At 67.2% G+C, this 54,442-nt stretch carries 60 protein-coding genes (2 of these 60 cut by a window edge); 34 read left to right on the top strand and 26 right to left on the bottom strand.

All coding sequences use genetic code 11. From position 1 onward, the window contains the following. Positions 1-601 carry the 5' portion of an alpha/beta fold hydrolase gene (locus ACFWO8_RS12220; RefSeq protein ID WP_378948651.1) on the bottom strand. 245 nt of this gene lie to the left of the window's left edge, so 601 of the gene's 846 nt are visible here — the first part of the coding sequence; the start codon lies at positions 599-601; its stop codon lies beyond the left edge, outside the window. Between the two features lie 65 nt (positions 602-666). Here ACFWO8_RS12220 and ACFWO8_RS12225 point away from each other — a divergent pair, with 65 nt between their 5' ends. Beyond that, positions 667-1,278: a TetR/AcrR family transcriptional regulator gene (locus ACFWO8_RS12225; protein WP_378948654.1), complete on the top strand. Its 612-nt coding sequence runs from the start codon at positions 667-669 to the stop codon at positions 1,276-1,278. Between the two features lie 73 nt (positions 1,279-1,351). Here the strand turns inward: ACFWO8_RS12225 and ACFWO8_RS12230 are convergent, their stop codons facing one another. Continuing rightward, on the bottom strand, positions 1,352-1,759 hold the full coding sequence (locus ACFWO8_RS12230; RefSeq protein ID WP_378948657.1) for a hypothetical protein: 408 nt from the start codon (positions 1,757-1,759) through the stop codon (positions 1,352-1,354). Positions 1,760-1,809: 50 nt separating this feature from the next. Continuing rightward, entirely contained in the window at positions 1,810-2,637 is an 828-nt protein-coding gene (locus ACFWO8_RS12235; RefSeq protein WP_378948660.1) for an alpha/beta fold hydrolase, read from the bottom strand. Positions 2,638-2,893: 256 nt separating this feature from the next. Between ACFWO8_RS12235 and ACFWO8_RS12240 the strand changes: the two genes are divergently transcribed. Then, complete coding sequence (locus tag ACFWO8_RS12240; RefSeq protein ID WP_378948665.1) at positions 2,894-3,619, top strand: helix-turn-helix domain-containing protein; 726 nt, start codon at positions 2,894-2,896, stop codon at positions 3,617-3,619. Between the two features lie 81 nt (positions 3,620-3,700). Here the strand turns inward: ACFWO8_RS12240 and ACFWO8_RS12245 are convergent, their stop codons facing one another. Next, positions 3,701-4,615 carry an endonuclease/exonuclease/phosphatase family protein gene (locus ACFWO8_RS12245; protein WP_378949757.1) on the bottom strand — a complete coding sequence of 305 codons (915 nt, stop codon included), beginning with the start codon at positions 4,613-4,615 and terminating at the stop codon, positions 3,701-3,703. Positions 4,616-4,819: 204 nt separating this feature from the next. Between ACFWO8_RS12245 and ACFWO8_RS12250 the strand changes: the two genes are divergently transcribed. Together ACFWO8_RS12250 and ACFWO8_RS12255 are read left to right on the top strand one after the other, a co-directional pair. Beyond that, positions 4,820-6,181, top strand: a complete 1,362-nt coding sequence (locus tag ACFWO8_RS12250; RefSeq protein ID WP_378948668.1) for a M20/M25/M40 family metallo-hydrolase — start codon at positions 4,820-4,822, stop codon at positions 6,179-6,181. Positions 6,182-6,309: 128 nt separating this feature from the next. Beyond that, positions 6,310-6,837, top strand: a complete 528-nt coding sequence (locus tag ACFWO8_RS12255) for a YbhB/YbcL family Raf kinase inhibitor-like protein (RefSeq protein WP_378948671.1) — start codon at positions 6,310-6,312, stop codon at positions 6,835-6,837. 53 nt (positions 6,838-6,890) lie between these two features. Here the strand turns inward: ACFWO8_RS12255 and ACFWO8_RS12260 are convergent, their stop codons facing one another. The 3 genes from ACFWO8_RS12260 to ACFWO8_RS12270 all read right to left on the bottom strand — a co-directional run bounded on the left by ACFWO8_RS12260 (position 6,891) and on the right by ACFWO8_RS12270 (position 11,160). After that, the gene (locus ACFWO8_RS12260; protein ID WP_378948674.1) at positions 6,891-8,714 is read right to left on the bottom strand and encodes an AMP-dependent synthetase/ligase; all 1,824 of its coding nucleotides are present in this window, start codon (positions 8,712-8,714) and stop codon (positions 6,891-6,893) included. A 131-nt stretch (positions 8,715-8,845) separates the two neighbouring features. Then, a complete protein-coding gene (locus tag ACFWO8_RS12265; protein WP_378948677.1) occupies positions 8,846-9,595 on the bottom strand; it encodes a GTP cyclohydrolase II in 750 nt (249 codons plus the stop codon). A gap of 122 nt (positions 9,596-9,717) precedes the next feature. After that, positions 9,718-11,160: a PfkB family carbohydrate kinase gene (locus ACFWO8_RS12270; protein WP_378948680.1), complete on the bottom strand. Its 1,443-nt coding sequence runs from the start codon at positions 11,158-11,160 to the stop codon at positions 9,718-9,720. A 297-nt stretch (positions 11,161-11,457) separates the two neighbouring features. On the opposite strand from ACFWO8_RS12270, the gene ACFWO8_RS12275 reads away from it, so the two are divergent. Continuing rightward, the gene (locus tag ACFWO8_RS12275; protein WP_378948683.1) at positions 11,458-11,856 is read left to right on the top strand and encodes a hypothetical protein; all 399 of its coding nucleotides are present in this window, start codon (positions 11,458-11,460) and stop codon (positions 11,854-11,856) included. Position 11,857: 1 nt separating this feature from the next. On the opposite strand, the gene ACFWO8_RS12280 is transcribed toward ACFWO8_RS12275, so the two are convergent. The 3 genes from ACFWO8_RS12280 to ACFWO8_RS12290 are packed head-to-tail and all read right to left on the bottom strand — an operon-like array spanning position 11,858 to position 14,203. Beyond that, the gene (locus tag ACFWO8_RS12280) at positions 11,858-12,937 is read right to left on the bottom strand and encodes a quinone-dependent dihydroorotate dehydrogenase (protein WP_378948686.1); all 1,080 of its coding nucleotides are present in this window, start codon (positions 12,935-12,937) and stop codon (positions 11,858-11,860) included. Between the two features lie 7 nt (positions 12,938-12,944). Further along, positions 12,945-13,196 (bottom strand): DUF5703 family protein, encoded by a 252-nt coding sequence (locus tag ACFWO8_RS12285; RefSeq protein WP_378948689.1) that lies wholly within the window; start codon positions 13,194-13,196, stop codon positions 12,945-12,947. Further along, on the bottom strand, positions 13,196-14,203 hold the full coding sequence (locus ACFWO8_RS12290) for a hypothetical protein (RefSeq protein ID WP_378948696.1): 1,008 nt from the start codon (positions 14,201-14,203) through the stop codon (positions 13,196-13,198). The genes ACFWO8_RS12285 and ACFWO8_RS12290 overlap by 1 nt, the downstream gene beginning before the upstream one ends. Positions 14,204-14,370: 167 nt before the next feature. Between ACFWO8_RS12290 and ACFWO8_RS12295 the strand changes: the two genes are divergently transcribed. Genes ACFWO8_RS12295 through ACFWO8_RS12305 form a run of 3 tightly spaced genes read left to right on the top strand, consistent with a single transcriptional unit; the run spans position 14,371 to position 17,365 of the window. Further along, positions 14,371-14,727: a hypothetical protein gene (locus ACFWO8_RS12295; protein WP_378948699.1), complete on the top strand. Its 357-nt coding sequence runs from the start codon at positions 14,371-14,373 to the stop codon at positions 14,725-14,727. Between the two features lie 6 nt (positions 14,728-14,733). Next, entirely contained in the window at positions 14,734-15,267 is a 534-nt protein-coding gene (locus ACFWO8_RS12300) for a hypothetical protein (RefSeq protein WP_378913605.1), read from the top strand. A gap of 19 nt (positions 15,268-15,286) precedes the next feature. Then, entirely contained in the window at positions 15,287-17,365 is a 2,079-nt protein-coding gene (locus ACFWO8_RS12305) for an MMPL family transporter (protein ID WP_378948702.1), read from the top strand. Between the two features lie 46 nt (positions 17,366-17,411). On the opposite strand, the gene ACFWO8_RS12310 is transcribed toward ACFWO8_RS12305, so the two are convergent. The 5 genes from ACFWO8_RS12310 to ACFWO8_RS12330 all read right to left on the bottom strand — a co-directional run bounded on the left by ACFWO8_RS12310 (position 17,412) and on the right by ACFWO8_RS12330 (position 22,150). Continuing rightward, positions 17,412-17,744, bottom strand: coding sequence for a VOC family protein (locus tag ACFWO8_RS12310; RefSeq protein WP_378948705.1), 333 nt, complete (start codon positions 17,742-17,744; stop codon positions 17,412-17,414). Between the two features lie 220 nt (positions 17,745-17,964). Beyond that, positions 17,965-18,843: a heme ABC transporter ATP-binding protein gene (locus ACFWO8_RS12315; RefSeq protein WP_378948715.1), complete on the bottom strand. Its 879-nt coding sequence runs from the start codon at positions 18,841-18,843 to the stop codon at positions 17,965-17,967. Between the two features lie 43 nt (positions 18,844-18,886). Next, the gene (locus ACFWO8_RS12320; RefSeq protein WP_378948718.1) at positions 18,887-20,008 is read right to left on the bottom strand and encodes a FecCD family ABC transporter permease; all 1,122 of its coding nucleotides are present in this window, start codon (positions 20,006-20,008) and stop codon (positions 18,887-18,889) included. A gap of 133 nt (positions 20,009-20,141) precedes the next feature. After that, on the bottom strand, positions 20,142-21,155 hold the full coding sequence (locus tag ACFWO8_RS12325; RefSeq protein WP_378948721.1) for a hemin ABC transporter substrate-binding protein: 1,014 nt from the start codon (positions 21,153-21,155) through the stop codon (positions 20,142-20,144). 17 nt (positions 21,156-21,172) lie between these two features. Then, positions 21,173-22,150: an aldo/keto reductase gene (locus tag ACFWO8_RS12330; protein ID WP_378948724.1), complete on the bottom strand. Its 978-nt coding sequence runs from the start codon at positions 22,148-22,150 to the stop codon at positions 21,173-21,175. 240 nt (positions 22,151-22,390) lie between these two features. Between ACFWO8_RS12330 and ACFWO8_RS12335 the strand changes: the two genes are divergently transcribed. The 7 genes from ACFWO8_RS12335 to ACFWO8_RS12365 all read left to right on the top strand — a co-directional run bounded on the left by ACFWO8_RS12335 (position 22,391) and on the right by ACFWO8_RS12365 (position 27,028). Then, on the top strand, positions 22,391-23,320 hold the full coding sequence (locus ACFWO8_RS12335) for an undecaprenyl-diphosphate phosphatase (protein WP_378949759.1): 930 nt from the start codon (positions 22,391-22,393) through the stop codon (positions 23,318-23,320). Positions 23,321-23,353: 33 nt separating this feature from the next. After that, positions 23,354-24,070, top strand: coding sequence for a histidine phosphatase family protein (locus ACFWO8_RS12340; RefSeq protein ID WP_378948727.1), 717 nt, complete (start codon positions 23,354-23,356; stop codon positions 24,068-24,070). Positions 24,071-24,119: 49 nt separating this feature from the next. After that, positions 24,120-24,707 (top strand): DUF3090 domain-containing protein, encoded by a 588-nt coding sequence (locus ACFWO8_RS12345; protein ID WP_266288581.1) that lies wholly within the window; start codon positions 24,120-24,122, stop codon positions 24,705-24,707. Between the two features lie 6 nt (positions 24,708-24,713). Beyond that, positions 24,714-25,511, top strand: a complete 798-nt coding sequence (locus tag ACFWO8_RS12350; RefSeq protein WP_378948731.1) for an SCO1664 family protein — start codon at positions 24,714-24,716, stop codon at positions 25,509-25,511. A 178-nt stretch (positions 25,512-25,689) separates the two neighbouring features. Continuing rightward, on the top strand, positions 25,690-26,055 hold the full coding sequence (locus ACFWO8_RS12355; protein ID WP_378948734.1) for a DUF4345 family protein: 366 nt from the start codon (positions 25,690-25,692) through the stop codon (positions 26,053-26,055). Between the two features lie 44 nt (positions 26,056-26,099). Beyond that, entirely contained in the window at positions 26,100-26,651 is a 552-nt protein-coding gene (locus ACFWO8_RS12360; RefSeq protein ID WP_378948737.1) for a dihydrofolate reductase family protein, read from the top strand. Positions 26,652-26,764: 113 nt separating this feature from the next. After that, positions 26,765-27,028 (top strand): hypothetical protein, encoded by a 264-nt coding sequence (locus tag ACFWO8_RS12365; protein ID WP_378948740.1) that lies wholly within the window; start codon positions 26,765-26,767, stop codon positions 27,026-27,028. 51 nt (positions 27,029-27,079) lie between these two features. Here ACFWO8_RS12365 and ACFWO8_RS12370 read toward each other — a convergent pair whose 3' ends face one another. Both ACFWO8_RS12370 and ACFWO8_RS12375 read right to left on the bottom strand, forming a co-directional pair. Next, positions 27,080-27,922, bottom strand: a complete 843-nt coding sequence (locus ACFWO8_RS12370) for an alpha/beta fold hydrolase (RefSeq protein WP_378948745.1) — start codon at positions 27,920-27,922, stop codon at positions 27,080-27,082. Then, a complete protein-coding gene (locus tag ACFWO8_RS12375; protein WP_378948748.1) occupies positions 27,919-28,341 on the bottom strand; it encodes a helix-turn-helix domain-containing protein in 423 nt (140 codons plus the stop codon). Before ACFWO8_RS12375 ends, ACFWO8_RS12370 begins: the two co-directional genes overlap by 4 nt. Positions 28,342-28,636: 295 nt before the next feature. Between ACFWO8_RS12375 and mshC the strand changes: the two genes are divergently transcribed. The 5 genes from mshC (at position 28,637) to ACFWO8_RS12400 (ending at position 33,964) form a co-directional block, all read left to right on the top strand. Beyond that, entirely contained in the window at positions 28,637-29,875 is a 1,239-nt protein-coding gene (gene mshC, locus ACFWO8_RS12380; protein WP_378948751.1) for a cysteine--1-D-myo-inosityl 2-amino-2-deoxy-alpha-D-glucopyranoside ligase, read from the top strand. 90 nt (positions 29,876-29,965) lie between these two features. Then, positions 29,966-30,664, top strand: a complete 699-nt coding sequence (locus ACFWO8_RS12385) for a dienelactone hydrolase family protein (RefSeq protein ID WP_378948754.1) — start codon at positions 29,966-29,968, stop codon at positions 30,662-30,664. A gap of 85 nt (positions 30,665-30,749) precedes the next feature. Beyond that, positions 30,750-31,535 (top strand): universal stress protein, encoded by a 786-nt coding sequence (locus ACFWO8_RS12390; RefSeq protein WP_378948757.1) that lies wholly within the window; start codon positions 30,750-30,752, stop codon positions 31,533-31,535. Between the two features lie 180 nt (positions 31,536-31,715). Then, positions 31,716-33,134, top strand: a complete 1,419-nt coding sequence (locus ACFWO8_RS12395) for a hypothetical protein (protein ID WP_378948760.1) — start codon at positions 31,716-31,718, stop codon at positions 33,132-33,134. Between the two features lie 2 nt (positions 33,135-33,136). Beyond that, positions 33,137-33,964 carry an Abi-alpha family protein gene (locus ACFWO8_RS12400; RefSeq protein WP_378949762.1) on the top strand — a complete coding sequence of 276 codons (828 nt, stop codon included), beginning with the start codon at positions 33,137-33,139 and terminating at the stop codon, positions 33,962-33,964. Between the two features lie 18 nt (positions 33,965-33,982). Here ACFWO8_RS12400 and ACFWO8_RS12405 read toward each other — a convergent pair whose 3' ends face one another. Then, entirely contained in the window at positions 33,983-34,639 is a 657-nt protein-coding gene (locus tag ACFWO8_RS12405; protein WP_378948763.1) for an enoyl-CoA hydratase-related protein, read from the bottom strand. 12 nt (positions 34,640-34,651) lie between these two features. Further along, entirely contained in the window at positions 34,652-35,260 is a 609-nt protein-coding gene (locus ACFWO8_RS12410) for a TetR family transcriptional regulator (protein WP_378948766.1), read from the bottom strand. 214 nt (positions 35,261-35,474) lie between these two features. On the opposite strand from ACFWO8_RS12410, the gene ACFWO8_RS12415 reads away from it, so the two are divergent. Next, positions 35,475-36,020, top strand: coding sequence for a TetR/AcrR family transcriptional regulator (locus tag ACFWO8_RS12415; protein ID WP_378629092.1), 546 nt, complete (start codon positions 35,475-35,477; stop codon positions 36,018-36,020). Between the two features lie 46 nt (positions 36,021-36,066). On the opposite strand, the gene ACFWO8_RS12420 is transcribed toward ACFWO8_RS12415, so the two are convergent. Next, the gene (locus ACFWO8_RS12420) at positions 36,067-37,926 is read right to left on the bottom strand and encodes a Na+/H+ antiporter (protein WP_378948769.1); all 1,860 of its coding nucleotides are present in this window, start codon (positions 37,924-37,926) and stop codon (positions 36,067-36,069) included. A gap of 117 nt (positions 37,927-38,043) precedes the next feature. After that, on the bottom strand, positions 38,044-38,772 hold the full coding sequence (locus tag ACFWO8_RS12425) for a histidine phosphatase family protein (protein WP_378948774.1): 729 nt from the start codon (positions 38,770-38,772) through the stop codon (positions 38,044-38,046). 175 nt (positions 38,773-38,947) lie between these two features. Here ACFWO8_RS12425 and ACFWO8_RS12430 point away from each other — a divergent pair, with 175 nt between their 5' ends. After that, positions 38,948-39,679, top strand: coding sequence for a DsbA family oxidoreductase (locus ACFWO8_RS12430; RefSeq protein ID WP_378948777.1), 732 nt, complete (start codon positions 38,948-38,950; stop codon positions 39,677-39,679). Between the two features lie 19 nt (positions 39,680-39,698). On the opposite strand, the gene ACFWO8_RS12435 is transcribed toward ACFWO8_RS12430, so the two are convergent. Next, on the bottom strand, positions 39,699-40,748 hold the full coding sequence (locus ACFWO8_RS12435) for a glucose 1-dehydrogenase (protein ID WP_378948780.1): 1,050 nt from the start codon (positions 40,746-40,748) through the stop codon (positions 39,699-39,701). 291 nt (positions 40,749-41,039) lie between these two features. On the opposite strand from ACFWO8_RS12435, the gene ACFWO8_RS12440 reads away from it, so the two are divergent. From ACFWO8_RS12440 to ACFWO8_RS12475, 8 genes are read left to right on the top strand one after another with little or no spacing between them, the layout of a single operon-like run. Then, entirely contained in the window at positions 41,040-41,828 is a 789-nt protein-coding gene (locus ACFWO8_RS12440) for a DUF1460 domain-containing protein (RefSeq protein ID WP_378948784.1), read from the top strand. A gap of 19 nt (positions 41,829-41,847) precedes the next feature. After that, positions 41,848-42,045, top strand: a complete 198-nt coding sequence (locus ACFWO8_RS12445; protein ID WP_378948787.1) for a hypothetical protein — start codon at positions 41,848-41,850, stop codon at positions 42,043-42,045. Positions 42,046-42,062: 17 nt separating this feature from the next. After that, positions 42,063-42,608: a class I SAM-dependent methyltransferase gene (locus ACFWO8_RS12450; RefSeq protein WP_378948792.1), complete on the top strand. Its 546-nt coding sequence runs from the start codon at positions 42,063-42,065 to the stop codon at positions 42,606-42,608. Between the two features lie 9 nt (positions 42,609-42,617). Next, a complete protein-coding gene (locus ACFWO8_RS12455; RefSeq protein ID WP_378948795.1) occupies positions 42,618-43,034 on the top strand; it encodes a MerR family transcriptional regulator in 417 nt (138 codons plus the stop codon). Between the two features lie 29 nt (positions 43,035-43,063). Next, positions 43,064-43,507, top strand: a complete 444-nt coding sequence (locus ACFWO8_RS12460) for a helix-turn-helix transcriptional regulator (protein WP_378948798.1) — start codon at positions 43,064-43,066, stop codon at positions 43,505-43,507. Positions 43,508-43,517: 10 nt separating this feature from the next. After that, complete coding sequence (locus ACFWO8_RS12465) at positions 43,518-43,928, top strand: VOC family protein (RefSeq protein ID WP_378948801.1); 411 nt, start codon at positions 43,518-43,520, stop codon at positions 43,926-43,928. 55 nt (positions 43,929-43,983) lie between these two features. After that, positions 43,984-46,365, top strand: a complete 2,382-nt coding sequence (locus tag ACFWO8_RS12470; protein WP_378948805.1) for an ATP-binding cassette domain-containing protein — start codon at positions 43,984-43,986, stop codon at positions 46,363-46,365. A 58-nt stretch (positions 46,366-46,423) separates the two neighbouring features. Further along, a complete protein-coding gene (locus tag ACFWO8_RS12475) occupies positions 46,424-46,840 on the top strand; it encodes a GNAT family N-acetyltransferase (protein WP_378948809.1) in 417 nt (138 codons plus the stop codon). A gap of 32 nt (positions 46,841-46,872) precedes the next feature. On the opposite strand, the gene ACFWO8_RS12480 is transcribed toward ACFWO8_RS12475, so the two are convergent. After that, positions 46,873-47,283 (bottom strand): RidA family protein, encoded by a 411-nt coding sequence (locus ACFWO8_RS12480; protein ID WP_378948812.1) that lies wholly within the window; start codon positions 47,281-47,283, stop codon positions 46,873-46,875. 78 nt (positions 47,284-47,361) lie between these two features. Here ACFWO8_RS12480 and ACFWO8_RS12485 point away from each other — a divergent pair, with 78 nt between their 5' ends. Next, complete coding sequence (locus ACFWO8_RS12485) at positions 47,362-47,760, top strand: winged helix-turn-helix transcriptional regulator (RefSeq protein ID WP_378948815.1); 399 nt, start codon at positions 47,362-47,364, stop codon at positions 47,758-47,760. Positions 47,761-47,827: 67 nt separating this feature from the next. Here the strand turns inward: ACFWO8_RS12485 and ACFWO8_RS12490 are convergent, their stop codons facing one another. Beyond that, a complete protein-coding gene (locus tag ACFWO8_RS12490; RefSeq protein ID WP_378948818.1) occupies positions 47,828-48,745 on the bottom strand; it encodes an aminoglycoside phosphotransferase family protein in 918 nt (305 codons plus the stop codon). Positions 48,746-49,001: 256 nt separating this feature from the next. Here ACFWO8_RS12490 and ACFWO8_RS12495 point away from each other — a divergent pair, with 256 nt between their 5' ends. Then, positions 49,002-49,802 (top strand): carbonic anhydrase, encoded by an 801-nt coding sequence (locus ACFWO8_RS12495; RefSeq protein WP_378948821.1) that lies wholly within the window; start codon positions 49,002-49,004, stop codon positions 49,800-49,802. A gap of 38 nt (positions 49,803-49,840) precedes the next feature. Here the strand turns inward: ACFWO8_RS12495 and ACFWO8_RS12500 are convergent, their stop codons facing one another. Next, positions 49,841-50,440: a TetR/AcrR family transcriptional regulator gene (locus tag ACFWO8_RS12500; protein ID WP_378948824.1), complete on the bottom strand. Its 600-nt coding sequence runs from the start codon at positions 50,438-50,440 to the stop codon at positions 49,841-49,843. Positions 50,441-50,518: 78 nt separating this feature from the next. On the opposite strand from ACFWO8_RS12500, the gene ACFWO8_RS12505 reads away from it, so the two are divergent. Beyond that, on the top strand, positions 50,519-51,814 hold the full coding sequence (locus tag ACFWO8_RS12505; protein ID WP_378948827.1) for a DUF3533 domain-containing protein: 1,296 nt from the start codon (positions 50,519-50,521) through the stop codon (positions 51,812-51,814). 29 nt (positions 51,815-51,843) lie between these two features. Continuing rightward, positions 51,844-53,658, top strand: a complete 1,815-nt coding sequence (locus ACFWO8_RS12510) for an AMP-dependent synthetase/ligase (RefSeq protein WP_378948830.1) — start codon at positions 51,844-51,846, stop codon at positions 53,656-53,658. A 724-nt stretch (positions 53,659-54,382) separates the two neighbouring features. Here the strand turns inward: ACFWO8_RS12510 and ACFWO8_RS12515 are convergent. Further along, a protein-coding gene (locus ACFWO8_RS12515; protein WP_378948833.1) for a hypothetical protein crosses the window boundary here: on the bottom strand, positions 54,383-54,442 show its 3' portion. Its footprint extends 297 nt past the window's final position; only the last 60 of its 357 coding nucleotides appear in the window; its start codon lies beyond the right edge, outside the window; it ends in the stop codon at positions 54,383-54,385.

Raw genomic sequence — 54,442 nt, forward strand, 5'->3', positions numbered from 1 at the left:
AGCCGGAGCGGGTGTAGGCGAGCAGGTCGGCGCGGATGCGGGGGTCGCGCAGGCCGGGTTCGGTCCAGGCGTGGACGAGGGTGTCGGGGAGGGGGTATTTGGCCATCCAGCCGAACATCAGCGGGCTGCGGCGTAGCCAGCCGATGCGCATCTGGCGCAGGGCCAGGGCGACGCCGCCGGGCAGGGCTGAAGCGAGGGTGGCGGTTTTGCCCGGAAGGCCGGGCGGGAAGTTGTCGAAGGCTTCGCTGGGGAAGATGATCAGTCGGCCGACGCGGTCGTCGAGGCCGTAGGCGGTGAGGAACAGGGCACCACCCCAGTCGGAGTGCACGAGGGTGACCTCGTGCAGGTCCAGCGCGGTGAGGAAGTCGGCGACCAGTTGGTTGAGGCCGCGCACACTCAGGTCGGTGCCCGGCCGCAGCGGTTCGGGATGGGCGCCCAGGGGCAGGTCGGGTAGGACATAGCGGAAGCCGGTGGGTAGGTGGTCGATGACCGAATCCCAGACGGTGTGGTTCATCAGCAGCCCATGGAGCAGGACCACCGGGGGTCCGTCACCGTGTTCGCGGTAGTGGATCCGGCCCGCATCGAGTTCGACGGTCGGCATGACATCCTCCCTTGCGCTCCACGGCTAGAGCATTCACTCTAGTGCGTTTGCTCTAGTCTGGTGGGGTGAGCGAGCAGATGTCAACGAGTACCCGCGAGCGCCTGGTGAGCGCGGTCGCGGAACTGATGCGCGTGCACGGGTACAGCGCGATCACCGTCAAACAGATCACCGCCGCCGCCGATGCGCCGATGGGGTCGCTCTACCACCACTTTCCGCAGGGCAAAGTGCAGATCGCGGCCGAGGCGCTGCGCAGCACCGGCGCGGTCTACATCCAGCTGCTGCCACTGCTGATGGACCCACACAAGGACCTGCGGGTGGCCGTGCCCGCCGCGTTCGACGACGCCGCGCGCACGCTCGAGGAGTCCGGGTGGATGAACATGTGTCCGGTCGGCACGGTCGCGGGGGAGATCGCCGACAGCGAACCGGCCTTGCGCGAGGTCGCCGCCGAGGTGATGCGGGACTGGATCGACCAGGGCACAACATATTTCGCCGACCGCGGAGTCGCGGAATCCGCAGCGCGCGAGCTGATCGTGGCCATGCTGGCCGCCCTGGAAGGAGCGTTCATTCTGGGCCGCACCCTGCGCTCGGCCGAACCGTTGCGTGCGGCCGGTCGAGCGATAGCGGCGCGGGTGGATCTCGTGCTCACCGAGCGCGAGGGCTCTGCCATCGATCGTTGAGCACCGCCAGACGCCACAGTGGCCGTGTCACGGGCCCTGTGACACGGCTGTGGTTGCGCGAGTAGATATTTCATCACGCAGCGGCGAGCGCTCCGGTGATCTTGCGGGTCATCTCGACCATCGTCGGGTTCGGCTGAGTCTGATAGAGCTGGGCGGTGTCGATGGCGACCACGATGGTGTTGCGGAAGTTCTCGGCCTCGACCGGGTCGTGCTTGCCGAGCAGGGTCATCGCCGCGGTGAGGGCGGGCAGCACCTGATCGGCGAGTTCGGCGACCGACGAGCCGCTCAGTGCGATACGTCCGGACTTCGCGGCCAGGATATGTCCGACCAGACCGGTCGCTGACGACAGCGCGATACTGCCGGTCGTGGCGATCTTGTGCGGCTTGCTGGTCGCACCGCCCGCAGCGGCGAGGAGGGAGACCGCACCGTACGCGGCGGTCCGCAGGGTGGCTTTTTCCTGGGTGGTGAGGGTGGCAGACATGGTGGTGTGCTCCTGGGGTTCTGTTGGGAGGGAAGGGGATCAGTGCTGGGTCAGTGGGTCGTCGCGGTGCCGGCGATGGTCTCGATCTCGCGGACGGCGTCGGCGATGGCACGGAAGTCCTTGCGCAGGATCGCACCGTGGTTGCTGGCGACCTTGGCGCTGACGCGGATGTTCGGGTTGCGGACCAGTACGTCGTCGAGGCCGGCGCGGATCTTCTCCTGCTCGTCGCCGCGGCTGCCGAACGAGGTGCCCGACGCGACCACGTACCGCACCGGGGCGGTGATGGCATCGAGCACCGGTCCGAGTGCGCTGACGCTGGAGAGCTTGCCGAGTTCGATATTGCTGTCGGCCTGCTGCTGCGCGGTCAAACGGGGTGCCAGGCCAGTCGGGCGAGCCAGCGGCAGCACCCAGCTCAAACGCTTGAACAGCTTGCGAATTCGCAGCTCCATGGCCTCGTCGAGCCAGTCGTAGGGGAACGCGCCGTCGACGAGGACGGCGCCGAGGGCGCCGTCGGGGTTGCGGCTGGTCCAGTGCGCACCGAGGTAGGCGCCGTAGGACCAGCCGACCAGGATCGGCTTTTCGGTGATCCCCCTGGCCGCGAGGATGGCGTCGATGTCGCGCACGCAGGTGTCGAAGGAGTAGTCGGCCGACTTCTTCGACTTGCCGCGGGCCCGCTCGTCGAAGGTGATGTGGCGGTAGCCGGGGCCGAGCTCGGCGATGACCTTGCGCCAGTAGCCCTGGGTGGCGAACTGGCCGTTGAGGTAGACCACCGGGGTGCCGGTGCCGCCGGTATCGGTGACGGCCAGTTCGGTGTCATCGATCGACACCATGCCGGTCCAGGCGGTGGCGGTCGGGCTGGTGGGGTTCGGGGAAGTCATTGTCATGTCCTTGCGTTGCGATGTTCGGGCTTTACTGAATGATTAAGACCATAAATTGCGTTCACTAGTCTGTCAACATCAAACATCACCGAAAAGCCATGTGAAAGCGCATAGATTCAGAACTATTGCAATGAACATGACAGTGAATGCAACGAATGATCACGTTGCACTTTGCAATGAGATGAGGGTGAATGCATACTTGGTGCGGTACGGGTGACGAGCCGAGTACCTGCCGACAGAGAGGTGACCAGTAGCGATGCCAGGAGGCAGACTCACCGACGTGGACCGCAGGCACATTGCCGCGGGCCTGGCCGACGGACTCGGATACGCCGAAATCGGGCGGCAGCTGGGTCGGCCCGCCTCGACCGTCATGCGCGAGGTCACCCGCAACGGCGGACCCGACGACTACCGACCCGAACGCGCACAAGAAGCCACCGAGCAGCGCGCGCGCCGGCACAAACAGGCCAAGTCCCCGGCGCCGCCGATCCCGGACAGCGCGCACGGGCGTGACCCCGAAGCGGTAGCGGAGTTCACCGAGTCGTTCACTGCCCTGCTCATCGAGCAGGGTCTGCCGAGGATGGAAGCCAGAGTGCTCGCCTGCCTGCAGATCACCGACTCGGGGGCACTCACCGCCGCCGAACTGGTCGAACGGCTGCGCGTGAGCCCCGCCTCCATCTCGAACGCGGTGGCCTTCCTCGAACAGCAGGGAATGCTGCGCCGCGAACTGGTCCCCGGCGCCCGGCGCGAGCGCTACGTCATCGACGACGACATCTGGCTACGCAACCTCGTGGCCTCCGTGCAGATGCAGAACGCCCTGGCCGCGATCACCCGGCGCGGAGTCGAGATCCTCGGCCCCGGCACTCCCGCGGGCGCGCGTTTCGAACAATCGGCCGAATTCGTCGTCATCGTGGGCGCGGCGCTGCGGCAGGCGATGGAACAGTGGCGAGAGCGATTGGCCGAGCGCAGCGCCGCACGCGAGTAGCGAATCGCGCCGCCACCCACGTGCGATGCCGCGGTGCGTCCGTCCGCACGAAACGACCTCTACGACAGGTGAATACGCCGTCTAACGATCACGGTGGAGGACCACGCGGGCGACCAGTGCTCGGTGATCGGCGCCGGGCAGTGCCACGGTTTCGACGGTTGTGGCGTGCGCGTCGGCGAGAAGGAAGTGGTCGATACCGACTAACGGGGGTACGCGTTTGTCGGTGGGGTAGGTGACCAGATGGCCTGCGCCTGCTTGTGCGGCGGCATCGGCGAAACGGCCCGATGCCATGGTGCGGAAGCGTGCGTGATCGTAGGTGGCGTTGAAGTCGCCGCCGACGATCGCCGGGCGGTCGGTGGGGGCCCGGCGCAGGATCTCGTGCAGGCGGGAGAGCTCGTCTGCCCAGACGCCGGTGTCGTAGACGGGCGGGACAGGGTGGAAGGCGTAGATCGCGACCGGGCCGAGATCGGGGATGGTCGCGGTGGCCGAGATCTGGTTGAGGACGTACCCGTCGTATTCGACGGTGTCGGACAACGGGAACCGGCTCCAGATACCGGTGCCGCTGGCCGTCTGGCCGGGAGCGAGGTAGCGGTGGGGCAGGAGCTGGTCGAGGCCTGCGCGAGACAGAGTCTCGACGGCCGGGCGGGTGAGCTCGTTGACGGTGAGAATCGCGATGTCACGGGTACGCACCTGGTCGACGAGCGCGCCCGGATCGGCACCGTCGAAGAGCAGATTGGCCTGCATCGCCATGATCGGATGTCCGTCACCGCCGGTCTGCGCGACATACAGCGGCGCCTGGGTCGCGATACCCGCGCCTGCCACGACCACGGCAACCCCGGTCGCGATCCACTGCCTGGTCACCGCGAAACCGACGACGCCGATCACCGCACCGCCCATCAGATACGGCGCTCCCGAAGCCGCCAGGACCAGCGGTTCCAGCGGCCACCGGTTGACATGCAGTCCGATCCCCGCGGCCGCGACCAGCGTCGCCGCCACTGACAACAGACGGACACCGCCCCGAACTACCTGCGCTCTCACTTCGTCAGCAAAGCACGCGTCGGGAATGGATGCGAATGCGTGCCCGTGTTCGGATCCGGGGAGTTCTGCTCACACCGAGTCTGTGGCACCGAGCAGCGGCGCAAGGGTCCAGAGCATCGGAGGTGGCGCGTCGGGTGCGCGAATGGTGGTAGGAAAGGGGGCGTGTCGGCATCTGGCGAGAATTCTGGTTCGAACGGGCGGTCCCGTGCGGAGGACGAGGTGGTGGAGCTGGTCAGCAAGCTGATCCAGTTCGACACCTCCAATACCGGCGAGCTGGCCACCACCAAGGGCGAGCGGCAGTGCGCCGAGTGGGTGGCACAGCAACTGCACGAGGTCGGCTACGAGACCGAATACGTCGAGTCGGGTGCGCCGGGGCGCGGGAATGTGTTCGCGCGGTTGCCGGGCGCCGATTCGAGTCGCGGCGCGCTGATGATCCACGGGCACCTCGACGTAGTGCCCGCCGAGGCCGCCGACTGGAGCGTGCACCCGTTCTCGGGTGCGGTGCGCGACGGCTACGTGTGGGGGCGCGGCGCGATCGACATGAAGGACATGGTCGGGATGACCCTGGCCCTGGCCCGCCAGTTCAAAGCCGAAGGCACAGTGCCGCCGCGGGATCTGGTGTTCGCGTTCCTCGCTGACGAGGAGAACGGCGGCAAATGGGGCTCGCAGTGGCTGGTGGACAACCGGCCCGACCTGTTCGACGGTGTCACCGAGGCGGTCGGTGAGGTCGGCGGGTTCTCGCTGACCGTGCCGCGGCCCGACGGCACCGAGCGCAGGCTCTACCTGGTGGAGACCGCCGAGAAGGGCCTGGGCTGGATGCGGTTGCGTGCCAAGGCCCGCGCCGGGCACGGGTCGTTCCTGCACGAGGACAACGCGGTCACCATTCTCGCCGAAGCCGTCGCGCGTCTGGGCCGCCACACCTTCCCGGTGGTGCTCTCGGATTCGGTGGCCGAATTCCTCGCCGCGGTCAGCGAGGAGAGCGGGTTGGCCTTCGACCCGCACGGACCCGATATCGAAGGACAGCTGGCCAAGCTGGGCACCATCTCGCGCATCATCGGCGCCACCCTGCGCGATACCGCGAATCCGACCATGCTGCACGCCGGATACAAAGCCAACGTCATCCCGCAGACCGCGGAAGCCGTGGTCGACTGCCGGGTCGTGCCGGGGCGGCAGGCGGCGTTCGAACGCGAGGTCGACGAGCTGATCGGACCCGATGTGGAGCGGGAATGGATCACCAAACTCGACTCCTATGAGACCACTTTCGACGGACACCTCGTCGACGCCATGAACGACGCGGTCCTGGCCAATGACGCACAGGGGCGCACCGTGCCCTACATGCTCTCCGGCGGCACCGATGCGAAAGCGTTCGCGCGCTTGGGGATTCGCTGCTTCGGTTTCGCGCCGTTGCAGCTGCCGCCGGAGCTGGACTTCACCGCCCTGTTCCACGGGGTGGACGAACGGGTACCGGTGCAGTCACTGGAATTCGGAACCCGGGTGCTGGAACACTTCCTTCTGCACAGCTGACCGGTTCTCGGCCGCCTCGATCTGGACTGACCAGAGGGTGCGACGAAGGAGTGCCCGGCGGGAGGGAAGATCGAGGGAACAGGCCGAGAACCCGCGGCGCCAGCCGCCAACAACACCGAAAGGTCCTCATGAGTTACAACCCGTATGGCGCGCTGCCACAGGTGCCGTCGTTCACCGTCACCTCCGCCGATATCACCGACGGTCAGCCGTTGGCCAACGATCAGGTATCGGGGGTGTTCGGGTCGGGCGGCAAGGACATCTCACCGCAGCTGAGCTGGTCCGGATTCCCGGAAGAGACACAGAGTTTCGCGGTGACGGTGTTCGATCCGGACGCGCCGACCGCCTCCGGGTTCTGGCACTGGGCCGTCGCCAACATTCCCGCCTCGGTGACCTCGCTCGACGTCGGCGCGGGCAGCGAGGGTGGCAGCTTGCGCGCCGGTGCGGTGACCCTGCGCAACGACGGTGGATTCCCCGGCTTCGTCGGTGCGTCCCCGCCGAAAGGCCATGGCCCACACCGGTATTTCGTGGTCGTGCACGCGGTCGACATCGGTGAACTCGAGATCGGACCGGACGCGACGCCCGCCTACCTCGGGTTCAATCTGTTCTTCCACACCCTGGCCAGGGCCACCCTGATCGGCACCTACGAACAGCACTGAGACGCACAACAGCGGTGGCCCTGAGACTTCCAGGGCCACCGCTGTTCTCGCAATCACTTCACGTTGATGACATGCCCCGGTGGTGTCGCGGCATAGAGCTCGGTGATGGTCTCGGCGTACTTCTTCGAGATCGGGGTCCGCTTGAGCGACATCTTCGGGGTCAGCTCGTCACCGCCGGGCTCCCACAGGTTGTCCACGATCACGAAACGCTTGATCTGTTCCACCCGGGAGAGCTTGCGGTTGCCCGCGAGGATCGCTTCCTTGACCTCGTCGACGATCTCCTGACGCCGGGCCAGCTCCGCGTGGGTGGCATCGGTGGCGCCGAAGTCCTTGGCGCGCAGCGCCGCCACGTCGGGATCGAGCATGATCAGGGCGGTGATGTAGGCGCGGGCCTCGCCGATCGCGACGGCCTGGCCGATCATCGACGAGGCGGCCTTCATGGCGTTCTCGATATTGGAGGGGGCGATGTTCTTGCCCGCTTCGCTGATGATCAGTTCCTTCTTGCGGTCCACGATGCGCAGATAGCCGTCGGCATCGAGGGTCCCGATATCGCCGGTGTGCAGCCAGCCGTCGTCGTCGATCGCCTCGGCGGTCTTGTCGGGCATATTGCGGTAGCCGGGGGTGATGATCGGGCCGCGCAGTAGCACTTCACCATCGGCGTCGAGGCGCAGTTCGCACCCGTCCATCACCCGACCGACCGAGCCGGGGCGTGGCTTGTCGAGCTCGGTGTAGGTGCCGACGCCCGCGGTCTCCGACATCCCCCACACCTCTGTGACGGCGAAGCCGAGGCCGAGGAAGTACTCGAGGGTCTCCGGCGGTACCGGCGCGGCACCGGAGGCAGCGCACTTCAACTCCGCGAACCCGAGCGCCTCACGCAGCTTGGACAGCACGAGGGTATCCGCGATCTTGTGCTGCACGCCGAGCAGCAGCGAGCTCTCACCGGTCAGGTTCGCCTTGGCCTGCGCGACGCCGACACCGATCGCCCAGTTGGCCAGGACCTTCTTGACCGGGCTCGGCTCGACCGCGAGCTTGTTCTCGATACCGGTCTTGATCTTCTGCCACACCCGCGGCACACCGAAGAACACCGTCGGGCGGGCATCGGGCAGGGCGGCGGCGATCTCGCGCGGGTCGGTGACGGTGGTGATCTGGATGCCGGTGAGCAGGCTCATCGCGTGCGCGGAGATGCGGTCGGCGACGTGCGCGGCGGGCAGATACGACACGGCGCGGTCGTCGAAACCGACCGGCAGCGGACCCGAGACCAGGCCGACGACCTGGGCGATCACATTGCTCTGGGTGAGTTCGACGCCCTTGGACGGGCCGGTGGTGCCGGAGGTGTAGATCAAGGTGGCCAGGTCGCCGGGCTGGACCGCCTGCCAGGCCGCATCGAAATCGAAGTCCGGTTCGGGGTCGGATTCGAGCTGGGCCAAGGTAACGGTGCCTTCGGCGGTGCCGTCGACGATGATCGTGTGCTCCACAACGGCACCCGAGGCACGGATCGTGTCGAGGAACGCCTGTTCGGTGATGACCACCTTGTTGCCCGCGTTGGCGAACACGTGCGCGATCTGTTCGGTGGAGCTGGTGTTGTAGACCGAGAACGGGATGGCGCCCAGGTGCAGGGCGGCGGTGTCGATCAGGTTGAACTCGGGCCGGTTGGTGAGCATGATGCCGACCGCGTCGCCGTGGCGCACCCCTAGTTTCGCCAGCCCAGCGGCCAGCGCACGCACCCGCTTCGCATACTCGGCCCAGGTGATCTCCTGGGTGCCACCGACCGTGCGCAAGGCGATCTGGTCGGGCCGCAACGCGGCGGTTTGCTGGAAGGCGGCGGGCACGGTGTGCACCGTGACCCCGGAAGCGTGCGCGAAACCGATGTCTGTCATATCCCTGTTCCCATAGGCCGAGCTGGATACCGAGCCAATGCGAGTGAAGCTGTCTCGTTATCTCGAGGCAGAGGCGTCGGCAGTGGCGTGGCTCACTTATCGTAACCGGACATACGGGATTGTGAGGGGGGTTACCAGCGACGTCGGATGCGCATTCGGTGCCACCACCGTGGCAGGTCGCCGTCCGCCTGCGGGTTCGCGACCTCGGCCGTTGCGGTGGGCAGTGGTGCCCAGGGCGCGTAATCGCGCGGGATCATGTGCTTGCGCCGGCGCACCTTGGCGTCGAGGTAGCGGCGGCCGCGCTCGGTGCGCAGCTGGATTGCCAGCGGGATGACCTCGACCGCGATTCCCGCGTCGGTCAGCGCGCGCACCTTCTCCGGGTTGTTGGTGAGCAGACGCACCTGCGTCATGCCGAGGTCGCGCAATGTTTTCGCGACCAGCTCGTAGCGACGGGTGTCAGGGTCCAAGCCAAGCCACTCATAGCTGTCGAAGGTGTCGATATCGAGCTGCTCGCTGGTCCGGTAGCCGATGGCCTTCCAGATCAAACCCGCGCCGCGACCCTCCTGCTCGAGGTAGACCAGCACGCCGGCGCCTTCGTCCTGGATCAGGTTCATAGACATCGCCAACTCGGGGCCGCAATCGCAGTCGTCGGATCCGAGAGCGTCGCCGTAGAGGCAGCGCGAATGCACGCGCACGAGGGGTTTGTCGCCGAGGTCGCCGAAGGCCAGGACGTAGCCGCCATCGGTCGGACTGTCGATGGTGTGTACCTGCACCTGCATCTGGGTGCCGTTGCGGCTGAATTGATGCACCGGTCGCAGATCGTCAGCGCCGCGTCCGGGTGCCGTTTCCGGCGTTGCACGGACGGGATCGGTGATCGTCAAGCGCTCCTCCGAGGGCTGTTCCGGCATCGGGAAACCCGCTGCGTGGACGGCGTGTGCATAGCAACGGCGCGACTCTACTCGCGGTGTGTCGTACGACACGTCAACTGGGGGTCACATCGGGGTTACGTGTGCCGTCGGTGCAGGTTCACCTGTCGGTCCACTTCGCTCACGTCGGGGAAGACGGTCGAGACCGCGGCGAGCTTCTGGGTGGGTTGCATCGCCCCTGTGCACCACTCGAAATCGGCGGCGGTGAGAGCGTCTTCGGATTTCACCACTCGATAGGCGAGCGCTGCGGCGAACGCGGCGGCCGCGCCCATGGCGGCCTTGAGGATCGGCGGGAAATGGTCGACAACGATGTCGTCGTCATCGGAGTACACAGTGCACGCGAAGCCGTCGACGGCGCACACCGTCGAGACACCGAGGCCGCGTAGGCGCCTTGCTGTATCGGCGAGGGAATCGGTGTCGACCTCGGGCAGCAGCGCGTCGAGTTCGGTGGTGCTGCCCACGAGATAGTCGACGACATCGAGGAACGTATAGAGCCCCTGCGGCGTGGCGAGACTCGGGGCGGCGCACAGGATCACCTGCGGGCGATCGGTGAGGCCCCGGATGAACGCGAGGATCCCTTCGATGATCGCCGCGGGTTGTTCGAAGGTGAGTACGACGACGGCTGAATCCGCAAGCGCTGCGCGCACGGTCTGCTGATCGAGGTCCTCGGTCACCAGCTGCATGTGGGGGTCGCGACACCCGATCAATCGAACTTCGCCGCTCTGGGTCATGATCACCGCCGTCACCAATGTCGCGGCGGATGGCACCTCTTTGACCAGACTCTTGTCGACGCCGTGCTCGGTGAGCAGCTCAAGGATGCGTTGCCCGTTGTCGTCGGAGCCGATGGCGGCGAGCAAGCGGACATCGAGCCCGAGTCGTGCGGCGGCAACGGCCCTGTTCAGGCCCTTTCCTCCGGGAGGTCCGGCGAACGTGCCCTCGACCGGAGAATTCCTGGCCGGGAAGGTTGTGACCCGATAGAGGTGGTCGATCACGGCAGCGCCGATGACCGTGACGACTTCGCCGGGTGGCAGCGGTGCGGGTTGAGGTTCGAGGGGGCGGTACGTGGCCGCCGTCGGTTCGGCGATCAGCAGCCGTGCGAGTGCGGCCAGCGCTGCGTGCTCGGCGCTGGTACGTAGGCGCTTGACGGTCGGCGCGTCCGAGACCATGTCCACGCCGATCGCCGTGTGTAGTTCGGTCCAGTGTTGTGCCAGGTAGACGCGCCGGGCGCCGAGGTTGACCGTATAGAGCTGGTCGGGGTCGATTCCGGTGATCGACGGATCGCGCAGCAGACCGAGCGCGAGTGTCGCGTCGGCGATGAGCCGTTCGCTCGGGGGCAATTGCCGGGCTGCGTTTCGCAGGACCGGCAGCACCGCATCCTCGCGGGAAACACCCGTTCGCTGTGCGCGTCGCGCCACCACGGGCAGCTCGAGAACGGGAGCGGCACCGATTTCGGTGTGCCGCAGGCGATCCGCGCTGAGCCCGGAGAACTTGGCCAACCGCGCGAGGGTGCCTCGCAACACGTCCGTGCGTGGATCCTGCGGAACCGTCGGCAACGGGATCGACCTCCAGAAGTCGAGACAAATGTTGGTTTACCCACCGGCGCGTCGGGCAATTACCAAACTACAGGGGCAATTGACTGAAGCGAAGGGCAAATGCCACACTGGAATTGGCGAAACAGCGAGTTCACCAGGACATGGCGAGCTCGAGGTGCAGTCAGCGCCCACCGCTGATGCACGTGCCGAACGCGAGATGACGGGCGCGTTCCGCATCTGGAGGAACTGGGAGCGTGAGCTCCCCTTCTGGAATCGGAGAATCCGATGACCATTCACCTGACCCCGGACGACATGCGCAGCACCCGGAGCCCTGAATACGCCGTGCGCGTGGTCGCGGACTCGGAGACCTGGCAGCTGAGCTGGCTGCCCGAACGCGAACTCACCCGCGAACAGGCTTACGCGGGAATGCTTCTCGACGAGCTGATCAGCGATGCCGCTGCCACCCACGACCGCATGGCGCACGCCCAGATCAGCGCCTACGCCGATACCCTCGGGATCGTGTGGGAGCAGGCGATCATCCGCCTGTACAAGCGGATGATCGCGCGGTTCGACAACGGCGACCCCGAGGAGGCGGCCTATCGGGCGGTGCCGTCGGGCGGTCCGCGTACCGCGCCGCAGTTGTTCGGGCACGGCAACGCGCAGCGGCGCGTCTACTTCGGGTAGTTCAGACCGAGGGGGCGCGGTGTTCGGCGCCGACCGCGTCGGACAGGCAGGCGTAGCCACCCGCACGCAGATTGGCGGCGATGGCACGGTGGATGCGGGTGGTCCAGAAGGGGCCGCCGTAGATGAAGCCGGTGTAGCCCTGCAGCAGGGTGGCGCCGGCGAGGATGCGGGCCCAGGCCTGGTCGGGGGTTTCGATGCCGCCGACCGAGATCAGGACCACCTGGTCGCCGACGCGGGCGTAGAGGCGGCGCAGCACTTCCAGGGACCGTTCGGCCACGGGGGCGCCGGACAGGCCGCCCGCGCCCATGGCTTCGACCTCGGAGGCCGGGGTGTCGAGCCCGTCGCGGCGGATGGTGGTGTTGGTGGCCACGATGCCCGCCAGACCCAGCTCGACAGCGAGGTCGGCGACGGCGTCGATGTCATCGTCGGACAGGTCGGGGGCGATCTTCACCAGGACCGGCACCGAGACACTGTCGAGCACGGCCTGCAGGATCGGGCGCAGGGATTCGACGGCTTGCAGATCACGCAGGCCGGGGGTGTTGGGGGAGGACACGTTGACCACGACGAAGTCCGCGAGCGGGCCGAGTAATCGGGCGCTGGTCGCGTAATCACCTGCGGCGGCATCGGGTTCGGTGACCTTGGTCTTGCCGATGTTCGCGCCGATCGGGACGGTGGGGTGCGCGCGGTGTAGTTGGGCGGCCGCGGCGGCGGCGCCATGATTGTTGAACCCCATCCGGTTGATCAGGGCATGGTCGGCGGGCAGCCGGAACAGCCGCGGTGCGGGATTGCCGGGCTGGGCGTGGGCGGTGACGGTGCCGATCTCGGCGAAACCGAAACCGAGTGTGCCCCAGGCGTTCGCGCCGTCGGCGTTCTTGTCGAAACCGGCGGCCAGGCCGAGCGGTGCCGGGAAATCGACGCCGAAGGCAGTGGTGGCCAGGATCGGGTCTTCGACCACGGTGAGCTTGCGGGCCAGCCAGCGGGTCGGCGGGAACCAGGTGGCGAAACGCAGTGCGGCGAATACCAGGTGATGCACCCGCTCCGGCGGGATCAAGAACATCAGGCGTAACAGGAGGGCGTACATGGTCGGCTCACAATCCGGGTTCGGGCACAGGCAGGACGGCATTTTTGCGGCGGCGCAACAGCACCCGGCGGCTGCCGTCGGTGTAGGCGCGCACCCGGGACAACTCCCAGCCACCGAATTCGGCCTGGATGGCCAGCCGCATCGAGGCGGTGACCCGGTTGACCTCCGGTGGCAGCCGCAGAGGTACGTATTCGTAGTCGTCGTTGCTGGTTTCCCAGCTCGGCGGTATCGCCGAGCGCGAACTGCGAGGCCTGGTCATCACTGCCCTCTCTTCCGCTCGTCCGCGCCGATCCGCTGCAGGCCATCGCCCACGGCCGAAGCCACGAACAGGTCGCCGGTGCGTTCGTCGACAGCCATCGAGTCGGGCTGGCGCAGCGTCGCGAGCCTGGCCACCTCGACACCGATGCCGGTCGACAGGTCGTAGCCGACGACCTCGTTGCTCTGCGTGCTACTCACCCACACCAGCTCCGAACGCGGGTCGTAAGCGAGCGCGTAAGGCGACGATGATACCGGGAAACGCTGGCGCAGCACGAGCGGACCGGCCGAGTAGACCAGCAGTTCGCTACCCGCGGTGTCGGCCACGATGATGCGGCCGTGCGGGTCGGTGATGGCGTTGGTGGCGCCGTCACCCGCGCGCAGCATCAGGCCGAGCGCGTCCTTGCCCACGGCGACAACGGCGGTTTGCTTGCGATCGAGGACGGTGATGTTCTCGCCGGTCAGCGCGATCGCGTCGGCCGAGACGAGGCCGGTGATCGTGCGGGTGACCGCGCCGTCGGTGTCCAGTTCGCGCAGGGTGCCGTCGGCCGTACCGACGACGAGCGTGCCGTCGGTGCGGGTTTGCACGCTGTGCACGTCACCGTCGACGGGGATCTCGGTGAGCGCGCCGGTGGTCGCGTCGACCCGCAATACCCGGTTGGCGGCGGCGACGAGGACTTCGCCCGGCTTGCCTTGGGCCAGCGACACGCCGGCGGCAGGCAGGCTGACCGTGCGCGGGGTGGTCGGCGCGGCGGGGTCGATCAGCGCGAGTGCGGTACCGGCGGTGTCCAGGGCGGCGAGGCGGCCGGTCGAGCTCTCGGCGAGCAGGGCTTTCGCCGCGGCCGCCGGGAAAACCTGACCGGCCGGGTTCGCGGCAGCGGGCGAGACGGCCGCGGTGGCCGGGGGCCTGGTCGGGACATCGGGACCGCCGTCTTCACCGCTGCACCCGGTCAACACCACCAAAACCGCCGCGCTGACCAACGCAGAGGCGACCGAGCCACGAGGGCGCATGCACCGAACTCCTTCAATCCGCACGAGGTGACTCCCTTGATCACCATCTGACCATGATGACTCACCAGTAGCTTCGACCGGGTGCTCGCGTCGGAGGTGTCGGTGACCCGCGTTACTGTTGACACGTCGACACATTGATTGCCACACACCGGCAGGAGATCCCCACGATGACCGACCGGACACCAGCGGGTTTCGGCATCGATGACATTTCCGTCGGACCGTTCGCGCACGGTTTCGGCACCACCGACGACGGCCACCCCTTCGCCTTCCGCACCCACCGCGCCACCCTGACCGTGCAGATCTACCGCGCCGACCTGGGCGATGCGGTACCGGGATCCGACGACGTGGTGGCCCAGGCGCAGGCGCAGGTCACCGACATCGACCTCGGTGACGAACGCAGCGTCAGCGCGTTCGTGCGCGATCTGCTTCCCGACGCCAACCCCGTCGCCGCGGTCGCGACCGGTGACATCTCCACAGTTCGCGCCATCCTGGGACGGATCAGTGCCGTCATTGATGGTATGTAGATGGTGATGTCTTCCACACTTTTCGCCAGGGCCGCTGCGGCCACCGCCTGCCTCACGGCCCTCGTCGCCCTCGCCGCGTGCGCGGGAACCGCCGACGAGGCCTCGGTCGACGCCGCACGGTCTTCGGCCAACGCCTCCCTCGCTTCCTCCGTCGCGATCTCGGCCAGCAAGGCCAATGTGCCGCTGCCGACCGCCCAACAACTCGACGCGCAGATCAAACGCGCGCTCGACCCGAGCCTGCCCGATGTCGAACGCACCGAGCTGATCGAAGACGGCGCGGCGTTCTCCGACGCCATCCCCGACATGTACAAGGCGCTGCGCGACAACCCCCACGCGGTGTACGGCGTCGTCGACCCGGTGTTCGACAACCGTGACGGCACGCTCACCGCGACCATGCGCCTGGACAAGGACGGTTCGGGCGCCAATGTGCGTACCACCATCGTGCATTTCGTGCTGCTCGACGGGAAGTGGAAGATCTCGCGCACCGACCTGTGCGGCATCCTGCGCTCGGCCGACTATCGCACCGCCGCCTGCGGCTGAGATGCGCGAATCTCGATCCATGCGGTGGGGCAGGTTCGTCCACCGCCACCGATTCCTCGTGCTCGGCTTCTTCGTGCTGACCGTGCTGGTCTCGGGGTGGTTCGGTCGCGACTTGGCCGACCGCTACACCCAGGAGGGCTGGTTCGACGAGTCGAGCCAGTCGGTGGCGGCGTCCAAACTGGCCGACGAGACCTTCGGCCGCGACACCGACGGCGATCTGATCGTCATCTACACCGCCCCACCCGGCACCACCGTCGACGATCCCGCCGTGCGCGGACCGGTGACGGCGGCACTGGCCGACCTGCGCGAGCAGTACGGGGAGCGGATCCACAAGATCGACAGCTACTGGGACAGCCCGTTCTCGGCGAACGCCTCCGACCCGACCAAACAGCACGCGTTCGCCAGTATCGGGCTGGCAGGGGGCGGCGGGACCGCGACGGTCAACAATTATCTCGCGTTGAAACCGCACCTGGACGCCGGTGTGCCCGGCGGTGGACCCGGTGGGACCACGGTGCAGCTGGCGGGGCTGCAGCCGGTGGTCGAGGGCATCAATATCGGGATGCAGCACGACATCAAGCGCGCCGAGATCATCGCCTTGCCGATCGTGGCGATCCTGCTCTACTTCGTGTTCGGCGGGGTGATCGGCGCACTGCTGCCGGTGCTGATCGGTGGACTCACCATCCTCGGCACCTCCGGGATCTTGCGGGTGCTCACCGCCCAGATCGAGGTCAACGTGTTCGCCAGCGCGGTGATGACGCTGGTCGCGCTCGGGTTGGCGATCGACTACGGACTGTTCACGGTGACCCGGTTCCGGGAGGAACTGGCCGCCGGACGCTCCGTCGAGGACGCGACCGCACGCACCGTCGCCACGGCGGGGCGCACCGTGCTGTTCTCGGCGGGGATCATCGCCATGAGTCTGGGTGCGCTGTTCATCTTCCCGAACGGGGTGCTGCGCTCGGTGCCCTACGGCGGCATTTCCGCGGTGATGCTGGCGGCGCTGCTGTCGGTCACCGCACTGCCCGCCGCGTTGAGTATCGCCGGACACCGGATCGACTGGCTGGGCTGGAAACGCTTCTCGCGCAGCAAGACCGAAGCTCAGATCGATGCCGGGTTCTTCTCCCGGCTGGCGCAGTGGGCGATGCGACGGCCATGGGCGGTGGTCATCCCGATCGTGCTCGGTCTGCTGGCGTTGAGTATTCCGTTGCGCCACATCGAGTTCGGCGGCATCAGTGAGAAATACCTGGCCGCCGACAATCCGGCGCGGGTGGCCCAGGAAGACTTCGATCGCCTGTTTCCCGGATTCCGCACCGAACCGTTGAAGCTGATCGTGGTCGGTGCCTCGCCGGAGCAGTTGGGCGATATCCGGTTCGAGGCCAATCAGATTCCCGGGCTGACCGGGCGGTTCGAACCGGCGGCGCCGACCAAGGACAACGTCAATGTGCTCTCCGCCGGGCTCGGTGACAAACGCGACGCCGACCGGGTGATCGATGCGCTGCGTGCGCTGCCCGCGCCACCGGGCGTGCAGGTGATGGTCGCCGGTATCCCCGCGCTCGAACGCGACAGCATCAACGGCTTGATCGACGGGCTGCCGCTGCTGTTAGCGATCCTGATCGCGGCGGCGCTGGCCTTGATGATCGTGGCGTTCCGGTCGGTGATCCTGGCGCTGAAGGCCGTCGCGATGAGTGCGCTCAGTTTGGTCTCGACCCTGGGCGTGCTGACCTGGATCTTCGTGGAAGGACACGGGTCGCAGGCATTCCAGTTCACGCCCGGGCCATTGATGTTCGCGGTGGTGGCGTTGATCGTGACGGTGATCTTCGGGTTGTCCACCGACTACGAGGTGTTCCTGCTGTCCCGGATCGCCGAGAAACGCGCCGCGGGTGCCGATGCCGCCGAGTCCATCCGCTACGGCGTGGCCCACACCGGCGGGGTGATCACCTCGGCGGCCGCGATTCTGATCGTGGTAACCGGGGCGTTCGGGTTCTCGGATCTGGTGCTGATGAAATACATCGCCTACGGGATGATCGTGGCGCTGGTCATCGATGCCACGATCATCCGGATGGTGCTCACCCCGGCGCTGCTGAAGATCATCTGGAAATAGCCGCCTCAGAACTGCGGAAGTAGGCCGGCTTTCACCGGGGAGGATGTCATGTGCCGATGATGCCGAACGGGTTGCCGTCGGTGTCTTCCAGGACGCAGATGCGGGTGCCGGGGCTGACTTCGCGAGGGGCGGTGCGTTCGGTGGCGCCCGCGGATATGGCCGCGTCTCGGGCTTTGTCGACATCGTCTACTCCGGCGTAGGCGACAGGTCCTGCCGCGACGTCGCCACTGGGGTCGAGTCCGATCTGGACATCGCCCACCGCCCAGCCGACGTAGTAGGGCTCGTCGGTGTGCGGAGTCCCGTACAGGGTGGTGTAGACAGCTTTTGTCGCCGCAAGATCGGATACAGGGATGACGACGCTGGCGATGGTGGGGCTCATCGGATCTCCTCTGCGATGGGAGCGAGCCACGTTCGCGGGCGACGACTAGACCGATCGTCGCCGGCGCTGATGACCGCGATGGACGAATGACCTCAGCGCCCAGCCTACTCAGACTCGCTCGGCCCTCCGCCGCCGTCGAATCCGCGTGTCGAGGAGCGATTTCTCAGCGGCGGCCGCGTTCGACCAGGACGCCCTGAGTTCTTCATAAACCGGTGGTGCGTCAGTTGCGGCCGCGTTCGGGCAAGACGAGTTGGGCGCCGGTGGTCGGGTGATCGAAGACATCGACGGGGTGGTGGTAGACGGTGGTGAGCAGTTCGCGGGTGAGGATCTCACGGGGAAGACCGTCGGCGGCGACGCGGCCCGCGTCCAGGACGGTGACGCGGTCGGCGTAGGCGGCGGCCACCCCGAGATCATGGACGACGACGACCACGGCGGCACCCTCGGCGGCGCTGGTCGCGGCCAAGCGCAGGACGGCTTCCTGGTGGCCGAGGTCGAGTGCGGCGGTCGGTTCGTCGAGCAGCAGGGTGGCGGTGTCTTGGGCCAGGACGCGAGCCAGAGCGACGCGGGCGCGCTCGCCGCCGGACAACGACGGGAAGATGCGGGTGGCGAGGTGGGTGACGTCGGTGGCGGCCAGTGCCGCGGTGACGAGCGCGTCGTCGTTGGCGGCGGCCGCCGTGTGCAGCCACGGGGCCCGGCCCATGGCGACGACCTCGCGGGCGGTGAACGGGAAGCCGACGGCGTGGGATTGGGGCAGGACCGCGCGGCGGCGGGCCATGTCGGCGGGGGTCCAGTGCGAGAGTGCGTGGCCTTCGAGCTTGACAGTGCCGGTGCTCGGCTCCAGTTCGCCGGCGAGGGCGGCGAGCAGGCTGGACTTGCCCGCACCGTTCGGACCGACGAGCGCGACGATTTCGCCTGCCGCGACCTGAAAGTCGACGTCTTCGAGGACGGTACGGGTGCCGCGCCGCACGGTGAGCCCGGTGGCGCGCAGGGTGACGGTGCCGAGTTCGGGGCGTGCGGGCACATCGGGGGTTCGGGCGAACAGCGAACGCCAGGAGGCCCGGCGTCCGAGGTCGGCGTCGGCGGCGTGGGTGTCGGTCATCGCGAGCCTCCGGTCCCGGCGCCGCATCGGCGGGTGGTGTCGGTCATCCCCATCCTCCTGCGCGGGCACGGGTTCGGCGCAGCAGCCAGAAGAAGAACGGGCCGCCGATCAGGGAGGTGAGCATGCCCAGTGGCAGGTCGGCATTGTGGACCAGCGTGCGGGCCACGACATCGGCGCCGAGCAGCACCACCGCGCCCACGATCGCACTGAGCGGAACGAGCACGCGATGGCCGGGCCCGACCATCATGCGCACCAGGTGCGGCACGATCAGGCCGACGAACAGAATGATGCCGCTGAATGCCACACCCGCCGCCGTGAGCACGGCGACCACCACGATCACCTGCCTGCGCAGCCGTTCCACATCCACCCCGAGGTGGCGGGCCGCGGAGTCGCCGAGTGCGAGCAGGTCCAGGCGCGGCGCGATCACAATCGCGGCCAGGATGCCGACCGCGGCCAGCGCCGCCACGATCGCCACCGATGGCCAGGTGGCGCCGTTGAGGCTGCCGAGCTGCCAGAACACGATCTGATCCCGGGCGGCGGGGCTGGCGACGAACAACAGCAACGCGATCAAGCCGCCGGCGAAGGCGTTGATCGCGACACCGGTGAGGATCAGCGTCACCACTTCGGTGCGCCCACCCGACCTCGACAGCACATAGACCAGCGCGGTGGTGATCAATCCCGCGACGAACGCCGCGGCCGCCACCGACCAGGCGGCGACGAACGCGCCACCGACCACGATGACGGTGCCCGCTCCGACCGCGGCACCCGCGGACACCCCGATAACGCCGGGTTCGGCGAGCGGATTGGCGAACACGCCCTGCAACAGCGCACCCGCTGTCGCGAGTGAAGCCCCGACCAGGACGGCGAGGGCCACTCGTGGGAACCGCACCTCCCACAGCGTCACCTCACCGGCCGGATGCGCGAGCATGGGGCCGATGTCGAGGCCGATCCGGTGCGCCACACTGCCCAGCACCTCGGCAGCGGTCGTCGGTACCTGTCCGAGCACCGCCGATACCACGGCCAGCAGGACGAGAGCGAGCAGTGCGACAGCGAACACGACCGTCACGCGGGTGCCTCGATGGCGTGTCGGGGGCAGGTGATCAGGGGTCGCGTCGGTTATCCGCGGGGCGTTCGTGGACTTCGTCAGGTCGGGCGCATCGTTCATACGGTGACCGTCCGGCACGCTCGCGCAGGACTCACCGAAGCCGACCTCTGACCGCCTGGTCCGGTCCGCCTGCTCGGCCGCGAACCCAGTGTCGCCGCAGATGACCGGCGTGCCGGCGCCGAACGCAGACCGCTCATGCCGGTGTGCCGTAGACGGCGTCGGACAGGGCAGAGACCACGCGGCCGGTGTTGGGGCCGAAGCTGAGGACCACCGCGTCGGACATGTCGACCACGCGTCGGTTGCGGCCCGCCGGGGTCTGGGCGATGCCGGGCACCTTCTCCAGTCCGTCGACGCCGCCTACCGATTTCAGTCCGTCCGACATCACCAGCAGTACATCGGGGGAGGCGGCGATCATCGCCTCGCTGGTGATGGCGACGAAGGGCTCGTTCACTCCGGCGGCGGTGCCCGCGTCGACGCCACCGATCGCGGTGATCAGCGAATCGGCACCCGAACCGCGGCCCGCGATCATGGTGATCGCGGCGCTGCGCAGGTACAAGAAGGCGATCTTGGGCTGCGGATCCTGCTTCGGGACGCGGGCTGTCGCGGTGGCGATCTCGTCGTGGGTGCGCGCGCCGAGCTGCTTGCCCGCCTCGGGAACGCCGAGCGCGGTGGCCACTGCCTCGATCTGCGGGACGACACCGTCCATGCTCCGATCGGGGTCGAAGTAGACGACGGTCACCCCGGCTGCTCGCAGCTGCTCACGCACGGCGGGGGCGGCGCTGGTCGTATCGGTGAGGAACACCGACGGGCGCAGATTCAGGACCGCTTCGACGCTGAGACTGCCGTTGCCGCCCGCCACATTGGGCACGGCCGCGACGGCGGGGAACGAGGCGGAGGTACTGCGGCCGACGAGGTTCGCGCCGAGACCCAGTGCCCACACGGTTTGGGCGAGGGTGCCGTACCGGTCGACGGCGATGATTCGCGAGGTGTCGGCGATCGTCACGTCGGTGCCGTCGTGGGACTTCACCGTCACCGGCAACCGCGGCGTCGGTGCGGGCCCGATCGGTACCGGGTCCAGGTCGGCGAGTTGTGCCGTCACCGGCCCACCCGAATTGGCAGTCGATGCAGGATTGCTTCCGGTGCAAGCGACGGCGCCGGTCAGCACCGTCGCCGCGAGCATCGCCGTCAGCACACCACGCAGTTTCATATAGGTAAGGCTAGCCATCATTCGGAACGGGCGCTCACATCGTCCAGGGCCGCCGCGATCGCCCGCGGCAACTCGAGGGTTTCGGCGGCCAGCACGCCGGTGAGCTGACCGATATCGCGGGCACCGACGATCATGCTCGTGATGCCGGGCCGATCACGGATCCAGGCCAGCGCCACCGCCAGCGGCGAGGTACCGAGCCCGTCAGCGGCGGTGACCAGCGCATCGACCACTCTGGTCGCGCGATCGTCGTCGAGCCTGCGCCGGATCTCGGCCGCGGTCGCCTCATCGGCACCGCGCGAATCCGCCGGAACACCGTCGCGATACTTGCCGGTCAGGATCCCGCCGGCCAGCGGTGCCGACGCGATGATGCCGACCCCGTGGTGACGGGCGGCGGGAATCGCATCGTTCTCGGTGCCACGCGCGAGCAGCGAATACGGCGTCTGCGCGGCGGTGATCGGCGCGATCGCGGCCAGACTGGCCAGCTGCCATGCCGCCAACCCGCGCACACCCGCGTACCGGGTGCGGCCGGTCCGCACCGCGGTGTCCAGGGTGGCCGCGACCTCGTCGAGCGGCGTGTACGGATCCCAGGCGGCGATGCTCCAGATATCGAGATGGTCGGTGCCCAGTTCGAGCAGGGTCCGATCGAGTTGCTTGAGCAGCGTGCGCCGCGACGCGTCGACCACCGGGCCCGCCGCCGCGGGTGCGGGCACCGCGTCGCCGACCCCGTTGCCGGGCGCGCGCATCACCACACCCGCACTGCCGCTGAGCACCAATTCGTCACGCGAGACCAGGTCGCCGAGCAGATCCGCCAGGATCCGCTGCGCCGCACCCTCGCCGTAGACGGGGGAGAGGTCGACGAGCGTGCCACCGGCCTCGGTGAACGCCGCCAACTGCACCGATGCCTCGTCGGCATCGGTATGTGTTCCCCAGGTATGGGTCGCCAATCCGATTCGCGACACCCGAAGTCCGCTGCGTCCCACCGTTCGCTGTTCCATCACCGCGCCCGCGCATTCGTCACGGCGACAGCCTAATGGGCACACCACCGCTGCCCCATTCACCGACCCGCACCGGCATCGGCGGGATCCGCCTCGATGAGGTCCGCGGGCGGCGACCGGGCACGGCGACGGGTAGGGTCGCTGCGAGATCGTGGCCGTGCTGGTTGCGGCTAGTGCAAAAGCCCAGGAGGACGCGGTCTTTCGGGCGCGAGTCAGCAGGAGGACGTGGTGGGCGAGTCGATGACCTGGTTCCAGGCATTGGTACTCGGATTGGTGCAGGGACTCACCGAGTTCTTGCCGATCTCCTCCTCCGGACACCTTCGGATCGTCTCGGGCGTGTTCTTCGGCGACGACGCGGGTGCCTCCTTCACCGCTGTGACCCAACTCGGCACCGAGCTCGCGGTCCTGGTGTACTTCGCCAAGGACATCTGGCGCATCCTCGTCGCCTGGTTCACCACCCTCGGCATGCGCTGGCGGGAACGGTCGCAGCGCGAGGTCGCGGTCGGTGACCGGGTCACCACGAAACTGCCGGTGATGGACCGCAGCGCCCGCGAAGCGCACGAACGTGACACCCAGCGCGAACTCGACTACCGCGTCGGCTGGTACGTGATCATCGCCACGATCCCGATCGGTGTGTTGGGGTACCTGTTCAAGGACGAGATCCGCACCGGTGCCCGCAATCTGTGGCTGGTGTCGTTCATGCTGATCGCTTTCGCCCTCGTGATCGCCGCCGGTGAGTACTACGGCAAGAAGGAACGCTCCATCGAACAGCTCACCACCCGCGACGGCATCATCATGGGCCTGGCGCAGTGCCTCGCGCTGATCCCGGGCGTCTCTCGCTCCGGCGCCACCTCCACCGCGGGCCTGTTCCTCGGCTTGCAGCGTGAGGCGGCTGTGCGATTCTCCTTCCTGCTGGCGATCCCCGCCGTGACCGCGTCCGGACTGTTCAGCCTGCCTGATGCGTTCGAACCGGCCGGTGAGGGCCTCAATGCCAGTGGGCCGCAATTGCTGGTCGCTACCGTTCTGGCGTTCTTCGTCGGCTATGCCTCGGTGGCCTGGCTGCTGAAGTTCGTCGGCAATCATTCGCTGTACTGGTTCGTCGGGTATCGGATCATCGTCGGCCTCGCTGTGATGGGCCTGCTGGCCGCCGGCGTCGTCTCCGCCACCTGATCGGCGACCCCGACCCATGGTTAGGCTGGTCCCATGACGGTGATCCTGCTCCGGCACGGAGTGTCGACCTCCAACACCGCGCGCACCCTCGCGGGCCGCGCCCCCGGCGTAGAACTCACCGAACGCGGCACCGAACAGGCCGCCGCGGTGGCCGACCGGCTCGCGATGCTGCCGATCGAACACATCGCCAGCTCACCGCTGCTGCGCTGTCAGCGCACCGTGGCGCCGCTGGCCGAGAAGCTGGGCCTGGAACCCGACCACGACGAACGGCTCATCGAGGTCGACTACGGCGACTGGACCGGGCGCCCGATCGCCGAACTGGTCACCGAACCGCTGTGGCGGGTCGTGCAGGGTCACGCCTCGGGTGCGGTGTTCCCCGGCGGGGAAGGGCTGGCCCAGGTCCAGCAGCGGGCGGTCGCCGCGATCCGCGACATCGAACGCACACTGGCCGAGAAGGCGGGCCGGGATGTGCTGTGGGTGGCGTGCGCGCACGGCGACGTCATCAAATCGATTCTGGCCGACGCCCTCGGGCTGCATCTGGACAGCTTTCAGCGGATCGCGGTGGAACCGGCCTCGATCAGCGTTGTCCGCTACAGCCCACACGGGCCGTCGGTGTGGAAGTTCAACGACACCGGCGCCGATCTTTCCGCGCTGGCCGCCGCCGCACCGGCGACGCCGACGCCCGGTGGAGAGGTGCCTGCGGCCGCGAACGCGGATAATGGGAATGCGGGGCACCGCGATTCTCCTTAGAGGAGTGTGTTCGTGAGTGTCGATCAGGGTCACGTATCAGGAGGTGCATGTGTCACGCGCAATCCATGTATTTCGCACCCCCGATCGTTTCGTCGCCGGGACTGTCGGTGAACCGGGCGATCGTTCGTTCTACTTGCAGGCCGTGCAGGAGCCGCTGGTGGTGAGCGTGCTGCTGGAGAAGCAGCAGGTGAAGGTGCTCGCCGATCGGATGGGTCTGCTGCTCGACGAGGTAGCGCGTCGCTTCGGCGCCGAGGTGCCACCCGAAGGGGAGGACGTGCGCGATGTCGCACCGCTGGTCACCCCGATCGACACCGAATTCCGGGTCGGCACCATGGGTCTGGGCTGGGATTCCGACGCCGGAGCCGTCGTGGTCGAGTTGCTCGCGATCACCGAGACCGAGGTCGATGAATCGGTGGTGCTCGACGACACCGACGAAGGTCCCGACGCCGTGCGGGTGTTCCTGACCCCCATCCAGGCGCGCGAGTTCGCGTTGCGGTCGGCGCGGGTGATCGCGGCGGGGCGCCCGCCCTGCCCGCTGTGCGGGGAACCGCTGTCCTCACGTGGGCACATGTGTGTGCGCACCAACGGGTACAAGCGCGGCGAGATCTTCGGCGCTGCCGAGCTCGAAGAGGAGTGATCTTCCGTGCCGATACTCACCGAAGGTGAACTCGACATCGTCGGTCGGATCGGCGTCGCCAGCAATCTGACACTGGTGTGTGAGATCGCCGCACCCGAACCCGACGGTGCTCCGCTGCGGGTGGTGTACAAGCCGGTGCGCGGTGAACGACCGCTGTGGGACTTCCCCGACGGCACCCTCGCGGGCCGCGAGGTCGCGTCGTATCTGATCTCCGAACACCTCGGCTGGGGTGTCATCCCCGAAACGGTGCTGCGCGACGGGCCTTTCGGACCGGGCATGGTGCAGCGCTGGGTCACCTCGGTCGACAACCGCACCGATACCCGTCAGCGCCTCGACCTCGTCGACCTGTGTACGCCGGGCACGGTGCCCGCGGGATTCTGTGAAGTACTGCGCGCTCTCGACGAGCAGGGCAACGAGGTCTCGCTCATCCACGCCGACGATCCGCGCCTGCAACGGATGGCGGTGCTGGATCTGTTGCTCAACAACGCCGATCGCAAAGGCGGGCACGCGCTCGAAGGTGTCGACGGTCAGGTCTACGGTGTCGACCACGGCATCTGCCTGCACACCGAACCGAAACTGCGAACCGTGCTGTGGGGCTGGGCGGGGCGACCGGTGCACGAGTCGCTGATCACCGACATCGCCACCTTCGCCGCGAATCTGCCCGGCGCCGTAGCTGATTCGCTGGCCACCCACATCACCGACGCCGAGATCGCCGCGCTCACCGAACGCGCGAAGGCATTGCTCGAACATCCGGTGATGCCGGTGCCCAACTCGTCACGCCCGATTCCCTGGCCCGCTTTCTGATTCGAGCCGGTTGCGTAGCAGGTTTTCGGAAGCGCACGGGTGACCCCGGGTGTGAGGATCGCCAGACATCGATCCGAGGAGAAATCATGCGACGACATGCTGGTCCGGGCTTGCTCGGAGTCACGCTGCTACGGGATGAGCGCGCTGTCGCGCACGGGCTCTCGGTTGGGGGACGGCGATGAGAACCGTTGTGCTCTGCCTTCTCGGTGTGCTGTTCGCGGGGATGGGACTGTACGCGCTGGCCGCCCCTGCCGCGCTGGCCCGGCCGTTCGGGTTGTCGGTGTCAACGGCGGTGAGCCGATCGGAGATTCGTGCGGTGTACGGCGGGTTCGGCCTGGCTGTCGCAGGGGTGTTGGTGTGGTCGGCGTTCGGTACCGACGAGCTGCGGACCGGGGCAGCGCTGACAGTAGGGTTCGCCCTGGCCGGGATGGCGGGCGGCCGCATCATCTCGCGGCTGGTCGACAGCGGGGTGCGGTTCTATCCGATCTGGTTCTACTGCTCGGTCGAACTGGTCGGCGCCGCGCTCGTGCTCGGTGTCGCCTGACACGCCAGCGATGAGTTTCGAGCGCGAAGGAGGTCTACACAGTCATGAGAAAACTGATCTACGGGTTCGGCGTATCCCTGGATGGTTACGTCAACGACCGCGACGGCAGCATCGACTGGACCGACCCGGACGACGAGCTGCACCAGTTCCACAACGACAGGTTCCGCGGGCTCGAGGTCGCGCTGAACGGTCGTCGGCTCTACGAACTGATGGCCGAGTACTGGCCCTATGTGCCCGAGGACGCGCCACCCATCACGCGCGAGTTCGGCGAGCTCTGGACGAACAAGCCCAAGGTCGTCTTCTCCCGAACGCTCACCGAGGTCGAGTGGAACAGCACACTGGTCAGCGAGAACGCGGTCGAGGAGGTCCGCAGGCTCAAGGCCGACGGTGATGGCGTCATAGAGGTCGGTGGCGCGAACCTGGCTGCCTCGCTGATGCCACACGGGCTCATCGACGAGTACCAGGTGTTCGTCTCGCCCGTGGTGCTCGGCGGCGGCACGCCGATGTTCCCGTCACTGGACAAGCGCATCAGGCTCCGATTGGTCGAGACGAGGCGCTTCGACACAGCGGTGCTGCTGCGCTACCTCGTCGACTGAGTCGGTGCCCCGCTGCGGGTTTCTCGCGGGTGCCGAGGCTCTGTTGCCTGGTCAGTGCCGGTGCTAGTGTGCTCCAAGCACTTTCGTTATCCCCGCGAGATCCGAGGAACCACATGTCGACCCGTTCTATTGTCACCACCTCCGCCGCCGCGCTGCTGCTCACCGGTGCCGCCGCTGCCATCGCCGCACCCGCCCAGGCGTTTCCGTCCGGCTGGTGGAGCGAGAAGACCTTCGTCTGCACCGCGACCGACCGCGCCGGTGCGCCGCTGCCCGACGTCACCGTGCAGGCCGCCGACCAGGTCGGTGCCTCGTTCTACGCGCTGCCGCAGTTCGGCCCGGACGCCGACACCGCGAATGTGCAGTGCTACCAGCAGTGATGTGATCTCGTTCGGTGTCGCCGCACGTCGGGGAGCGGTGGCACCGAAGTATCATCCGGCGTGCTTCCGCACGAATTCCCGTACCGCCGCAGTCTGATTCACCAGAGCGTGGCCGACACCGGGGAGCACACGCACCTCGCCTCGCGTGAAAGCACCGCGAGCGCGTTCGGCGGTGCGCGCCGAATCGAACAGGGCGTCGCGTTCGCCGACGATTACCAGGACCGGGATGTCCACCTTGCGTAGTTGTTCGTCGCGGAAAATGGGCAGCTTTCCGGGGCGGGCCGAGAAATGTGTGAACGTCAGTTCGATGTGATCGATGATCGGGTCCGCTTCCGGCCCGTCGATGCCGAGGCCGGCGCGCGCCATGTCACGCGCGCTGTGCCTGCCGATCAGCCGCAGGCCGATCGCCTTCACCAGCCAGCCGTAGCGATGCTTACCCAGTCCACCCGGGCACAGCAGAACCAGTGTCGTGACCCGTCCCGGCCTGCGCAGCACGTAATCGAGCGCGGTCCACCCGCCGAGTGACATGCCGACCAGCGCCACGGTGTCGAGGCCGAGTCCATCGATCACCTCGTCGAGCCAGCTCGCGGTCGCATCGCTGTCAAGGGCCAGCCGGGTCGGGGCACTGAGCCCTGGTTCGCCGGGCAGATCCACGGCGTACACGCGGAAACTGGTCGACCAGTCCGCGATGTCGGCGCGCCAGGTACTCGCATTGGCTCCTGAGCCGTGCAGCACGACCAGTGGCGGTGCGTCCGTGGGTCCGGAGACCACGACGAACGTTTCGCCTGCACTGGTGTCGATGTGCAGATCCTCGCGCGGGACCGGCCAGGCGTCGAGGTGCTCGCGGTAGCGCTGCTGGATGAGCTGTCGGCCTTCGTCGGACTTGTAGATCATGAGCTGAGGATTCCGTCCAGGTAGTCGAGCAGGCGGGAACTGTCGGCGAGGCTGCCGAGCAGGATCACTTTGAGGCGATGGCGGGCCGGGTCGTAGCTGGTTTCCACGCGCATGCGCTGACCGCCCGCGCCTCGGGTGCCGGCGGTGGCGGTGAGCAGCGTGGTGATCCGGTCGACGGTGGCGCGGTCGATGTCGTCGATCTCGACGATGCAGGAGGACTCGGCATGCCGGCGCGGTGCCGTCTGCGGGGTGGTGATCGGCAGCCCGGTGAACGCCTCGAGATCTTCGTGGGTGATGCGGTACTGCTTGCCGATGCGGGCGGCGGGGAGTTTGCCGTCGCGCACATAACTGCGCACGGTGCGGACATGCAATCCGAGCAGTTCGGCAACCTGATCCACCGAATAGAGACGATCCGTCATGAAACTACCGTAAACGAATGTACCTATAGGGAGCAATAGGGAAGTTCAGGGAACTATGGACTGTGACAATGATCGCGATGGCAACCGTTCGCCCAGGTCGGAACGCACACTGGGCACGAAACGCCCGATGTGACCCGTTACCCCCGTGACCAGCGGATCTGCTCGAGTACAAACCTTGACGCGGGAGCCACAACACGTTTGTGTGCAGGTAGCGGGCCGTGCCGCGACACCGCGAGCAACCCCATGAGCCGGGCCGCGAGCCGAGCACATCGGCAGGGGCTCTACCCTCGAAGACATGCAGTCCTGGTCCGATATCGCCCTGCCGACCGTCCCCGGAACAGGGCCGCCATTGCGTTTGTACGACACCGCCGATCGTCAGATCCGCCCGGTCACCCCCGGCGAGACCGCGAAAATGTACGTCTGCGGCATCACTCCCTACGACGCCACCCACCTCGGTCACGCCGCGACCTACCTGACGTTCGACCTGGTCAACCGGATCTTGCGCGACGCGGGACACGACGTGCACTACGTCCAGAACGTCACCGACGTCGACGACCCGCTGTTCGAACGCGCCGATCGCGACGGCATCGACTGGCGCGACCTCGGCAGCCGCGAGATCGACCTGTTCCGTGAGGACATGACCGCACTGCGGGTGCTGCCGCCGCGGCACTACATCGGTGCCATCGAATCGGTCGAGGAGGTGGTGGAGCTGGTGCAGAAGCTGCTCGCCGCCGGCGCCGCGTACATCGTCGACGATGCCGAGTACCCCGACATCTACTTCCGCACCGACGCTACCGAGCAGTTCGGCTACGAATCCGGGTACGACCGCGCGACCATGGAGACGCTGTTCGCCGAACGCGGCGGCGACCCCGACCGGGCAGGCAAACGCGACACCATCGACGCCCTGCTGTGGCGGGCAGAACGCCCCGGCGAACCGTCGTGGGAGGCACCCTTCGGCCCGGGCCGCCCCGGCTGGCACATCGAGTGTGCGGCGATCGCGCTCAACCGCATCGGCGCCGAGTTCGACATCCAGGGCGGCGGCTCGGACCTGATGTACCCGCACCACGAGTACTCCGCCGCACACGCCGAGGCGATCACCGGCACCCGCCGCTTCGCTCGCCACTACGTGCATGCCGGGCTGATCGGCCTCGACGGCGAGAAGATGTCGAAGTCCAGAGGCAATCTCGTGCTCGTGTCGAAGCTGCGCCGCTCCGGTGTCGACCCCGCCGCGATCCGCCTCGGCCTGCTCGCCGGTCACTACCGGTCCGACCGCATGTGGACCGACGAGGTGCTCACCGCCGCACAGAACCGCCTCGACCGCTGGCGGGAAGCCGTGTCGCTGACCGCGGGCCCCTCGGCCACCGACACGGTCGCCCGGTTGCGTCAGCACCTGGCCGACGACCTCGACACCCCCAAGGCCCTCGACGCGATCGACAACTGGGCCGAACAGGCCATCGCCTACGGCGGCACCGACACCGAAGCTCCGACCCTGGTCCGCACCGCCGTCGACGCACTGCTCGGTCTCACCCTCTGACGCGGTGCGCTCCGGGCAGCTCCCCGACTACCCGGAACTCGTCAACCCGACATGATCGCCCGTGGCTGCCGGAGGGTTTAGATTCGGGAGATGGAATCGATCGAGATCGATGCTCCCACCGGGAAAATTGACGGACTGATCGCGCGCCCGGCCGGTGAGGGTCCATGGCCGGGGGTCGTCGTCGTGCACGACATCCTCGGCGTGAACGACGATCTGCGCCATCAGCTCGACATCCTTGCCGCCGCCGGCTATCTGGCGATCGCACCGAACCTGTTCACCCGCGGCACCGCGCGCTGCGTGCAGCAGGCGTTGCGGGCGGTCGTGTTCACCGGCACCGGTCCCGCAGTGGGTGAAATCCTCGCTGCCCGTGACCGACTCGCCGGCGACGCCGACTGCACCGGCCGCATCGCGGTGCTCGGCTTCTGCCTGGGCGGCGGCTTCGCACTGCTGACCGCACCCCAGGGTTTCCAGGCCTCGGCCCCGTTCTACCCCAGCCTCTACGGCGACTACAAAACCATCCTCGACGGCGCGTGCCCGGTGGTTGCCAGCTACGGTCGGCGCGACCCCGCGCTGCTGGGCGCGGCGGACAAACTGGAATCGGCGCTCACGGCGAACGATGTCGAGCACGACATCAAGACCTATCCGAGAGCCACCCACGGTTTCGCCAATGTCCTGCCAGGCAATCCGGTCCTGCAACGCATCGGATTCGGCTATGACGCCGACGCCGCCGACGACGCGTGGCAGCGGATCTTCGCGTTCTTCGACCGGCATCTGCGCGCCGACGACTGAACCACAGCACCGATAGCCCGGAGTGTGCGGCGCTGATACTGTTGGCCGCAGTGCAGCTGACCGGCCGTCGATCGGAGAGCGTCACATGGGGTGCTACCAGCACATCATCGTGGGAACCAACGGCTCGGAGTCCGCGCAGACAGCGGTCGCGGTGGCGGGGGAGTTCGCGGTGCGCCTCGATATCGCGGTCACCGCGGTGAGTGTGTGGAAGGACGCGGGGCGCAAATCGGGCACTGATGCCGAGTGGGCCGAACAGGCCACCGCCGCGGCCGCGGAAATCCTCACCGCCGCCGGTGTGCCCGAGGTTGTGCGCACCGAACTCGACGGCACCGCGGGCGCGTTGTTGCTCGAGATCGCCGAACAGCAACCCGACACGCTGCTCGTCATCGGTGGGGGCAGCCTGGGCAGTTCCAAGGCGCGCCTGCTCGGCTCGACAGCCAATCACGTGTCACACCACAGTCAGACCGATGTCGTGTTCACCAGCAAGGTCCCCAAACGCTGGACCACCATCGGCCTCACCACCGACGGATCGCCGAGTTCGCTGAGCGCGGTCCGGCGCGGCTACGACCTCGCCCTCGCCCTCGGCGCGCGCCCGTTCCTGGTGACCTCCGCCAAAACCGACGACGACGGTGCCGACACCCTGATCGAGGTGGAGGGTCAGCTCGAGGTCGATGACCCGGAACTGTTCGGCCGCGACATCCTCACCGGGGTCCCCGCGGCCGAGGCGATCTGCAACTCGGCCTGGAAATACGACCTCGTCGTGATCGGCAACCGCGGAATGAGCGGCCCCGCACGCCTTTTGGGCTCGGTGGCCAACAAGGTCACCCACGACATCGACACCAACCTCCTGCTGGTCAACACCACGCACTGATTCTTCGCCCGACGAGCACCGCCGAGGGCATCGAACGGCACGGCGAGAACGCCGCTGCTGCCCTGATTCGATGTTTGCTCCGGTTTAGCGGGTAACGGCGTAACTTGCCTGGAACGGGGAGTTCGGTCGCCTATGATGACCGTACGCGCGATGTTCGCCACACAACGGAGTGGACGCCGGATGAATGCTGGGATCGAGGCGGCGGGGTTCTTCGGCCTGCTCGACTGGGAGAAGACGACCGGTCTGAGCAGGTTCTGGGTCGACATGATCACCATCCCGATCTTCAGCGCCATGGCCGGTCTGATCACCAACTGGACCGGAGTGATCATGCTGTTCGCGCCGGTGCGCTTCACCGGCTTCTACGTGCCGGGTCTGAAAACGATCTTCCCGCTGCTGCCGCGCAAAGTGCAGATCCTGCCGACCTTCGCCCCCGGCGGCATCCTCGGCTTCCAAGGGTTCATTCCGGCCCGCTCGGAGAAGATGGCGAGCCTGATGGTCGACAACGCGGTCGCCAAGATCGGCACCGCCAAGGACTTCTTCGATCAGATGGATCCGCGCAAGATCTCCGCGCAGGTCGCGCAGGTCGCGCTGCCGAACGTGCGCTCGATGGTCGACTCGATCATGGTGGCCGAGCACCCGCGGCTGTGGGCCGACATGCCGCCGCGCGCACGCGAAGCCGTCTACGCGCGGGTGGAGGCCGAGCTGCCCGCGATCACCGATCGCGCGTTCGACTTCATCGGCGAGAACATCGACCAGCTCCTCGATGTGAAGCTGATGGTCGTCGGTTATCTGCGGCGCAGGCCCGAACTGTTGAAGGACGTGATCTACGGGCTCGGTGCGCCGGAATTGCGGTTCATGGTCCGCAGCGGGGTGTTGGGGTTCCCGTTCGGGGTGATCGTGGCGCTGTGGTTGTCGTTGCTGCACTACAGCACCCCCCATGGCGACACTCCCGCGGTGATCTCGCTGCCCGGCTGGCTCTACGACCTCCTGCATTTCCTGCCCGCGTGGGCGTGGGTGATCGCCGGTGGCGCGCTGGTGGGCGTGCTGGTCAACATCATCGCGATCAAGGTGGTGTTCGAACCCGCCGCGCCGCAACCGCCCTACCGATATCCGTGGCGGGTCGCGAAATTCGCGAAACGGCAGTACCAGGCCGCGGCCGATCTGGGACATGCGATCGGGTATCAGATCGTCACCCTCGACGTCGTCACCGAGCAACTGCTCGACGGTCCGAGCGGCGACAAGACCCGCGCGGTCATCGCGCACTTCCTCGAGGCCGAGATCGACCGGATCCTCGGCCCGTTGCGCTCGGTGACCCGGCTGGCGATCGGGCCACGCCACTTCGACGCCATCCAGGCCACCGCGGGCGCGAACCTGGCCACCGAGATGAAGCCATGGCTGGTCGAAGACGTCGAGTTCTCCCAGACCACCGCGGCCAGCGTCGACCGGCTCGCCACCGAGAAACTACGCGAACTGCCGCCGGAGGAGTTCGTCGAAATGCTCTACACCGCCATCGAACAGGATGCCTGGCTGCTGTATCTGCACGGTGGCGTGCTGGGCGCCTTCATCGGTGCACTGCACCTGCTGATCTTCGGAGCGTGAGCATGGAGCCCCAGCCTGATCGCGAACCCGGGATCCCCACCGATCTGCTCGGATTGGCCCGGATCGCGGGACTGTCGTTGCGCCACATCGCCGCAGCGGTGACCAAGGGCGCCGTGCACACCGCGACCGATCTCGTCGACGACCTCCGCTCGGGCGAGCCGATGTCGCAGATCTTCGACGAACGCGTGGACCTGTTGCGCCGCACCGCGCTGAGCGTGCTCGGCCTGACCAGCACCGCCACCGGCGTCTACGGCCCGGTCGAAACCACAGTCGATGCCGCCGATCTCAAAGCGATGGGCGACGCGATGATCACCGAGGGCTGGGATTGCGCCCAGCAACCGCGCGACCTGCACCCCTCGTTCGTGCCGATCCTGCACGACCTGACGCCCGACGAAGCGCGGATCCTGCGTTTCCTCGCTGTCGCCGGGCCGCAGCCCGCCATCGACATCCGCACCAAGGCGCCGTTCGGAATCGGCTCGCAACGGCTGGCCGACGGCATCAACATGATCGCCGCGATGGCCGGGTGCGCGCTGCCCGATCGCGACCACCACTACCTGGGAAACCTGAGCCGCCTCGGGCTGGTCCGCTTCTCCACCGAACCGGTCGCCGACTTCCGCCGCTACGCGTTCCTCGAAGCGCAACCGCCGGCGCAGGCGGCGTACAAGTCGGTGAAGATGCGGGCCATCAGCTCCTACCGCAGCATCTACCTGACGGTGTTCGGAAAGCAGTTCTGCGACGCGTGTTTCGTGCTCGGCGACTACACCGGGGGCGGCTGGGCAGGCGATGACCGTGGCGACATCTACCTGGGCAAGGGCCCCCGGCTGCCCTGATCAGTTCCGGCGCCCAGCTCAGTCCCGGCCGCGCAGCGCGTCGAGGACACCGGCGAACATCACCGATTTGATCGCCGTCATCGTGGTCTGATCCTTGCCGCCCAATGGGGCGACCAGAGCCAGTGCGGCATCGAGGACTTCGCCTTCGGCGGCGGTGGCGTCGACCAGATCCAGGGCCAGTGCGTCGGCGCCACCGAAGCGGCGGGCGGTGGTCATGCTGGCGACGGCGGTCTTGGGGGTCACCTTGGCTTGGATGAGTGCGGCCATGCCGTTGGTGAAGGGGATCCGGATGTCGGCCTCGGGGAAGCAGAAGTAGCCGCGGTCGGCGCGCATCACCCGGTAGTCGTGCGCCATGGCCACCATCGCACCCGCCCCGAAGGCATGTCCGCCGATCGCGGCGACCGTCGGCATCGGCAACGTGAGGACCCGGGCGAACAGGGCGTGCACCGCTTCGACGTATTCGGCGGCCCGGTCACCGTTGGCCGAGAGCCAGTCCAGGTCGAGGCCGTTGGAGTAGATCTTGCCGGTAGCGGTGGTCACCAGCGCGGATGCACCCTCGGCGACGGCGGTGTCGAGATGAGTCTGCACTTCGGTGAGGAAGTCGGGGGAGAAGCGGTTCTCGCCGTCGCCGAGGTCGAGCACGGCGATCGAATCATGGTGGCGCAGTGTGGGCACGGGGTTTCCTTTTCAGTGGGGACCGAGGTCGAGGACGGCACGCACGGCAGCGCGGAGCTGAGCGCGGGCCAGGGGATCGGTGAGCCGGTCGCGGCGCAGCAGCAGCGCGGTGGGCAGGTCTACCAGGCAGGTGGTGACGGTGGCGACGCCGCGCCGGTCGGCGCGACCCCACAGGGCGCGCGCGAGCCGGTTGAGTGCGGCGACGAGCGCCTTCTCGGTGTCGGCCACCTCCTGCGCCAGCGCGGGCGGGATGTCGCCGGCGAGCAGTTCGGCGCGGTCGACGAGCAGGAGCAGGCGCGCGGAGTCGGGGTGGTCCTCGGCCAACCGGGCCGGCGCCTCGGCGGCGTCGAGGACCGCGGCGATGCGGGTCTCGGGGTCGGCCGCCCTGACGGCGCGGCCGATGTCGGCCGACTGGAGGGCGAGGAATCGGTGCGCGGCGCGTAACCAGGTGCGCGCCAGCACAATCTGTCGCGACTGAAATGTGTGATAGAGCGCGCCATTGGATACTCCGGTGGCGGCGGCGACTGCGCGCACCGTGACAGCGGCGGGACCGGAACGGGCCGCGAGCCTTTCGGCGGCGTCCAGCACCGTCTGCGGGTCGTGTGTGCGCGGTCTCGGCATGAACAAAAGTTTACAGAGCGTCCGCTCTGCTATTCCATTCGGATGCGGTTTTAGGCCGTTGTGCACGTATTTCATTCCGCCACTTGGTATTTCGCTGTTCGATTAGCCGATTCTGGCACAGCGTAGACAACGTTACGTACGCGCGGGGGCTCGATACGATGGGGTACTGTTCGCATTCTTCGGCCCCTGCCCGCACGAACAGAACGGCATCGCGATGTCCCGAGTGGTCACCAAGGAGCAGTACTTCGACACCGCGGTGGCGGTGCTCGCCGAGTTCGGTTTCAAAGGTCTCAACATCGGGGTGCTGTGCCGTCGCCTCGGCGTAACCAGCGGCTCGTTCTACCACCACTTCGGCTCCTGGCAAGGCTTCGTCGACACCCTGCTCGAACACTGGGAGAACCGTCAGATGGTCGAGCTACGCGCGCTCGACGTCGGCCACGGTGACGCCGACGCCGACGTGCGCGCCATGTCGGTGCTCGCCAGCGGCCTCGAACACGGCGCCGAAGCCGCGCTGCGTGCTTGGGCGGCCAATGACGAATCGGTCCACGTCACCGTCAAGCGCGTCGACGAGTCACGGCGGCGCACCGTGCACCGGGTGATCGACGGCGTGGTCGATGACACGGCCACCGCCACCGTCGTCACCGAATTCGGCATGGCGATGATCATCGGCTACCAACAGCTCGCTGCCGCAGGTGAATCCACCGAACTCGACCACCTGCTCGCCGAGTACGCCCGCCTGATCTACTCCCACCGCGGCTGACCGAGCACGGCGCTCCGCCGCTGGTGCGGCGCGGGCAGTTCGCGGATTATCCGAGTAGCTGGTCCACGTAGCACCATCGCCACGCTTCGCCCGGCTCCACACTGCGCATCACCGGATGTGCCGCGGTGCGGAAGTGGGCGCTCGCGTGATCGCCGATCGAGGACTCACAGCAGCCGATGTTCCCGCAGCCGGTACACATTCGCAGGTGCACCCAGCGCAGACCCTCGTCCAGACAGGTCTGGCAGACCAGCTCACCGGTAGGTGGCTCCGCCAGTATCGGGGCCTGGTCAAGGTGTGCGCACCCCAGCCCACCGGCCGCGGTCGCCAGCGTTTCGACGCGGCGCTCGTCATCGCGTTCGTCGAAACGGTCGATCATCGATTCCTCGAGATCGAGCCGGGCCAGCACATGTTGCAGCACTTCGTAATCCACGGCTCCCGCGTCGCGGACCCGCAGCACCGCATCGCGTTCGGCACCCAGCATCGCCAGCCGTAGCCGCCGGTACTCCGCGGTCGGGGTCACCAGTTCCGCCTCCGGGCGACCCAACCGTTCCCACGCGGCGTTGGAACGCCAGATCAGTCGCTGGCGCAGCGACTCGATCACCGGCTCCGGGGTGTGCGGTCCGATCCGGCGGTCCAGTTCGGCCAGACCCGCGGCCGAAGCCTGTTGCAGCAGATCGGCTTTCGCGAGCGCATCCTCCTCGCGGCTGGGCCCACGCAACCGCAGCAACCGCACCAGCCACGGCAACGAACTGCCCTGGACGAGCAGCGTGCCACCGACCACCACCAGCGCGAGCAGTTCCAGGACCGGCAACTGCGGCGTCGAGTCGGGCAACAGCAAGACCGCCGCCAATGTCACCACCCCGCGCATCCCCGCCCACGACACCACCGCCGCGTGGCTCAACGGCTCGGTCGCGCGCCCGAACAGCCTGGCCACCAACACCGGCGTGAACACCCACACCGGGCGCGCCAGCATCACCGCGGCCAGCACGCCCGCCGCCGCGACGACGAGGGTGCCGTGATCCAAACCGCTGTGCCAGGCACCCTCGACGATCCAGCGCACTTGCAACCCGATGATCAAGAACACCGCGCTCTCCAGAATGAACTGGATGGTGCGCCAATTGGTGGTCTCGGCGACGCGCGAGGCCGCCCCCTGCCACCGTTGCGCGCCGTGTCCGAGGATCATCCCGCACGTCACGACCGCGATCACTCCCGATGCGTGAAAATGTTCGGCGGGCAGATACGCCACGAACGGGGCGAGCAGCGACACCGAGGTATCGAGCACTGGATCGGTGATCCGCCTGCGCAACATCACCAATGCCGCCGCCACCACGGCCCCGATGACCCCGCCACCGACGGCCGCGAGCAGGAAATCGCCCCCGATCTGCCACGCGGTCACCGCACCGGCCATCGCCGCGATCGCCGAACGCAACGCCACCAGCGCGGTCGCGTCGTTGAACAGCGACTCGTCCTCGAGCACCGTCACGATGCTGCGCGGCATTCCGGTGCGTCGCGCCACCGCGGTCGCGGCCACAGCGTCCGGGGGAGCGACCACCGCCCCCAGCGCGACCGCCGCCGCGAACGGCACCGGCAGCAACCACCACACCACCAATGCCACCGCGAACGTGCTGAACAGCACCAGCCCCACCGACAGCGACGCGATGGTGCGCAGGTTGTCCTTGAAATCGACCAGCGATGTGCGCAGCGCGGCGGTGTAGAGCAGCGGCGGCAGCAACCCCAACAGCACCACTTCCGGCTCGAGATGCACTTGCGGCACCATCGGCAGATACGACGCGGCCACCCCGGCCAACGTCAGCACCAGAGGTTCGGACACCCCGAATCGCCGCGCCGACGCCGCCAGCGCGGTCGCCGAACCGATGAGGACAACCAGACCGATCGCGACATCCACCCGCGCATTCTCCCATCGCCGGACCGGTCGGCCTGTCGGCGCCGCCCACCCCGCGCCCGCTCGGGTTGCGCACCAGTTGTGCGGCCGCCGACTCGAACAGCCTTCGCCCAGTGCGCCCTACCCGGTTTCCTCGTCCATGACCAGGTGGTCAACCGCGCCCCACACGCGCAAGGCCAGTCGCGGCCCCTCGCGCCGCCACTGCGACACCGACGCGTTGGGTACCGGCTCGAGCGAATCCGGTACCGGCGCACCGAGGCCGTCGAGGATGTAGCGCAACGACACCACCACCGCGTCATGGGTCACCACCAGCACCTGCTCGCCCGCGGCCACCACATCCAGCTCGTCGAGAAAACTGCGCACCCGTAACGCCACATCGGCCAGCGATTCCCCGCCCGGCGGGCGATACACCCAGTTGCCGACCAGTTCACGACGCGCACCCTCCTCGGGCGCGCGTCGCCGGATGGCCCGATACGGATGCAGTTCGAACACCCCCATCTCCCGATCGCGCAACCGTTCGTCGACCAGGGTGCGGATCGGGCGCAGGTGCCGATTGCGGGTAGCGGCCGCCTCGGCCATCACCGCCCAGGTAACTCTGGTGCGCAGGTAGGGCGAGCAGACCACCAGCGTGGGCCGCTGAACTCCGGCCAACCCGGCCAGCCAGTCGCCGAGGCATTGCGCCTGCCACTGCCCGTACGCGGTCAATTCCACCCCGGAGTCGGTCCCCCGCATCGGCCGCTGCTCGGTCGCCGGGTCGGCGAACCACGCATTGGCCTCACTCTGCGCGTGCCGCACCGCCCACAACCCACCCAGCGCGCGCGGCACCACCAATCCTTCGGGCACCTGCACCCACCCCCTCCGCTGCTCGAACCCCATCGATGTCCTTCGTGCTCATCCCGTCGTGCCCGGACGCGCCAGGGAATAGCGGCTTCGTTGCCGGCGTTGCACTCCCCGAATTCGAACGCCTGTCCAGAACTGTCCGGCGGACCGCCGCCGCACCCGAGAAGTGCCGCAGGAGGCCCGCTTGTCCACCACAGTAGAGATCTGGACCGACATCAATTGCCCGTTCTGCTACCTGGGTAAAGCCCGCTTCGAACAAGCGCTTGCCGACTTCGCGCACCGCGACGACGTCGACGTGGTGCACAGGTCCTTCGAACTCGATCCGACGCTGCCCGCCGGTACCACGCGCCCGGTCATTCCGGCGATCGCCGCGAAATACGGCATCACCGTCGACCAGGCCACCGCCAACGAACGCGGCATCGGCGCCCAAGCCGCGGCGATGGGACTGCCCTACCAAACCTCGGGTCGCGACTCCGGCAACAGCTTCGACATGCACCGGCTCCTGCACTTCGCCCTCGACCAGGGCACACAGGAAGCCATGCTCGACGCGCTCTACGCAGGCAACTTCGCCGAGCCCGAACCCGTCTTCGGCGACACCGAACGTCTCGTGGCGCTGGCCGTTCGCGCGGGCCTGGATGAGACCTCGGCACGCGCTGTACTGGCCGACCCCGACGCCTACGCCGACGCGGTCCGCCGCGACGAAGCCGAAGCCGCCGCGCTCGGCGCCACCGGTGTCCCGTTCTTCGTCTTCGACGGCAAGTACGCGGTCTCGGGCGCTCAGCCTCCCGAAACCTTCACCCGGGCACTGAATACCGCGTGGAACGATCGACCCACCCCCCAGCTCATCGCCGACGGCGACGCCTGTGGCCCCGACGGCTGCGCGGTGCCCACCACCGAATCCGCGACGGCCGACTGAGCACCGCGGACTGACGGAGTCAGGCCAGGTCGATGACGACCTTGATATCGGACCCACCCGGATCGAACGCCTCGATCGCCTTCTCCAGCGGCAGCCGCCGCGTGATCAACCGTTCCAGCCAGGACACGTCCGCTTCGGCCAGCGCCTGCGCGCCTTGCTCGTAGTGGTGTCGGTTCGCGTTCACCGAACCGAACACCAGCGTGTTGCCGAGCACGATATTGCGGTTCAACCCGCCCACATCGACTTCGGTGTCGATACCGGGCGTCGTCACCCCGGTCAGGCAGGTGATCACCCCGGGATTGTCGATCTCCATCGCTTGCAACGCCACCGCGGGCGCACCGGTCGCCTCGATCACGATATCGGGCCGGATCGCCGCCGCGGCCGCCGCTGTCGTCCCCGTGTGGAACGTGCCGCCCAACGCGGTGACCAGCTCGTCTTTGATCCCGCCGCGGACGCGGTCGAGGACGTGCACGTCGAGTCCGCGTTGCTGCCCGAGCAAGGCCGCCAACAAGCCGATCGGCCCGGCGCCGGTGACCAGTACCGTGCGCGGATCGAACCACGCGCGGTTGTTGATCTTCTCGATCTGATCCCACGCTTTGGCGACCACTGTCATCGGCTCCAACAGCACACCGACCTTCTCCAACGCCGGATCGAGCGTGACCGCGAAGTCCTCGCGCACCACCCAGGCCGTCGACCCGTACCCGTCGATCTCCTTGATCCCGCGCTCCACATACAGCCCGTTGCGGCACATGTCCCACTGCCCGCGCGCGCACGCCCCACACGGCACCGGATCCGGCCTGCGCACGATCCCGACGACGAGATCGCCCGGAGCGAACTTGCTGCCCGCTGGCACCGTCTTCACTCGGCCCAGAGATTCGTGGCCGAGCACCATCCGCGACTTGCCCGGGGGCAGCCAGCCGTAGTTGCCCTGCGCGATATCGCGGTCGGTGCCGCAGATGCCCAGCGAGATCCCGTCGACGAGCAACTCGCCGGGGCCGACGTTCGGATCGGGTACGTCCTCCACCAGCAATGATTGCTTCTGCATGGGAACCACGGTCAACGCACGCATTTCGGCATCCCTTCCGCCCGCACGGGCCAACGGTCGACGTCTGCACGAACCACATCCACGACACCCGGGGAGCACCCCATCGCGAACTCGCCGCGAATACGGACCACCTGCGGCAACGGTACGCGAACAACCCATCGATCGGTCGATACGAGACCATTCGCGAACAAGGGGCATCGAGAGGCGAAACGACCATCGCGGCACCAGGTATGTCCGACACTGCGATCGTGTCGGCCGGCTCGGCTACGGTGGACAGCGCTCGCACCGATCGACCCGTGGCCAGCTGGAGGCGTCTTGCGCATCATCGTCCGGATCCTGCTCGTGCTCGCCGCGCTCGTGTGCGCGCTCGCACCGGCCTCGGCCGCCCCATCCATCGACGACGCCACCGCACGCAAGATCGACGAACTGCTCACGGTGCGCGCCGAATCGGGCGATCTCGGCCGAGGCGAACTCATCGAACGCCTCTCCGCACGCCTGCTCGGCACCCCCTATGGCGCGAATATGCTGATCGGCTCGGCCACCGAGCCCGAACAACTCGTCGTCGACCTGCGCCGCGTCGACTGCTTCACCTACCTCGACTACATCGACGCCGCCTCCCGCTCCGCCGACCGCGACCAGTTCCTCACCAACCTGATCGCCACCCGTTATGTCGACGGCCGTGTCGAATTCGCCCAGCGCAAGCACTTCTTCACCGACTGGGCCACCCGCGAGCGCCTGGCGGCCACCGACATCACCGCGAGCCTGAGCCCCGCCGCCGTCACCACGACCAAGCATCTCAACGCGAAAGCCGACGGCAGCACCTACCTGCCCGGCGTCCCCGTGGTCGAGCGCGCCGTCACCCATATCCCCTCGGCCGCGGTCGACGGGGGAGTCTCGGGTGCGCTTCGCACGGGCGACTACCTCGGCGCCTACACCCCGGAGGCCGGCCTCGACGTCACCCACGTCGGCTTCATCGTCCAGACCCCCACCGGCCCCGTCTTCCGCAACGCTTCCTCACTCGCCGTGAACAACCAGGTCGTCGATACTCCTTTGACCGACTACCTCCGGACCGTTCCCGGCATCGTCGTCCTGCGCCCGCTCTGACCACCGCCGAGGAATCGCCATGACCACGCTGCCCGACCGCGCGAACACCGCACTGCTCGTCGCCGACGCCCACACCGCCGGCGACAAAACCCGTTGGGGCGCACCGAAACCCGAGGATGTCATCGCCCATACGAACCTGTACTGGCAGTTCCAGCGAGCGCCTGGCCGCACCGCGGCGGTCCGCCCGACCGGAGAGCTTGACTTCAAGTCGACCTGAACACCCACAGTGGTCCCATGACCACCTTCGGATACGAACAGAGCCTCGGCTACGACCGCCGCGCCACCCGACTCCTCACCGGCCTGTACCGCCGGATCGCCACCGACATCGACGCCCGCACCACCGACTCGGCCACCGTCGTCGACCTCGGTACGGGTCCGGGAAAGCTGCTGTCACACTTGGCAGCTCGCCGACCCGACCTGCACCTGCACGGCATCGACCTGTCCCCGCACATGATCGAGATCGCCCGCCGCACGCTCGCCGAGCACACAGTGGAACTGACCGTCGCCGACGTCAGCGACCTGCCCCACCCCGATGCGAGCATCGACCTCGCCGTCTCGAGCGTGAGCATGCACGAATGGCCGGACCTGCCCACCGCCGTCACCGAACTGCGGCGAGTGCTCCGGCCGGGCGGCACCGCCGGGATCTACGATTTCCGCTTCGCCCGAACCCGCGAGATCCGACGCGCCCTCAGTGCGGTCTTCGGCTCGGTCGACACCGAAACAGTCCGTCTCCCATGGCATCCCATCGCCGTAATCACCTGCTACCGCGTCACCGCATAGGCTCGGCGGATGGCCGAGGAACACACCACGATCGGTGCGGTGGCGGCGCGGTTCGGGCTGGCGACCCACGTCCTGCGCCACTGGGAAGACCGCGGACTGCTCTGTCCACCTCGCGACTCGGCCGGACGCCGCCACTACCGCGGCACCGATATCGACGCCATCGCGATGATCGTGCTCGGCAAGAAGGCCGGCTTGTCCCTCGACGATCTCGCCATCCTGTTCACCCGCGCCCCCGACCGCACCACCCGCCGCGAGGTGCTCGAGGCCCACCGTGACCGCCTCACCGACAAGATCGCCCGCACCCGCGCCGCACTCGATGCCGTCACCCACGTCCTCGAGTGTGATGCCGAGGACTTCCGCACCTGCCCTCACTTCCGCGCCGAACTCGCCGGGGTCCTCGACACCCGCCGCGGGCACCTGTCCTGAATACCGCCCGACATGGGACGATCGCGGATATGACCGGCACACCCGCGAAACCACAGCACCTGCGCGACCTCGCGCTGCTGCGTCGCGTGCGCGACCGCATCGACCGCGAATACGCCCAGCCGCTCGACGTCGAAGCGCTCGCCCTCGGCGTACACATGTCGGCCGGACACCTCAGCCGCCAGTTCCGTCTCGCCTATGGCGAATCGCCGTATTCCTACCTGATGACCCGCCGCATCGAACGCGCCATGGCGCTGCTGCGTCGCGGCGACCTGAGTGTCACCGAGGTGTGTTTCGCGGTCGGATCGTCCTCGCTGGGCACCTTCAGCACCCGCTTCACCGAACTCGTCGGCGTGCCGCCCAGCGTCTACAAACAGCAGCAGGACGAACAAACCGCGGGTATGCCGTCGTGCGTGGTCAAGAAGGTGACCAGACCGATCAGGAATCGAGAAGCTTCGGCTCCGACCGGCAATTAGCGTGGTCGGCATGAACCTCACCATTCACCAGACCTACCTGCCGCAGGACGACCCCGACGCCGCCCTCGCCTTCTACCGCGACGCGCTCGGCTTCGAGGTGCGCAACGATGTCGGTTACAACGGGATGCGGTGGATCACCGTCGGCCCCGCGGGCCAGCCCGATACCTCCATCGTGCTGCATCCGCCCGCCGCCGACCCCGGCATCACCGACGAGGAACGCCGCGTCATCGGCGAGATGATGGCCAAAGGTACCTACGCCGCCATCAACCTCGCCACCGAAGACCTCGACGGCCTGTTCGAAAAGCTGCAGGCAGGCGAGATCGAGGTCGTCCAGGAACCCACCGATCAGCCCTACGGCATCCGCGACTGCGCCTTCCGTGACCCCGCCGGAAATATGGTCCGAATCCAGCAGGCCAAGTAAGCCACCACGCCGGTAGATTCGATATTCGGCGATGTCGACTGATCGAGGGAGACCCATGAGCACGGCCAAGAAGACCGGCACCACCATAGAGCCGGCCGACAGCCACGATTTGATCCGCGTGCATGGCGCGCGCGTCAACAACCTGCGCGATGTGAGCATCGAGATCCCCAAGCGCAGGCTGACGGTCTTCACCGGCGTTTCCGGATCCGGCAAGAGCTCCCTGGTCTTCGGCACCATCGCCGCCGAATCACAGCGCCTGATCAACGAGACATACAGCGCGTTCGTGCAGGGTTTCATGCCCAGCCAATCGCGCCCCGACGTCGACGTGCTCGAGGGACTGACCACCGCCATCCTGGTCGATCAGTCCCGCCTCGGCGCGAACCCGCGCTCCACCGTCGGCACCGTCACCGACGCCAACGCGATGCTGCGGATCCTGTTCAGCCGCCTCGGCGACCCGCACATCGGGTCCTCGCAGGCGTTCTCCTTCAACGTCGCCTCGATCAGCGGCGCCGGTGCGGTCGAAGTCGAGAAGCACGGTGTCACCGTCAAGGAACGCCGCAGCTTCTCCATCACCGGCGGCATGTGTCCCACCTGTGAAGGGAAGGGCCACGTCAACGATATCGACCTCACCCAGCTCTACGACGAGAACAAGTCACTCGACGAGGGCCCGTTCACCATCCCCGGTTACAGCATGGACGGGTGGATGGGCCGAATCTACAAGGGCAGCGGCTTCTTCGACCCCGCCAAGCCGATCAAGAAGTACACCAAGAAACAGCTCGCCGACCTGCTCTACAAGGAACCGACCAAGGTCAAGGTCGAGGGCATCAACCTCACCTACGAGGGCTTGATCCCCAAGATCCGCAAGTCGATGCTGTCCAAGGACGTCGAAGCGCTGCAGCCGCACGTGCGCGCCTTCGTCGAACGCGCCGTCACGTTCGGCACCTGCCCGGACTGCGACGGCACCCGGCTCTCGGCCGAGGCCCGCTCGTCGAAGATCAACGGCATCAGCATCGCCGACGCCTGCGCCATGCAGATCACCGATCTCGCCGATTGGGTCAAGGAGGTCGACGACCCGTCGGTGGCGCCACTGCTGGAATCGCTGCGCCAAACCCTGGACTCGTTCGTCGAGATCGGCCTCGGCTACCTGTCGCTGTCGCGCTCCTCGGGCACCCTGTCCGGCGGTGAAGCGCAGCGCGTCAAGATGATTCGCCACCTCGGCTCCTCCCTCACCGACGTCACCTACGTCTTCGACGAGCCCACCGCGGGCCTGCACCCGCACGACATCCAGCGGATGAACGGGCTGCTGCTGCGCCTGCGCGACAAGGGCAACACCGTGCTCGTCGTCGAGCACAAGCCGGAAACGATCGTGATCGCCGACCATATCGTCGACCTCGGGCCCGCCGCGGGCTCCAAGGGCGGCACTATCTGCTTCGAAGGCACCGTCGACGGGCTGCGCGCCAGCGACACCGTCACCGGCCGTCACTTCGACGACCGCGCCTCGGTGAAGGATTCGGTGCGAAAGTCCGACAGCGCCTTGGAGATTCGCGGCGCTACCGCCAACAACCTCGACAAAGTCGATGTCGACATCCCGCTGGGCATCCTGGTCGCGATCACCGGTGTCGCGGGCTCGGGCAAGAGCTCGCTGGTTCACGGCTCGATCCCGATCGACGAAGGCGTCATCAACATCGACCAGGCACCGATCAAGGGCTCGCGGCGCAGCAACCCCGCCACCTACACCGGCCTGCTCGACCACATCCGCAAAGCGTTCGCCAAGGCCACCGGCGCCAAACCCGCCCTGTTCAGCGCCAACTCCGAAGGTGCCTGCCCGAACTGCAACGGTGCGGGCGTGGTCTACACCGACCTGGCGATGATGGCAGGCGTCTCGACCATGTGCGAGGTGTGCGAGGGCAAACGCTTCATGGCCGAAGTCCTCGAGTACACCTTCGCGGGCAAGAACATCAGCGAAGTGCTCTCCATGCCTGTCGACGAGGCCCGCGAGTTCTTCGGCGAAGGCGAGGCCCGCACCCCCGCCGCCCACAAGATCCTCACCCACCTCACCGAGGTCGGCCTCGGCTACCTGACCATCGGCCAGCCACTGACCACCCTGTCCGGCGGCGAACGCCAGCGGCTCAAGCTCGCTACCCACATGTCCGACAAGGGCGGCGTCTACATCCTCGACGAACCGACCACCGGCCTGCACCTGGCCGATGTCGAACAACTCCTCGGCCTGCTCGACCGCCTCGTCGAATCCGGGAAGTCCGTCATCGTCGTCGAACACCACCAGGCCGTCATGGCTCACGCCGACTGGATCATCGACCTCGGCCCCGGCGCGGGCCACGACGGCGGCCACATCGTCTTCGAGGGCACACCCGCCGACCTCGTCGAGGCACGCTCCACCCTCACCGGCGAACACCTCGCCACCTACGTGGGCGCCTGAGAAACGTTCGGCCGGGCTCGTTCTGGGTCCGGCCGAACGACCGACATAATCTTGACCGATGCCCGAGATCTCCACCGATCCCGCAGCCGTCGACCTCGACTGGCTCCACCACCGCCTTTCCAGCGACGCGTACTGGGCCCTCGGCCGCAGCCGCGAGCGTGTCGAGCGCCTCGTCGCGAACTCCCTGCCTTACAGCGTGTTCCACGATGGCTCCCAGATCGCCTTCGCCCGCCTGGTCACCGACCGCACCACCTTCGCCTGGCTCTCCGACGTCTACGTCGACCGTCGCGAGCGAGGAAAGGGCATCGGCAAACTCCTTCTCGACCGCGTCATGGCCGACGCGGACGAGTGGGGCATGCGCCGCATGGTGCTGGCAACCGGCGACGCCCACGACCTATACCGCCGCTACGGCTTCACACCCCACCCCGAACCGGACCAGTGGATGGAAAAGAACTGGCCGGCCAACCCCGCCTGAATCGACAGCTGATGCTGTTCTGAGAGGAGTGGTCAGTCGAGGACGGCGTAGGCCTCCACCTCGACGAGGACGTCCGGTTCGAACAGGCTGTCGACGCCGATGGCAGACAGCGGGGGAAGCGGATCGGGCAGGGCGAGTTCGGCGGCAACCTGGTTGATGCCGTCGAGGAAGTCGGCGTATTTGTCAGGGGTCCAGTTGGTGACGAAGATCCTGAGCCGGACGACGTCGGCGAAGGTGGCGCCCGCCCCGGCCAAACCGAGCGCGGTGTTGCGCAGGGCATGGGCGAACTGGCCCGCGAGGTCGCCGGTGGCTACCGGGTTGCCGTCGGCGTCACGGGCGATCTGACCGGCGACGTGGATGTGGCGGGACCCGGTGCTGATCGAAACATGGTGGTACGGAACAGGACCGAACATGTTCGGTGGAGTGATGAGCTGCACGGACACGGTAATTCCCTTCGTGATCTGACTAGGTTTCCCATGTATACGTGGTATTCGAAGGGCACTTCAACGAGACTAGGTGTCATGCAGGAAACCGACGATGCTCCTCGGCTCACCGCGCAGCACCGTGAGCTGCTCGACCAGATGCTCGACAAGTGGTCGCTGCAGATCATGGAGGCGCTGTGCGAACAGCCGTTGCGGTTCACCGAGCTCCGCCGGGCGATACCGGTGGTGACGCAGAAATCACTCACCTCGGCACTGCGACGGCTCGAGCGCAACGGGATGGTCGAACGAGTGGTCACCCACACCCGGCCCATCGCCGTCGAATACCGCATCTCGCCGATCGGCCGAACATTGCAGGGACTCATCGACGCGCTACTGGGCTGGACCACCGCCAACTTGCCCGAGGTCGAACAGGCGCGTGCGCAGTTCGATGATCAACAGCACGACGACACTGCGATAGCGGGAACCGCGGCTCCGTAAAACGGCTTCGCTCGACCGGAGCCTCTTGGTGCGCGCGGACGTTGTCAACCGCAGCGATCCTCCTGCGCTATGTCGCACCGCCCACGTCCAGCATCTCGGCCAGCTGGTCGGTCGCTTGGATCAGCCAGCCGGGATCGCCGTGGCGACGGCCCCACAGCGCCGCCTTGACCGCGCGCACTTGCGCCCATCGACGAGCACGAGCACGGTCGATCCCTGCTGCCTCGCAATACAAATCCAGTCCGCGACGAATACCGGCGGCCGGATCAGGTGCGAACAGCAGAGGTACGAACCGGTAGCTGCGGAGAACGGTGATCGTGTCGTACGCAGGGTCGCCGACATATCCCTTGGGGTCGATCGCGAGCCACGGCTCACGGTCTCCCGCCAGGACATTCGCATCATGGAGGTCACCGTGGACGAGCGTCTGGGGCTGATCTGGACCGAGGTCGCGCAAGGTCTCGGCGACAGCATCCAGAACGCGTCGGGGGAGTGGATCGCCCAGTTCGGCAGCGGTCGTGCGGATCACGTCCGGCCAGTCGGCAACCAGGTCGCTCAAGCGCGGCAGCCCGATCGGGGCGTCGATGGCCAGGCGATGGGACAGTTTCCCGAGTACGCCGACAGCCTCGTCGAAGTCGGGGATATCGGCCAGGGTGCCGCGTCCTGTCCGCTCGAGCAGCATCGCGAACCGTTCGTCATCGCGTTCGAACAACCGCACCGCACCTCGCCCGTTCCAGGCGGCGAACGCGTCGGGCTCGAACACATTGCCCGGGTGCGGAAAAGAGATCTTGACGACCGCAGGCGGCAGGTCCTGGTGCCGCACCGGTAGGACGATCCCGACGTTGCCGTGCATGACCGGCCCCTCCGGGGTACACGACCACCGTTGCAGTAACTCATCCGCCAGGCCGGGAAGTGCCTCGATCCAGGCCCGCCCGGGTTCCCCTTCGCGACTGACTGTCTCGCGGGCGAAAACCTCTGGAATGTCGATCATGATTCGACCCTAGGTGCGTTCGGCAGGTCGCGGCGACTGCCGATGTGATGTATCTCGCCGTCGTCGAGCCTGGTCTGGGCAGTGATCATCGGCATAGCCTGAGGTCTCGCGCGTAGTCGAAATCTATTGCACTAGAAGGATATTCGGTGCAAATCGGACAGGTTGACGGCTTGCTGATCTCGGTATGCGCGAACTGCCGTCCCGGGACGTGTCATCGTCTCGGGCAGACGGCGGAATCCTGGCAAGGAGCTGCACCGTGTCGGTTCGTCGCAATGACCTCAGTCCCGTGATCACTCGCCGCAGTGCGCTCGCCGTGCTGGCACTGCTCGGCGTCGCCGGGTGCGGCGGGTCGGTAGCGGCCACAACCAGCACACCGCACTGGGACTACAACAGCGAGGGGCCCGAGCGCTGGGCCGATCTCGACCGTGGCTTTGCGGCATGTCGAGTCGGGCACGCCCAGTCGCCGATCGACCTGGACAGCCCCACCGAACTACACCCGTCCGAGCACATCGAGATCGCCTATCGGCCCATGTCGGCGGTGACCCTGCTGAACAACGGACACACAATCCAGGCGAGCGTGCCGGCGGATTCCGGAAACCGCATCGTCGTCGACGGCACACCGTTCACCCTGACTCAGTTCCACTTCCACCTGCCCAGTGAGCACACAGTCGACGGCATCGACACGGCCATGGAACTGCATTTCGTCCACACCGCCCGATCCGGCAGGCTGGCAGTTCTCGCCGTCCTCCTGCACGCGCGAACCGATCCCACCCCGCTGAGTCGAATACTCACCGCCACGCCGAACCGCTCCGGCCTCACCCGCACTGTCACCACACTCGACCCGCGCGAATTCCTCCCTGCCGACCTCGCCCAATTCCGCTACCAGGGCTCCCTGACCACGCCTCCGTGCACCGAAGGCGTGGAGTGGATCGTGCTGCGCCACCCCGCCCCGGTCGCCGTCGCCGACGTCGACAACTACCGTGCTCTGTTCCCACGCAGCAACCGGCCGACCCAGCCGCTCAATGGCCGCCCGGTAGTCCTCGCCGGATCCAACTGACCGAGGTCACTCCATCCGCACGGCGCCTTCTGTGATCGTCAGCTGGGGGAGGACCGGGGGAGTAGGCCCAGGGTGAGATGCCGGACCAGGTCGTCGAGTAGTTGTTCGGAGTCGTAGTCGGCGGTGTAGCCGGAACCGACGAAGGTGGCCAGGCCCTGGAGGGCGGCCAGAGCGGTGACACCCAGGCGTTTCGGGTCGCCTTCGACGATCTCGCCGCCGGCCTGACCTTCGGCGATGAGGGCGATCGGGACCGCGAAGGCCCGGTCGACGGCCTGCTGGATGTCGGCGGAGGTGGTGTTGTTTCGGCGCGCGAACATCAGCGGCAGGAGTTCGAGGTTGTCGACGGCGAATCGTAGGTAGGCGTAGGCGACCGTCTGCAGGCGTGCCGTGATCGGTCCATCGATCACGGCCTGTTCGAAGCAGGCGCCGAGGCGTTCCAGGCCGGTGACGGCGAGTGCGTCCAGTAGTGCCTGCTTGTCGCGGAAATGCCGACTCGGCGCCGCGTGACTGACACCGGTGTCTCGGGCCAGCTGGCGTAGCGACAGCCCGTCCACGCCGGACTCGCGCAGCGTCGCCTCGGCGCGCGTCAGCAGCGCGGCGCGGAGGTCTCCGTGGTGGTAGGGGGTGTGCAGCGACATGGTACGAGCAGGATATCCGACAATCAACTAATGTTTGCGTTGACTACTTTGTTGTCGCTGACTACATTGACGAAGGCCATGACTGACAACACCGCGCCCACCCGCAAACAGCGCAGCATGCCGATCCGCGAATGGCTGGCCCCGATCACCCTGGTCACCATCCTGGCGGCGCTGCTGGGCACCATGTACCTCGGCTACACCGCCGACCCAGAGAAACACCTGCACGACTTCCCGATCGCCCTGGTCAACCAGGACGTCGGCGACACCGTCAGCGGAAAGCCCAGCAACATCGGTGAACAGATCGCCTCGGCACTGAGCGACAACATCCCCGCCGACAAAATCGACCTGCGCCCACTCGGCATCAACGAAGCCCAGCGACAGCTGCAAAACGGCGAGGTCTACGGCGCCATCGTCATCCCCGGCGACTTCACCAAACGCGTCGCCATCCTCGGCGCCGCCTCGATCGTCCCGGGCGAGGTCGAACAGCCGATCATCTCCGTGCTCACCAATCCGCGGGCGGGCACGCTCGCCGCGCAGATCATGAACACCGTCGCCGACCAAGCCATGACACAGGTGAACAGCACCGTCGGCGCCCAACTCGCCGAGCAGGTCAGCGTAGCGGCAGGCACCACACCACTCAGCGGCGCGGCCCGACTGCAACTCAGCGAGCCGATCGACATCGTGGTCACCGCCTATCACCCGCTGCCCGAAGGCACCGGCCAAGGCTTGGCGGCGTTCTTCTACACCCTGGTCCTGCTGATCGTCGGATTCAGCGGCGCGATGATGATCAATTCGCTGGTCGACGCCTCACTCGGCTACATCCCCGCCGAATACGGCCCCTGGCACAAGACCACCTCGCCGGCCCCGATCAGCCGGTGGCGCACCCTGCTCGTCAAATGGGGGATCGCCGCCATCAGCGCCCCACTGGCATCCGGTGTGTTCCTCGCTGTCGGCACCCTGCTGAACATGGCCATCGAGCGGCCACTGATGCTGTTTCTCTATGGCACACTGGCGATCGCCGCCATCGCGGTCACCGCCCTGTCGGTGATGGCCGCCTTCGGCACGGCAGGCCTGATGATCAACCTCATCGTGTTCGTGGTGCTCGGCATCCCGTCGTCCTCGGGCACCATCCCGCTCGAGGCGACACCGCGCTGGATCGCCGACATGGCCACCTTCGAACCCATGCATCAGATCTACCTGGCCGTGCGCGCCATCCTGTTCTTCGACGGACATCTCGAAGCCGGTATGGCACAGGGTCTGTGGATGACCCTCGCCGGACTCGCGGTCGGCCTGGTCCTCGGTGCGGTCGCCACCAACGCCTACGACCTGCGCGGAATGCTGCGTCTGGGCATCGAGCACGCGCCCGCGCAGTAACTGATCAACCCACGTGGAAGGCCCCTGTGATGCATGAGTTCGAAGCCCCGGCTTCCTACACGATTCCAGAACACACGAACAATTCCGACAGTGTGTTCCTGCACGCCGAGAACTCGCCCCGCACGGTGCTGTTCAACGTCTCGAACGGCAGCGGCGGCCTCACCGACGTCACCGCGGCCGAGTTCGCGCGAACGGTCACCGACGTGGCCAAGGGCCTCATCGCCACGGGCATCGAACCGGGCGACCGAGTGGCCATCATGGCACCCACCCGCTACGAGTGGGTCGTACTCGACCACGCGATCTGGGCCACCGGCGGCTGCACCGTCGCCATCTACGACAGCTCCGCCGCCGAACAGGCCAAATGGATCCTGCAGGACTCCGCGACGAAACTGCTGATTGTCGACAGCGACAAACACCGCCGGATCATCGAGGAGATCGACGCAGGCGCACTGCCCGAACTGCGCGAAATCCTGCAGATCGACAAAGGCATCGTCGAGGAATTGACCACTCGCGGTACCCAGCTCGACGACCACACCGTCCACACCCGCCGCGCAGAGGTCGGCGCGACCTCCCCGGCGACCCTGATCTACACCTCCGGCACCACCGGCCGACCCAAAGGCGTGATCCTCACGCACGGGAACCTCTACGCCGAGTCGAAATCCGACCGTATCGCCCTGGGCGAGTTCGTCACCCAGGGCAATAAGACACTGATGTTCCTGCCGCTCGCCCACGTCTTCGCGCGTGCGGTGACACTGGCCGCGCTCGATGCCAAGGTGGTCGTCGCGTTCAGTTCCGACTGGTCCACGCTCGTCGACCAGTTCGGCAGTTACCGCCCGCACTTCATCCTCGCGGTGCCGCGCGTGTTCGAAAAGGTCTTCAACGGCGCGAAGCAGAAGGCGCACGCCGACGGCAAGGGCAAGATCTTCGACCTCGCCACCGAAACCGCCATCGCCTGGAGCGAATCGCTGGACGCCGGCGGCCCCGGTGTCGTGCTCACACTGCGCCACGCCCTGTTCGACAAACTCGTGTATCGCACGCTGCGCCGCGCGCTCGGCGGACGATGCGAGGCGGCCGTGTCCGGTGGCGGACCACTCGGCGCGCGGCTCGGTCACTTCTTCCGCGGTGTCGGCATCCCGATCTACGAGGGCTACGGACTCACCGAGACCACCGCCGCGATCACCGTGAACACCCCGACGAATACCCGGGTCGGCACCGTCGGCCGCCCGACCGAAGGCCACGCCGTCAAGATCGCCGACGACGGCGAGTTGCTGCTGCGCGGCCCGGTCGTCTTCCACGAGTACTGGGGCAACCCCCAGGCCACCGAGGACGCCTTCGCCGACAGCTGGTTCGAGACCGGCGATCTCGGCACCATCGACCGCGACGGCTACCTCACCATCACCGGCCGGAAGAAGGAAATCCTCGTCACCGCGGGCGGAAAGAACATCTCCCCGGGACTGATGGAGGATTCGCTGCGCGGCCACCCGCTGATCAGCCAGGCGATGGTCGTCGGCGACGGCCGCCCGTTCGTCGGAGCCCTGATCACCCTCGACCCCGAAGTACTCCCGGCATGGAAGCAAAGCCATCACCTGCCCGCCGACACCTCGAACGAGGCCCTGATCGAGAACCCCGATCTCGCCGCGGAGATCGATGCGGCGGTCGCGGACACCAACAAGCAGGTGTCACATGCCGAGGCGATCAAGAAGATCCGCATCCTGCCGGTCGACTGGACCGAGGCAACCGGCGAACTGACGCCCAAGATGTCGCTCAAGCGCTCAGCGGTCATGAAGAAGTACGCCGCCGAGGTCGACAAGATCTACGACCCCGCCACGGAAAGTAGTCACTGACACCGCAATCACTGCCGCCGTCTGTTACGTCTAACCAATTACCGCGCATCGCACCGAATCGACCCCTCGAGTTCGTATTCTCACCAGGACCGCGCCCGGCGTGCGGCACTGGAACAGGGGTTGAACACAGCAGATGGCTATATCTGACGTCGATGCGTACACACATCTCTCGCCAACCGACATCGAAGAGTTCGGGCAGCGCCTGGACGCGTTGCGCGGGCGGATCGAATCCAGCTTGGGCGAGCGCGACGCGAAATACCGTCGCGCACCGCATCTTTGCGATGCGTGCGCCAGCCGGGAAACATTCCATAGTTTCGTCACTGTGACGAATTAAGCCTGGGCAAGTGGACGGGGGAGTGCCACCCTTCGGGTGGCCGGATCGGTTTCCGCGGATATGGAGCCCGGATCGGCCGATTAGCACATTCAGCACGAACGGTCATTAATCGGTCAACCTGAGAAATAACCCGGATTTTCGTCAATTTTCATCCCGGGCCCCGAAATGCCATGAATAACAAGCGCCGCGAAATGCCAGCGCACACAGAACGGCAATGCGGGCAGGTGAACACCGAGTGCCTTTCAGCGCGCGATACAACTCAGCGCACGCCGCACGCGCATCCGCAAAACCCCTTCCGACCGGCCGCCTTCAAACGCCGATAATGCACATTATGTCAAGTAAACCCCCTGCATGCAGGAAGCGTGACATCAGAGATTGGTGATTGATCGGTCAGCGTTGGGGTGTCAGCGTGATGGCGCCGATCACGACTCCACCCAAATACGCCGGGCC

It is taken from the genome of Nocardia sp. NPDC058480, assembly GCF_042720495.1.
Taxonomy (GTDB): domain Bacteria; phylum Actinomycetota; class Actinomycetes; order Mycobacteriales; family Mycobacteriaceae; genus Nocardia.

What these genes read in the sequence shown, in the direction of transcription:
- ACFWO8_RS12230 (WP_378948657.1), bottom strand. Translation starts at nt 1,759, where the DNA reads ATGTCTGCCACCCTCACCACCCAGGAAAAAGCCACCCTGCGGACCGCC.
- ACFWO8_RS12235 (WP_378948660.1), bottom strand. Translation starts at nt 2,637, where the DNA reads ATGACTTCCCCGAACCCCACCAGCCCGACCGCCACCGCCTGGACCGGC.
- ACFWO8_RS12240 (WP_378948665.1), top strand. Translation starts at nt 2,894, where the DNA reads ATGCCAGGAGGCAGACTCACCGACGTGGACCGCAGGCACATTGCCGCG.
- ACFWO8_RS12255 (WP_378948671.1), top strand. Translation starts at nt 6,310, where the DNA reads ATGAGTTACAACCCGTATGGCGCGCTGCCACAGGTGCCGTCGTTCACC.
- ACFWO8_RS12260 (WP_378948674.1), bottom strand. Translation starts at nt 8,714, where the DNA reads ATGACAGACATCGGTTTCGCGCACGCTTCCGGGGTCACGGTGCACACC.
- ACFWO8_RS12275 (WP_378948683.1), top strand. Translation starts at nt 11,458, where the DNA reads ATGACCATTCACCTGACCCCGGACGACATGCGCAGCACCCGGAGCCCT.
- ACFWO8_RS12280 (WP_378948686.1), bottom strand. Translation starts at nt 12,937, where the DNA reads ATGTACGCCCTCCTGTTACGCCTGATGTTCTTGATCCCGCCGGAGCGG.
- ACFWO8_RS12285 (WP_378948689.1), bottom strand. Translation starts at nt 13,196, where the DNA reads ATGACCAGGCCTCGCAGTTCGCGCTCGGCGATACCGCCGAGCTGGGAA.
- ACFWO8_RS12290 (WP_378948696.1), bottom strand. Translation starts at nt 14,203, where the DNA reads ATGCGCCCTCGTGGCTCGGTCGCCTCTGCGTTGGTCAGCGCGGCGGTT.
- ACFWO8_RS12295 (WP_378948699.1), top strand. Translation starts at nt 14,371, where the DNA reads ATGACCGACCGGACACCAGCGGGTTTCGGCATCGATGACATTTCCGTC.
- ACFWO8_RS12300 (WP_378913605.1), top strand. Translation starts at nt 14,734, where the DNA reads ATGTCTTCCACACTTTTCGCCAGGGCCGCTGCGGCCACCGCCTGCCTC.
- ACFWO8_RS12305 (WP_378948702.1), top strand. Translation starts at nt 15,287, where the DNA reads ATGCGGTGGGGCAGGTTCGTCCACCGCCACCGATTCCTCGTGCTCGGC.
- ACFWO8_RS12310 (WP_378948705.1), bottom strand. Translation starts at nt 17,744, where the DNA reads ATGAGCCCCACCATCGCCAGCGTCGTCATCCCTGTATCCGATCTTGCG.
- ACFWO8_RS12315 (WP_378948715.1), bottom strand. Translation starts at nt 18,843, where the DNA reads ATGACCGACACCCACGCCGCCGACGCCGACCTCGGACGCCGGGCCTCC.
- ACFWO8_RS12320 (WP_378948718.1), bottom strand. Translation starts at nt 20,008, where the DNA reads ATGAACGATGCGCCCGACCTGACGAAGTCCACGAACGCCCCGCGGATA.
- ACFWO8_RS12325 (WP_378948721.1), bottom strand. Translation starts at nt 21,155, where the DNA reads ATGAAACTGCGTGGTGTGCTGACGGCGATGCTCGCGGCGACGGTGCTG.
- ACFWO8_RS12330 (WP_378948724.1), bottom strand. Translation starts at nt 22,150, where the DNA reads ATGGAACAGCGAACGGTGGGACGCAGCGGACTTCGGGTGTCGCGAATC.
- ACFWO8_RS12335 (WP_378949759.1), top strand. Translation starts at nt 22,391, where the DNA reads ATGACCTGGTTCCAGGCATTGGTACTCGGATTGGTGCAGGGACTCACC.
- ACFWO8_RS12340 (WP_378948727.1), top strand. Translation starts at nt 23,354, where the DNA reads ATGACGGTGATCCTGCTCCGGCACGGAGTGTCGACCTCCAACACCGCG.
- ACFWO8_RS12355 (WP_378948734.1), top strand. Translation starts at nt 25,690, where the DNA reads ATGAGAACCGTTGTGCTCTGCCTTCTCGGTGTGCTGTTCGCGGGGATG.
- ACFWO8_RS12360 (WP_378948737.1), top strand. Translation starts at nt 26,100, where the DNA reads ATGAGAAAACTGATCTACGGGTTCGGCGTATCCCTGGATGGTTACGTC.
- ACFWO8_RS12365 (WP_378948740.1), top strand. Translation starts at nt 26,765, where the DNA reads ATGTCGACCCGTTCTATTGTCACCACCTCCGCCGCCGCGCTGCTGCTC.
- ACFWO8_RS12370 (WP_378948745.1), bottom strand. Translation starts at nt 27,922, where the DNA reads ATGATCTACAAGTCCGACGAAGGCCGACAGCTCATCCAGCAGCGCTAC.
- ACFWO8_RS12375 (WP_378948748.1), bottom strand. Translation starts at nt 28,341, where the DNA reads ATGACGGATCGTCTCTATTCGGTGGATCAGGTTGCCGAACTGCTCGGA.
- mshC (WP_378948751.1), top strand. Translation starts at nt 28,637, where the DNA reads ATGCAGTCCTGGTCCGATATCGCCCTGCCGACCGTCCCCGGAACAGGG.
- ACFWO8_RS12385 (WP_378948754.1), top strand. Translation starts at nt 29,966, where the DNA reads ATGGAATCGATCGAGATCGATGCTCCCACCGGGAAAATTGACGGACTG.
- ACFWO8_RS12390 (WP_378948757.1), top strand. Translation starts at nt 30,750, where the DNA reads ATGGGGTGCTACCAGCACATCATCGTGGGAACCAACGGCTCGGAGTCC.
- ACFWO8_RS12395 (WP_378948760.1), top strand. Translation starts at nt 31,716, where the DNA reads ATGAATGCTGGGATCGAGGCGGCGGGGTTCTTCGGCCTGCTCGACTGG.
- ACFWO8_RS12400 (WP_378949762.1), top strand. Translation starts at nt 33,137, where the DNA reads ATGGAGCCCCAGCCTGATCGCGAACCCGGGATCCCCACCGATCTGCTC.
- ACFWO8_RS12410 (WP_378948766.1), bottom strand. Translation starts at nt 35,260, where the DNA reads ATGCCGAGACCGCGCACACACGACCCGCAGACGGTGCTGGACGCCGCC.
- ACFWO8_RS12415 (WP_378629092.1), top strand. Translation starts at nt 35,475, where the DNA reads ATGTCCCGAGTGGTCACCAAGGAGCAGTACTTCGACACCGCGGTGGCG.
- ACFWO8_RS12435 (WP_378948780.1), bottom strand. Translation starts at nt 40,748, where the DNA reads ATGCGTGCGTTGACCGTGGTTCCCATGCAGAAGCAATCATTGCTGGTG.
- ACFWO8_RS12445 (WP_378948787.1), top strand. Translation starts at nt 41,848, where the DNA reads ATGACCACGCTGCCCGACCGCGCGAACACCGCACTGCTCGTCGCCGAC.
- ACFWO8_RS12450 (WP_378948792.1), top strand. Translation starts at nt 42,063, where the DNA reads ATGACCACCTTCGGATACGAACAGAGCCTCGGCTACGACCGCCGCGCC.
- ACFWO8_RS12455 (WP_378948795.1), top strand. Translation starts at nt 42,618, where the DNA reads ATGGCCGAGGAACACACCACGATCGGTGCGGTGGCGGCGCGGTTCGGG.
- ACFWO8_RS12460 (WP_378948798.1), top strand. Translation starts at nt 43,064, where the DNA reads ATGACCGGCACACCCGCGAAACCACAGCACCTGCGCGACCTCGCGCTG.
- ACFWO8_RS12465 (WP_378948801.1), top strand. Translation starts at nt 43,518, where the DNA reads ATGAACCTCACCATTCACCAGACCTACCTGCCGCAGGACGACCCCGAC.
- ACFWO8_RS12470 (WP_378948805.1), top strand. Translation starts at nt 43,984, where the DNA reads ATGAGCACGGCCAAGAAGACCGGCACCACCATAGAGCCGGCCGACAGC.
- ACFWO8_RS12475 (WP_378948809.1), top strand. Translation starts at nt 46,424, where the DNA reads ATGCCCGAGATCTCCACCGATCCCGCAGCCGTCGACCTCGACTGGCTC.
- ACFWO8_RS12485 (WP_378948815.1), top strand. Translation starts at nt 47,362, where the DNA reads ATGCAGGAAACCGACGATGCTCCTCGGCTCACCGCGCAGCACCGTGAG.
- ACFWO8_RS12490 (WP_378948818.1), bottom strand. Translation starts at nt 48,745, where the DNA reads ATGATCGACATTCCAGAGGTTTTCGCCCGCGAGACAGTCAGTCGCGAA.
- ACFWO8_RS12500 (WP_378948824.1), bottom strand. Translation starts at nt 50,440, where the DNA reads ATGTCGCTGCACACCCCCTACCACCACGGAGACCTCCGCGCCGCGCTG.
- ACFWO8_RS12505 (WP_378948827.1), top strand. Translation starts at nt 50,519, where the DNA reads ATGACTGACAACACCGCGCCCACCCGCAAACAGCGCAGCATGCCGATC.
- ACFWO8_RS12510 (WP_378948830.1), top strand. Translation starts at nt 51,844, where the DNA reads ATGCATGAGTTCGAAGCCCCGGCTTCCTACACGATTCCAGAACACACG.